General features: G+C 38.5%; 45 protein-coding genes, 1 tRNA gene, 1 riboswitch and 1 other annotated feature. Of the genes, 28 read left to right on the forward strand and 18 right to left on the reverse strand.

What is annotated here, in order from left to right; genetic code table 11:
- Window positions 1-9 precede the first annotated feature (9 nt).
- From AB3I27_RS12165 to AB3I27_RS12180, 4 genes are all read left to right on the forward strand, one after another.
- Window positions 10-81 (forward strand) — tRNA-Glu (locus AB3I27_RS12165).
- Window positions 82-267: 186 nt separating this feature from the next.
- Window positions 268-347: riboswitch (SMK box riboswitch) on the forward strand.
- Complete coding sequence (gene metK, locus AB3I27_RS12170; RefSeq protein ID WP_002292731.1) at window positions 345-1,538, forward strand: methionine adenosyltransferase; 1,194 nt, start codon at window positions 345-347, stop codon at window positions 1,536-1,538. It overlaps the preceding riboswitch by 3 nt.
- A gap of 130 nt (window positions 1,539-1,668) precedes the next feature.
- On the forward strand, window positions 1,669-3,141 hold the full coding sequence (locus AB3I27_RS12175) for an MDR family MFS transporter (RefSeq protein ID WP_002310808.1): 1,473 nt from the start codon (window positions 1,669-1,671) through the stop codon (window positions 3,139-3,141).
- Between the two features lie 82 nt (window positions 3,142-3,223).
- Window positions 3,224-4,012 carry an alpha/beta hydrolase family protein gene (locus AB3I27_RS12180; protein ID WP_002310811.1) on the forward strand — a complete coding sequence of 263 codons (789 nt, stop codon included), beginning with the start codon at window positions 3,224-3,226 and terminating at the stop codon, window positions 4,010-4,012.
- Between the two features lie 66 nt (window positions 4,013-4,078).
- On the opposite strand, the gene AB3I27_RS12185 is transcribed toward AB3I27_RS12180, so the two are convergent.
- Window positions 4,079-4,747, reverse strand: coding sequence for a TetR/AcrR family transcriptional regulator C-terminal domain-containing protein (locus AB3I27_RS12185; protein WP_002310812.1), 669 nt, complete (start codon window positions 4,745-4,747; stop codon window positions 4,079-4,081).
- 114 nt (window positions 4,748-4,861) lie between these two features.
- Between AB3I27_RS12185 and AB3I27_RS12190 the strand changes: the two genes are divergently transcribed.
- Complete coding sequence (locus AB3I27_RS12190) at window positions 4,862-6,574, forward strand: ABC transporter ATP-binding protein (RefSeq protein WP_002310813.1); 1,713 nt, start codon at window positions 4,862-4,864, stop codon at window positions 6,572-6,574.
- A 2-nt stretch (window positions 6,575-6,576) separates the two neighbouring features.
- A complete protein-coding gene (locus AB3I27_RS12195; protein WP_002292737.1) occupies window positions 6,577-8,346 on the forward strand; it encodes an ABC transporter ATP-binding protein in 1,770 nt (589 codons plus the stop codon).
- A 204-nt stretch (window positions 8,347-8,550) separates the two neighbouring features.
- Here AB3I27_RS12195 and AB3I27_RS12200 read toward each other — a convergent pair whose 3' ends face one another.
- From AB3I27_RS12200 to AB3I27_RS12210, 3 genes are read right to left on the reverse strand one after another with little or no spacing between them, the layout of a single operon-like run.
- Entirely contained in the window at window positions 8,551-9,117 is a 567-nt protein-coding gene (locus tag AB3I27_RS12200) for a class I SAM-dependent methyltransferase (protein ID WP_002320153.1), read from the reverse strand.
- The gene (locus AB3I27_RS12205; RefSeq protein ID WP_002314449.1) at window positions 9,117-10,073 is read right to left on the reverse strand and encodes a TIGR01212 family radical SAM protein; all 957 of its coding nucleotides are present in this window, start codon (window positions 10,071-10,073) and stop codon (window positions 9,117-9,119) included. Before AB3I27_RS12205 ends, AB3I27_RS12200 begins: the two co-directional genes overlap by 1 nt.
- Window positions 10,073-10,729, reverse strand: a complete 657-nt coding sequence (locus AB3I27_RS12210) for a phosphatase PAP2 family protein (protein WP_104760376.1) — start codon at window positions 10,727-10,729, stop codon at window positions 10,073-10,075. Before AB3I27_RS12210 ends, AB3I27_RS12205 begins: the two co-directional genes overlap by 1 nt.
- A gap of 369 nt (window positions 10,730-11,098) precedes the next feature.
- Here AB3I27_RS12210 and AB3I27_RS12215 point away from each other — a divergent pair, with 369 nt between their 5' ends.
- The 3 genes from AB3I27_RS12215 to AB3I27_RS12225 all read left to right on the forward strand — a co-directional run bounded on the left by AB3I27_RS12215 (window position 11,099) and on the right by AB3I27_RS12225 (window position 17,212).
- Window positions 11,099-13,105: a LysM peptidoglycan-binding domain-containing protein gene (locus AB3I27_RS12215; protein WP_104760375.1), complete on the forward strand. Its 2,007-nt coding sequence runs from the start codon at window positions 11,099-11,101 to the stop codon at window positions 13,103-13,105.
- A 69-nt stretch (window positions 13,106-13,174) separates the two neighbouring features.
- Window positions 13,175-13,381 (forward strand) — a binding site (T-box leader).
- A 144-nt stretch (window positions 13,382-13,525) separates the two neighbouring features.
- Window positions 13,526-15,940: a leucine--tRNA ligase gene (gene leuS, locus AB3I27_RS12220; protein WP_002310817.1), complete on the forward strand. Its 2,415-nt coding sequence runs from the start codon at window positions 13,526-13,528 to the stop codon at window positions 15,938-15,940.
- 180 nt (window positions 15,941-16,120) lie between these two features.
- Window positions 16,121-17,212: an FUSC family protein gene (locus AB3I27_RS12225; protein WP_104760374.1), complete on the forward strand. Its 1,092-nt coding sequence runs from the start codon at window positions 16,121-16,123 to the stop codon at window positions 17,210-17,212.
- Window positions 17,213-17,395: 183 nt separating this feature from the next.
- Here the strand turns inward: AB3I27_RS12225 and AB3I27_RS12230 are convergent, their stop codons facing one another.
- The gene (locus AB3I27_RS12230) at window positions 17,396-17,689 is read right to left on the reverse strand and encodes an antibiotic biosynthesis monooxygenase family protein (protein ID WP_002285944.1); all 294 of its coding nucleotides are present in this window, start codon (window positions 17,687-17,689) and stop codon (window positions 17,396-17,398) included.
- A gap of 167 nt (window positions 17,690-17,856) precedes the next feature.
- On the opposite strand from AB3I27_RS12230, the gene AB3I27_RS12235 reads away from it, so the two are divergent.
- From AB3I27_RS12235 to celB, 5 genes are read left to right on the forward strand one after another with little or no spacing between them, the layout of a single operon-like run.
- A complete protein-coding gene (locus tag AB3I27_RS12235; RefSeq protein ID WP_002310819.1) occupies window positions 17,857-18,171 on the forward strand; it encodes a PTS cellobiose transporter subunit IIB in 315 nt (104 codons plus the stop codon).
- Window positions 18,172-18,191: 20 nt separating this feature from the next.
- Entirely contained in the window at window positions 18,192-20,171 is a 1,980-nt protein-coding gene (locus AB3I27_RS12240) for a transcription antiterminator (protein ID WP_002344922.1), read from the forward strand.
- 12 nt (window positions 20,172-20,183) lie between these two features.
- Window positions 20,184-20,510 carry a PTS cellobiose transporter subunit IIA gene (locus AB3I27_RS12245; protein WP_104760373.1) on the forward strand — a complete coding sequence of 109 codons (327 nt, stop codon included), beginning with the start codon at window positions 20,184-20,186 and terminating at the stop codon, window positions 20,508-20,510.
- 15 nt (window positions 20,511-20,525) lie between these two features.
- Window positions 20,526-21,044, forward strand: coding sequence for a hypothetical protein (locus AB3I27_RS12250; protein ID WP_002310821.1), 519 nt, complete (start codon window positions 20,526-20,528; stop codon window positions 21,042-21,044).
- Window positions 21,044-22,399 (forward strand): PTS cellobiose transporter subunit IIC, encoded by a 1,356-nt coding sequence (gene celB, locus AB3I27_RS12255; RefSeq protein WP_002344923.1) that lies wholly within the window; start codon window positions 21,044-21,046, stop codon window positions 22,397-22,399. The genes AB3I27_RS12250 and celB overlap by 1 nt, the downstream gene beginning before the upstream one ends.
- Before the next feature lie 214 nt (window positions 22,400-22,613).
- On the opposite strand, the gene AB3I27_RS12260 is transcribed toward celB, so the two are convergent.
- Window positions 22,614-22,913, reverse strand: a complete 300-nt coding sequence (locus tag AB3I27_RS12260; RefSeq protein WP_002320520.1) for a hypothetical protein — start codon at window positions 22,911-22,913, stop codon at window positions 22,614-22,616.
- Between the two features lie 120 nt (window positions 22,914-23,033).
- Here AB3I27_RS12260 and AB3I27_RS12265 point away from each other — a divergent pair, with 120 nt between their 5' ends.
- A complete protein-coding gene (locus tag AB3I27_RS12265; RefSeq protein ID WP_230311500.1) occupies window positions 23,034-23,729 on the forward strand; it encodes a hypothetical protein in 696 nt (231 codons plus the stop codon).
- Window positions 23,730-23,803: 74 nt separating this feature from the next.
- On the opposite strand, the gene AB3I27_RS12270 is transcribed toward AB3I27_RS12265, so the two are convergent.
- Together AB3I27_RS12270 and AB3I27_RS12275 are read right to left on the reverse strand one after the other, a co-directional pair.
- Entirely contained in the window at window positions 23,804-25,309 is a 1,506-nt protein-coding gene (locus tag AB3I27_RS12270; protein WP_104760372.1) for a UDP-N-acetylmuramoyl-L-alanyl-D-glutamate--L-lysine ligase, read from the reverse strand.
- A gap of 91 nt (window positions 25,310-25,400) precedes the next feature.
- Window positions 25,401-25,991 carry a YitT family protein gene (locus AB3I27_RS12275; RefSeq protein WP_002310826.1) on the reverse strand — a complete coding sequence of 197 codons (591 nt, stop codon included), beginning with the start codon at window positions 25,989-25,991 and terminating at the stop codon, window positions 25,401-25,403.
- A gap of 178 nt (window positions 25,992-26,169) precedes the next feature.
- Between AB3I27_RS12275 and AB3I27_RS12280 the strand changes: the two genes are divergently transcribed.
- From AB3I27_RS12280 to AB3I27_RS12315, 8 genes are all read left to right on the forward strand, one after another.
- Window positions 26,170-27,816 carry a polysaccharide biosynthesis protein gene (locus tag AB3I27_RS12280; protein ID WP_002314455.1) on the forward strand — a complete coding sequence of 549 codons (1,647 nt, stop codon included), beginning with the start codon at window positions 26,170-26,172 and terminating at the stop codon, window positions 27,814-27,816.
- Between the two features lie 48 nt (window positions 27,817-27,864).
- Window positions 27,865-28,584 carry a pseudouridine synthase gene (locus AB3I27_RS12285; RefSeq protein ID WP_002320519.1) on the forward strand — a complete coding sequence of 240 codons (720 nt, stop codon included), beginning with the start codon at window positions 27,865-27,867 and terminating at the stop codon, window positions 28,582-28,584.
- A 478-nt stretch (window positions 28,585-29,062) separates the two neighbouring features.
- On the forward strand, window positions 29,063-30,010 hold the full coding sequence (locus AB3I27_RS12290) for a sugar ABC transporter permease (protein WP_002310829.1): 948 nt from the start codon (window positions 29,063-29,065) through the stop codon (window positions 30,008-30,010).
- A gap of 11 nt (window positions 30,011-30,021) precedes the next feature.
- The gene (locus AB3I27_RS12295; protein WP_002310830.1) at window positions 30,022-30,942 is read left to right on the forward strand and encodes a carbohydrate ABC transporter permease; all 921 of its coding nucleotides are present in this window, start codon (window positions 30,022-30,024) and stop codon (window positions 30,940-30,942) included.
- Window positions 30,943-30,976: 34 nt separating this feature from the next.
- Window positions 30,977-32,437, forward strand: a complete 1,461-nt coding sequence (locus tag AB3I27_RS12300; protein ID WP_222896938.1) for an ABC transporter substrate-binding protein — start codon at window positions 30,977-30,979, stop codon at window positions 32,435-32,437.
- A gap of 253 nt (window positions 32,438-32,690) precedes the next feature.
- Window positions 32,691-33,305, forward strand: a complete 615-nt coding sequence (locus AB3I27_RS12305) for a YesL family protein (RefSeq protein WP_002314457.1) — start codon at window positions 32,691-32,693, stop codon at window positions 33,303-33,305.
- Complete coding sequence (locus AB3I27_RS12310; RefSeq protein WP_002314458.1) at window positions 33,298-35,022, forward strand: sensor histidine kinase; 1,725 nt, start codon at window positions 33,298-33,300, stop codon at window positions 35,020-35,022. Before AB3I27_RS12305 ends, AB3I27_RS12310 begins: the two co-directional genes overlap by 8 nt.
- A gap of 2 nt (window positions 35,023-35,024) precedes the next feature.
- Window positions 35,025-36,470, forward strand: a complete 1,446-nt coding sequence (locus AB3I27_RS12315; RefSeq protein WP_368023013.1) for a response regulator — start codon at window positions 35,025-35,027, stop codon at window positions 36,468-36,470.
- A gap of 140 nt (window positions 36,471-36,610) precedes the next feature.
- On the opposite strand, the gene AB3I27_RS12320 is transcribed toward AB3I27_RS12315, so the two are convergent.
- Both AB3I27_RS12320 and AB3I27_RS12325 read right to left on the reverse strand, forming a co-directional pair.
- Window positions 36,611-38,764 (reverse strand): GH92 family glycosyl hydrolase, encoded by a 2,154-nt coding sequence (locus tag AB3I27_RS12320; protein WP_104760370.1) that lies wholly within the window; start codon window positions 38,762-38,764, stop codon window positions 36,611-36,613.
- A gap of 1 nt (window position 38,765) precedes the next feature.
- On the reverse strand, window positions 38,766-39,812 hold the full coding sequence (locus AB3I27_RS12325; protein WP_325908126.1) for a substrate-binding domain-containing protein: 1,047 nt from the start codon (window positions 39,810-39,812) through the stop codon (window positions 38,766-38,768).
- 149 nt (window positions 39,813-39,961) lie between these two features.
- Here AB3I27_RS12325 and AB3I27_RS12330 point away from each other — a divergent pair, with 149 nt between their 5' ends.
- From AB3I27_RS12330 to AB3I27_RS12340, 3 genes are read left to right on the forward strand one after another with little or no spacing between them, the layout of a single operon-like run.
- Window positions 39,962-41,251: a glycoside hydrolase family 125 protein gene (locus tag AB3I27_RS12330; RefSeq protein ID WP_002310838.1), complete on the forward strand. Its 1,290-nt coding sequence runs from the start codon at window positions 39,962-39,964 to the stop codon at window positions 41,249-41,251.
- 12 nt (window positions 41,252-41,263) lie between these two features.
- Window positions 41,264-43,951 carry an alpha-mannosidase gene (locus AB3I27_RS12335; protein WP_002348181.1) on the forward strand — a complete coding sequence of 896 codons (2,688 nt, stop codon included), beginning with the start codon at window positions 41,264-41,266 and terminating at the stop codon, window positions 43,949-43,951.
- Complete coding sequence (locus tag AB3I27_RS12340; RefSeq protein ID WP_002310840.1) at window positions 43,952-44,809, forward strand: ROK family protein; 858 nt, start codon at window positions 43,952-43,954, stop codon at window positions 44,807-44,809.
- A gap of 66 nt (window positions 44,810-44,875) precedes the next feature.
- Here the strand turns inward: AB3I27_RS12340 and AB3I27_RS12345 are convergent, their stop codons facing one another.
- Complete coding sequence (locus tag AB3I27_RS12345; protein ID WP_002310841.1) at window positions 44,876-45,733, reverse strand: RluA family pseudouridine synthase; 858 nt, start codon at window positions 45,731-45,733, stop codon at window positions 44,876-44,878.
- Window positions 45,734-45,943: 210 nt separating this feature from the next.
- On the opposite strand from AB3I27_RS12345, the gene AB3I27_RS12350 reads away from it, so the two are divergent.
- Entirely contained in the window at window positions 45,944-48,115 is a 2,172-nt protein-coding gene (locus tag AB3I27_RS12350) for a PBP1A family penicillin-binding protein (RefSeq protein WP_002310843.1), read from the forward strand.
- Window positions 48,116-48,182: 67 nt separating this feature from the next.
- The gene (locus AB3I27_RS12355; RefSeq protein ID WP_002285994.1) at window positions 48,183-48,524 is read left to right on the forward strand and encodes a YlbF family regulator; all 342 of its coding nucleotides are present in this window, start codon (window positions 48,183-48,185) and stop codon (window positions 48,522-48,524) included.
- 273 nt (window positions 48,525-48,797) lie between these two features.
- Here AB3I27_RS12355 and AB3I27_RS12360 read toward each other — a convergent pair whose 3' ends face one another.
- From AB3I27_RS12360 to AB3I27_RS12390, 7 genes are all read right to left on the reverse strand, one after another.
- Window positions 48,798-50,552 (reverse strand): ABC transporter ATP-binding protein, encoded by a 1,755-nt coding sequence (locus tag AB3I27_RS12360; RefSeq protein WP_002320515.1) that lies wholly within the window; start codon window positions 50,550-50,552, stop codon window positions 48,798-48,800.
- Window positions 50,553-50,562: 10 nt separating this feature from the next.
- Window positions 50,563-51,399, reverse strand: coding sequence for a sugar phosphate isomerase/epimerase (locus AB3I27_RS12365; protein ID WP_002314466.1), 837 nt, complete (start codon window positions 51,397-51,399; stop codon window positions 50,563-50,565).
- 1 nt (window position 51,400) lies between these two features.
- Window positions 51,401-52,084: a rhamnogalacturonan acetylesterase gene (locus tag AB3I27_RS12370; protein WP_002314467.1), complete on the reverse strand. Its 684-nt coding sequence runs from the start codon at window positions 52,082-52,084 to the stop codon at window positions 51,401-51,403.
- 158 nt (window positions 52,085-52,242) lie between these two features.
- The gene (gene uxaC / locus AB3I27_RS12375) at window positions 52,243-53,637 is read right to left on the reverse strand and encodes a glucuronate isomerase (protein WP_104760368.1); all 1,395 of its coding nucleotides are present in this window, start codon (window positions 53,635-53,637) and stop codon (window positions 52,243-52,245) included.
- Between the two features lie 38 nt (window positions 53,638-53,675).
- Window positions 53,676-55,175: a UxaA family hydrolase gene (locus AB3I27_RS12380; RefSeq protein WP_002310848.1), complete on the reverse strand. Its 1,500-nt coding sequence runs from the start codon at window positions 55,173-55,175 to the stop codon at window positions 53,676-53,678.
- Window positions 55,168-56,589: a tagaturonate reductase gene (locus tag AB3I27_RS12385; protein WP_002335434.1), complete on the reverse strand. Its 1,422-nt coding sequence runs from the start codon at window positions 56,587-56,589 to the stop codon at window positions 55,168-55,170. Before AB3I27_RS12385 ends, AB3I27_RS12380 begins: the two co-directional genes overlap by 8 nt.
- A 60-nt stretch (window positions 56,590-56,649) precedes the next feature.
- The gene (locus AB3I27_RS12390) at window positions 56,650-57,642 is read right to left on the reverse strand and encodes a LacI family DNA-binding transcriptional regulator (RefSeq protein WP_002310850.1); all 993 of its coding nucleotides are present in this window, start codon (window positions 57,640-57,642) and stop codon (window positions 56,650-56,652) included.
- Window positions 57,643-57,671 lie beyond the last annotated feature (29 nt).

Here is a 57,671-nt window from a genome sequence, read left to right on the forward strand (position 1 = left end):
TATTTTATTGGCCCGTTGGTCAAGCGGTTAAGACACCGCCCTTTCACGGCGGTAACACGGGTTCGAATCCCGTACGGGTCATGGAAGATACTTGATGAGTATCTTTTTCTTTTTATCTGAAAGAATGATTTTAAAAGGCTTAGCAGAGTTATCTTTATAGATGATTGTGCTAAGCTTTTTTGGATAAATCTAATGTAAAATATTTATATTTTTTAAGCAAAAAAATGAAAAAATACGAGCAGAAAACTGTTTTATCTGCTATACTTGGTTCGTTGCAAGTTCCCGAAAGGATCCGCAGGACGGAGATGCCTTGTAACCGAATTTAACTAGGGGGAATCATTATAATGGTAGAAAGACACTTATTTACATCAGAATCTGTTTCTGAAGGACATCCAGATAAAATCGCTGACCAAATCAGTGATGCGATCTTGGATGCAATTTTAGAACAAGACCCAACAGCACGAGTAGCGTGTGAAACATCTGTAACAACTGGGCTTGTTTTAGTATTTGGAGAAATATCTACGACGGCATATGTAGATATTCAAAAAGTCGTACGGGAAACAATAAAAGAAATTGGTTATACACGTGCAAAATTCGGATTTGATGGAGATACAGCAGCTGTATTGGTTGCGATTGATGAACAATCTCCTGATATTGCTCAAGGAGTTGACGAAGCACTTGAGATCCGGGATGAAGATAAAAAAGACGTATTAGATGAAATTGGTGCTGGCGACCAAGGGTTAATGTTTGGTTTTGCTGTAGATGAAACACCGGAATTAATGCCTTTACCAATCGCTTTGAGTCATCGTCTGGTACGCCGCTTGGCAGATTTGCGTAAATCAAATGAATTAACGTATTTACGTCCAGATGCAAAATCTCAAGTCACAGTTGAATATGATGATCAAGGACAACCTGAACGTGTAGATACAATCGTTATTTCAACACAGCATGATGATGCAGTAGATAATGAAACAATTCGTCATGATGTCATCGAAAAAGTAGTGAAGGAAGTTATTCCAGCTGAATTATTAGATGATCAAACAAAATATTATATCAATCCGACTGGCCGATTTGTCATTGGTGGTCCTCAAGGGGATGCAGGATTAACAGGAAGAAAAATCATTGTTGATACGTATGGCGGTTATGCTCGTCATGGTGGCGGTGCTTTTTCTGGTAAAGATGCGACAAAAGTTGACCGTTCTGCCAGCTATGCTGCACGTTATATTGCTAAAAACATCGTTGCAGCAGGGCTTGCTCGCAAAGCAGAAGTACAGCTAGCTTATGCGATTGGTGTTGCTCAACCTGTCTCGATCTCAATCAATACTTTCGGTACTGGAACGGTTCCGGAAGAAGAATTGATTGCTGCAGTGAGAGAAAACTTCGATCTTCGGCCAGCAGGAATCATCGAGATGCTTGATTTGCGTCGTCCGATTTACAAACAAACAGCTGCTTACGGTCATTTTGGCCGTACAGATGTGGATTTGCCTTGGGAACATACGGACAAAGTAGATGCATTGAAAGCAAGTTTAGCAAAATAAGCTATATTCAGCTGGAACGATCGCCGAATGGTGGTTGTTCCAGCTTTTTTTATGGCAGTGCACCTCTTGAAAAAGATAGTGAGTATTTATCTATTTTTAGATCCTGTCATGATGAAAAAGGAGGCATAAGATGAAAAAAGAAACAAACGTTACTTTAGTCACAGTGAGTGTTTTCATTGCAACGTTCATGACGGCTATTGAAGGGACAATCGTAACAACCGCTATGCCAACGATTGTCGGCTCATTACATGGAATGGAAATCATGAACTGGGTATTTTCGATTTATTTGCTGACAAACGCTATGCTTACTCCGATTTACGGAAAACTTGCGGATAAAGTGGGACGAAAACCAATTTTTATTTTTGGGACATTATTGTTTATTATCGGTTCGTTATTTTGCGGTTTATCTCAAAGCATGATTGGGTTGATTGCTGCTCGTGCGATTCAAGGGATGGGTGCTGGAGCAATGATGCCAGTAGCTTTGACGATCATCGGCGATCTTTATTCTATTGAAAAGCGAGCAAAAGTTTTAGGTTTGAATAGTTCAGCTTGGGGGATTGCCAGTGTTTTTGGACCGCTTGCGGGAGGATTCATCGTTGAAACGATCAGCTGGCACTGGATCTTTTTTATCAATGTGCCGATCGGAATTCTATTAATTATTTTTATTTGGCTATATTTAAATGAACCAAAAATCATACATGAGTCTAAACCAATGGATATTTTTGGTAGTTTTAGTTTGATGGCCATGCTTGTCACATTGCTGTTAGGGTTCCAATTATTAGGAGACGAAGGAATGAGTCCGCTTGTTTCTGCTTTGTTGCTAGGAAGTATCGTACTGTTAGGTATTTTTATTTTTGCCGAAAAAAGAGCTAAAGATCCTGTTATCATGATGCATTTATTCAAAAATCCACTATTTGTTGTGGTAAACTTGGCTGCAGCATTGGCTAGTGGTTTTTTGATGGGAATCGATGTTTATATTCCTATGTGGATGCAAGGTGTATTAGGACTGAATGCAGCAATTGGTGGGTTGGTATTAGCACCATTATCACTAGTCTGGATGGTCGGTTCTTTCCTTGCAAGCAAGTGGATGACTCAAATGGAAACTCATTGGGTCTTGAGAATTGGATTACTAATCGCAGCTATTGGGGGCGCTTGGTTGTATCTTATGCCTTTCAGAAGTAACTATTTATGGTTTTTTGCTATATCAACGGTCATCGGTATAGGCTTAGGTGTGACCATGACTACCTCGACTGTCAGTGCACAAAATAGTGTATCTCGTGATCAGCTTGGTGTAGCAACTTCTTTTAATACGTTAGTTCGAACAATTGGTCAAACAGTTATGGTTTCTATTTTTGGTTTATTGATAAATGGGGTAACTAAACGAGAACTTGCAGCAGCAAATTTAACAAATGATGCAGATATCATGAACAAACTGGTGAATCCACAAACGGCTAAATATATCGATGCGGATATTCTGTTGCCATTAAGAAAAATTCTTTATGATGGGTTACATTCCGTTTATCTAGTTGGCTTGTTACTCGTGATCATTGCTTTGGTCTTAACGCTTTTCGTTCATGAAAAACGTGGTAAAATAAAACAGTAGTTTCGGTCGAGACATGTACTCTGCCGAATCATTCAAATTTAAAGTTATTCAAAAATAACTTCTTACTAAGGAAGGCGAAAATATGGCATTTATTCAAGCAAATATTTATTCGAATGTATTAGAAATGGAAGTCAATCTAAATGTGATACTCCCACAAACAACTAAAAAGGTGATTGGCACCAGTTCAGAGCAAGCGACAACGGACATACCTGTTTTATATTTACTTCATGGGATGGGTGGCAATCATAGTGTATGGGAAAGACGTACGTCGATTGAACGTTACGTAGCAGACTACGGATTAGCTGTCATAATGCCATCTACTGATCTTGGATGGTACACAGATACGGCTTATGATATGAAATATTGGACGTTCATTGCAGAAGAGCTACCTGAGATTTGTCATGAACTATTCCCACAATTAACAAGAAAAAGGGAAAAAACATATGCCGCTGGATTATCGATGGGCGGATATGGCGCATTAAAACTAGGCCTTGCAAAATCAGAAAATTTCGCAGCAGTAATCTCTCTTTCAGGCGCTGTTTCTGTAGGAAACCGAATGGATGATCTTTTGATGGTTCGTAAAGCAGCCTTTTGGGAAGGAATCTTTGGACCATTGGATCAAATCGAAGGTTCAAAGAATGATCCACAATATTTATTGAAAGAATTAGTAAAAAGCGGAAAAACAGTCCCAAGGTTTTATATGGCTTGTGGGGAATCTGATTTTCTTTATCAAGCAAATCAGGAAATGGTATCTGCTATGCAGGAACAAGGCTTAGCGGTCACCTTTGAACAAGGACCTGGCGATCATAATTGGGTCTTCTGGGATCAATGGATCCAACGTGCATTGGTGTGGCTGATGGAAGAAAAGTAAAAAAGAGACTTAAAAAGATAGCTCCTATAGAGATCACTTTGTTGGTGACCTTTATAGGAGCTTTTTTTATCGATTGTTTTCTCTTCTTTTATTTTGTTGGCATAAACCTTCAATATAGGTTTGTGCACTCGTTAGAAAGAGTGCTTTTTCATTCAATTCTGCATGGGACTGCATACTTTCTTTAAAACCCTCTAATTGATTTTCGACTACATAATTACGCATAAATAGAACTGTTTCTTTCAAAAATTCATTTCCGTCCATAATCTTTTGCCGAAGCTGTTGTTCATGCTGCTGATCCATTAGCTGTCCAATCAATAAATTGTGGAGAGAGGCAATGGCCTGATGACTTTGAGTGACTGAAAATCCTTCACGAACAAGTAGTTGGATCATTTGTTCCAAATGTTCTAATCGACTCGGAAAAGCGGGCACAGTATTGATTTCTAATTCTGCCCCACAAGGAAAACGTGTGTAAAGGTCATAGTAATTTTCCATATACTGTAGCAACTGTTCATTCCAGGGCAAAGTTGGATCTGGAAGCGCTAATTCTTCTTCCATTGTTTCAGCCATTTTCTGCAAGAGCTGTTGTTTATTTTTGAAATACCAATATAAAGCAGGCGCTTGAACGTGAATTCTGTTTGCGATGTTTCGCATGGAAAGCTGCGAAAGAGCTTGTGTTTCAGCCAGGATATCAAAAGCGGCCTGAATGATGATGGCTTGAGAAAGCTTTATTTCCATTTTATCAACCTCGTGTATTGCATTATCTTTTTAAACATGGTAAATTGTTAGTCGGTCTAATTTTACAGTGTTAAATTAGTCCTGTCAATTTAAACAAAGGGGTGTAATCAACGAATGAAATTAATCTTACGACATGCGAAAAAATATAAAGTAGCTGTTTTTATTTCCTTGCTGTCCGTAGCAGTCATGGTTGCAGCAGCATTATGGCAACCTAAATTACTACAGCAAGTATTGGAAGCTATTATTACAGAAGATAATGATGAAATGAAAACAATCGGTATTTATCTGATCAGTCTGGCTTTGCTAGGATTAGCTGCAGGTGTAACGAACACGATTTTCTCTGCGAAAGTAGCTCAGGGCGTAAGTGCAGATATCCGAGAAGAAGCTTTTCGAAAGATCCAGACATTTTCATTTGGGAATATCGAACAGTTCTCTGCTGGGAATCTTGTTGTTCGTCTAACAAATGATATCACGCAAATCCAAAATTTAGTGATGATTTCTTTGCAATCACTTTTTCGAATTCCATTCTTATTTATTGGTGCCTTCATTTTAGCTATGATCACGATGCCACAATTGTGGTGGATCATCGTAGCGCTTATCGTTACGGTATTTCTTATCACGGCACTTTCATTTACACGGATGGGTAAGCACTTCATGATCATTCAAAAACTGATTGATCGTGTAAATAGCATTGCAAAAGAAAACTTACTAGGGATTCGTGTAGTGAAATCTTTTGTACAGGAAGAAAACCAATTGAAGACATTCAGCAAAGTAAGTGAAGACTTAACAAAACACAACATCATAGTCGGTACATTATTTTCTGTGATGATCCCGTCCTTCATGTTGGCTGCCAATTTGGCTGTGGTTGGAGCAATCTTCTTTGTGAGCGACCTTGTTAAAGATGATCCTACATTAATTGGTGGAATTGCTTCATTCATGAATTACTTGATGCAGATCATGATGGCAATCATTATCGGTGGAATGATGATGATGATGACTTCAAGAGCAGCCGTATCGCTGAAGCGGATTGCGGAAATTTTAGATGCTGAACCAGATCTTACTTATTTAGACGTTCCAGAACAAGAGTTGACGGGTTCTGTCACTTTTGACCATGTTTCTTTTCGTTATCCTGGTGAGGATACAGATACGCTTAAAGATATCAGCTTTTCTATCAAACCTGGAGAAATGGTCGGGATTGTCGGGGCGACTGGTGCCGGGAAATCCACACTAGCACAGCTGATTCCTCGTCTATTTGATCCAACAGAAGGAAAAGTAGAAGTAGGTGGTGTAGACCTTCGCCAAGTAAATGAAAAGAGTTTAAGACAAACGGTGTCCTTTGTTTTGCAAAAAGCAATTTTATTCTCAGGAACGATTGCTCAAAACTTGCGCCAAGGAAAAAAGAATGCAACAGAAAAAGAGATGGAACATGCTTCTTCTATTGCTCAAGCAAAAGAATTCATCGAAAAGCTATCTGATCGTTACGAAGCACCAGTAGAAGAACGAAGCAGCAATTTTTCTGGTGGACAAAAGCAGCGACTATCCATTACTCGTGGTGTTATCGGTGATCCAAAGATCTTGATTTTAGATGATAGTACGAGTGCATTGGATGCTCGCTCTGAAAAACTGGTCCGAGAAGCACTTAATCGAGATTTGAAGGGAACAACGACGATCGTCATCGCACAAAAAATTGCTTCTGTTGTCAAAGCAGATCGCATCTTAGTATTGGATGAAGGTAGATTAGTCGGTGAAGGAACCCATGAGGAATTGGTAGCTGGAAACCGTGTCTATCAGGAAATCTTTGAAACTCAAAAAGGAACGGAGGAGTAAGTATGACTGATTTAATAAAAGCAAGTAAATTTTTCTATCACTATTTGAAGCGGTACAAACTCTCCTTTTTCTTTATCTTTATCACAGTAATTATTGCTACCTATCTACAAGTAAAAGCACCTCAGTATATCGGGGAAGCTTTTCAAGAATTAGCAAATTACGTAGGTGGCTTGATGCAAGGCGTAGACGATAAAAGCAAATTTGTTTCTGTAATATGGAAACTCTTGTTGTTTTATGTATTAGCTAGTGCAGCCAACTTTATCTATAGTATTTTATTCACTCAAGTAGTAGGGAAGTCAACGAACCGGATGCGTATCGGTTTATTCAACAAATTGGAAAAATTGACGATTCGCTTCTTTGATTCTCATCAAGACGGTGAAATTTTAAGTCGTTTTACCAGTGACTTAGATAATATTCAAAATAGTTTGAACCAAGCATTGCTTCAAGTCATCACGAATGCTGTTTTACTTGTCGGAATCTTGATTATGATGTTTCGTCAAAATGTAGAATTAGCTTGGGCTACGATTGCTTCTACTCCAGTAGCTATTTTGATAGCTGTCTTGATTATTCGAAAAGCGCGAAAATATGTGGATCTTCAGCAAGATGAAGTGGGAAAACTGAATGGCTATATGGATGAAAAAATCAGCGGACAACGTGTCATCATCACAAATGGCTTACAAGAAGAAACGATTGAAGGATTCTTAGAACATAATCAAAGTGTTCGCGAAGCAACGTTCAAAGGACAAGCTTATTCTGGCTTACTATTTCCGATGATGCAAGGAATGTCACTAGTCAATACAGCAATCGTTATCTTTTTCGGCGGCTGGTTAGCATTGAATGGCGATTTGGAACGTTCGGTGGCGTTAGGCTTAGTTGTGACATTCGTCCAATATTCACAACAATACTACCAACCATTGATGCAGATTTCTTCTGGGTACAGCATGATCCAATTAGCAATCACAGGGGCAAGACGATTAAATGAAATGTTTGATGAAAAAGATGAAGTCAAACCAGAAAACGGTAAAGCATTTGATGGAGTGGAACAAGGACTTGCCTTGCAACACGTAGATTTTGGTTATTCTCCAGAAAAACTAGTCTTGAAGGATGTCTCAATCAATGTGGACAAAGGAGAAATGGTTGCTCTTGTTGGACCAACCGGATCTGGGAAAACGACGATCATGAATCTGTTGAATCGTTTTTACGATGTCAATGATGGGTCAGTAGTAATCGATGGAATAGATATCCGAGAGTATGATCTAGATGCATTACGTAGACATGTAGGAATCGTTTTGCAAGAATCCGTCTTGTTCTCTGGCACCATCAAAGACAATATCACATTCGGTAAACCAGATGCTTCAGATGAAGAAATCATCAATGCAGCAAAACAAGCGAACATTCACGACTTTATCATGACGTTAGAAAAAGGGTATGATACAGAGATATCCGAAGAAAACAATTTGTTCAGTACAGGTCAAAAGCAGTTGATCAGTATTGCTCGAACGATCATCACAAATCCATCTTTATTGATTTTGGATGAAGCAACAAGTAATGTAGACACGGTAACAGAAGCAAGAATCCAAAAAGCAATGGATGAAGCCATCAAAGGAAGAACCAGCTTTGTGATTGCTCACCGGCTGAAAACGATCTTGAATGCAGATAGAATCGTTGTCTTGCGTGATGGGGAAGTCATTGAAGAAGGCAGTCATCACGAATTATTAGCAGAAAATGGATTTTATGCGGAACTTTATCATAATCAATTTGTATTTGAATAAAGAGGTTGTGAAAAAGCTGTCCTGCATCAAATAATAAGAACAGTCAATTAAAAACAGCTTCTCATGTTTTTGATTTGGTTGGATTTATTACCGCAGATGCAAGCTTTTGAGCACCGTGAATAAAGAGGTTGTGAAATCAACGCTCTAACCTGAGTATTAGAGAAAAAAACGCAAAACATATCATTTATGTTTTGCGTTTTTTATTTATCTTTTTTTCTCAATACAATATAAAATAGGCGGCTGGTTCTTTTGGTTGATAAACCGATAATTCAGCACATTATATGTTTCCTGTGGCAGTTTGGAACAAAAAGAATCAACCATATCCAGTTCTTTTTCTCCGCCTTCATGACCATAGTAGACAACAAGGATCAATCGTCCGCGAGGCACAAGTCGTTTCAATATTTCTTCCATAGCTGTGCGTGTAGTCTCTGGCATAGTGATGATTGCTTTATCACTTTTTGGGAGATACCCTAGATTGAAGATCCCTGCTTTGAGATCTTGTTGTTCAGCTATCACTTCTCCTAACGTTTCGTGGCCTTGTAGAAACAATGAGACACGTTCTTCTAACTGATGCTGTTCTAGCTTTTCACGAGTAGCATCGATTGCTTGTTGCTGGATATCGAAACTATAGACATGACCAGTTTTTCCGATGTGTTCTGCTAGAAAAACCGTATCGTGGCCATTGCCCATCGTTGCATCTACGACGTGATCTCCTGGTTGCAAGATTTCTTGCAGTAATGTATGGCTGAAATGCAAAGCAGTTTGCAACATCAGACACTCACCTTTTTCCGTACATCATATTTTCCTTGGAAGCTATCTCTGCGAAGAAGTTCTTCATCAATTGCATTCAAGACTTCCCATTTTTTTAAGCTCCACATTGGTCCAATCAAGGAATCCCACGGCGCATCCCCTGTCAAACGATGGATGATGATCTCTTTTGGTATCATTTCCAGCTGGTCGCAAATGACATTGACATAGTCAGGACGACTCATTAATTGAAGTCGACCTTCATGATAGTCTCGCAACATTCTCGTTTTGCGCATCAGATGCATCAAATGGAGCTTGATTCCTTGGATATCGGAATCTAAAATAGTGCGTCTGACATTTTCTTTCATCATCTCTAAACTTTCGCCTGGTAATCCGTTGATCAAATGCGTACAAACACGGATATGATGTTTGCGTAATTTAGCCACGCCATCTAAATAAGTTTGATAATCATGTGCACGGTTGATCAGCTTTGAAGTTTCTTCAAAAGTTGTTTGCAATCCAAGTTCTACCCATAAATACATTCGCTCGTTCAGTTCAGCAAGGTAATCAACTACTTCATCTGGCAGACAATCCGGTCGTGTACCGACTGATAATCCTACGACACCTGGTAAATTGACTACTTGCTCAAATCGTTCTTTGATTATCTCAACTGGCGCATGGGTGTTTGTAAAATTTTGGAAATAAACGATGTATTGTTGGACATGAGGCCATTTTTGATGCATCATGTCGATTTCTTTCTGGAATTGGATTGGAAGTGGATCTTCAGGTGCAACAATCATATCACCCGAACCAGATACACTGCAAAAAGTACAACCGCCATGGGCAACAGTCCCATCTCGATTCGGGCAGTCGAACCCTCCATCAATCGGCACCTTGAAAATTTTCCCGCCAAACTCATTTCGTAAAGCATAATTCCAAGAATGATATCTTTTATTTCCTTCTGAATAAGGAAAAGTCATTAAAAGTCCTTCTTTCTGTAAGAGTTATCTATTTGTTTTCTTTTTTCTCTATACACTGGATAAGTCAGGCACAGCCAAGAAAGACTGAGTAAGTAGCCGCCGATGATATCAGTAGGAAAATGAACACCCAGATAAATGCGGCTTATCCCAACACTTACTATAATAAACACCATCAGCAATTGAAGCAATGTACGTAAGGTTCTTTTTTGAACAAAAGCTGGCAGCAGAAATAGGAAGGAGCCGTAAAGAATCATACTGCCTGCTGCATGTCCACTAGGGAAACTGTAACTTGTTTCAACCACTAAGTGTGTCAATGAAGGGCGCTCTCGCATGAAAAATAGTTTGATCAACGGGTTGATGATTCCAGCAATTACAATAAATCCAGAAACGAACCAAACTGTTCCTGCCCTTTTTTTCTTATACCACATCCATAAAGCCGTACAAGCAAATAAAATGATGACGGTAAGAGGATTACCGAATTTAGTCATAAAGAGTTGGTAGCTGTTCAGATTAGGATAAGAAGCTCTGACAATGTCTGTAAACCACTGATCGAAACCAGAAAGCCACGACAGATGGAACTTTACGATCCAGCCCAAAATAAAAAACAGGACAAGAAAGAAGCTGCCAGTCACCTGAAATGATGTTTTATATTTCATACAATTCCTCCTTTGAAGCAATGACTTATTATAGCATTTTTGGTCCAGTGAAAAAAACGGTAAAGAGATAAAACCAGTGTATGATCCCTCTTTGAATAACCAATATTCTTATAAAAAAAATAACTGTAATCGGAAAGACATTTTTTGGTAATACAAATGAAATGTTAGGAAAATAAAATCAGTGTTTTTCGAAATCCTTGTAAATAAGAACATAGATGTAGGAAGAACTTGAAAATGAACAGAAGTTGTTCATTACGGTAAATTACAATATGATTACAAAAAACAACAAAGCTCTTAAATAACTTTTAATAAATATTAAGAGAAGTTATAATTATTAATAATAGATAAATTGAAGTTGGAGGATAGAAGATGGAAAACATTGCAAGAAAAGAACGGAGACGTTTAGAACAGACTAAACGTTTTCGAAAAGCAAAACGAGGGGCAGCAATCGTGGGAACTGCGATGGTAGGCTGTTCTGTCGCTGCTCCATTAGTACAGCCGGTTCCTGTTCAAGCGGATGAAACACCTGTTCAGTTCGGCGCAAGAATCAATACAGCGGCATTTATCACAGAAATTGCTACTTATGCGCAGCCAATTGCTCAAGCCAACGATTTGTATGCATCAGTGATGATCGCACAAGCAGTTGTAGAAAGTGGTTGGGGCAGTAGTGCGTTATCGCAAGCACCTTATTATAATCTTTTTGGGATAAAAGGCAGCTATCAAGGACAAACCGTCTACATGGATACGCTTGAATTTTTAAATAATCAATGGGTAAATAAAAAGGAGCCTTTCCGACAATATCCTTCTTTTGCTGAATCGTTCAATGACAATGCCTATGTACTTAGAAATACTTCATTTGGCAACGGTTATTACTATGCCGGTACTTGGAAGAGCAACACGAGATCCTATACAGATGCGACAGCTTGTTTGACAGGTCGTTATGCAACAGACCCTGGTTATGCAAGCAAATTAAATAATATCATCACGACTTACGGATTGACCCAATATGATACACCAGCTAGCGGAAACGCGGGCGGTGGAGCCACTACAGGTGGTAATAATACTGGAAATACAGGTAGTACTAGCGGTTCAAGTAATTCTGGTAATACAAACTCAGGTTCAGCAACTTCGACCACTTATACTGTTCAATCTGGCGATTCTGTTTGGGGAATCTCCAATAAATTCGGTATTACAATGGACCAATTGATTCAATGGAACAATATCCAAAACAATTTCATTTATCCAGGACAAAAACTAACGATCAAGGGTAGCCAAGAAAATGGCTCTTCGACGAATAATTCTGGTAACAATACCAATTCTTCAGGAAATGCTGGTACATCAAATGGAGGACAAACAACTGGGGCGAAATATACTGTTCAATCTGGCGATTCTGTTTGGAAGATCTCAAATGATCACGGAATTACGATGGCTCAATTGATTGAATGGAACAATATCAAGAATAATTTTGTTTATCCAGGACAACAGCTGATCGTATCAAATGGCGGTTCTTCTAATACTGGAGCAAATACTGGCAACACAAGTGGTTCAAATTCGTCTAACTCAAGTTCTTCTAATACGGCTTCAGGAACGAAATACACAGTGAAAGCCGGAGACTCTGTTTGGAGTGTCTCCAACAAATATGGAATTACGATGGCTCAACTGATCCAATGGAACAACATCCAAAATAACTTTATTTATCCAGGACAACAACTGACTGTTTCAAACAGTGGGTCAACAAACAGCGCATCAAGTAATACAGGTTCGTCAGCCAATACAAATAACAGCAGTTCAGCTAATACTGGCAGCAGTTCGTCTCAAGGCACTTATACAGTCAAGGCGGGTGAATCTGTTTGGAGCGTAGCAAATAAAAACGGCATCACGATGAATCAGCTGATCGAATGGAATAATATCAAAAACAACTTTATTTACCCAGGACAGCAATTGATCGTTAAAGGCGGCAATTCAACAAATACCAATACAGGTTCAACTACTTCGGCAGCGAAACCAAATACACCGAATACGTCAGCTACAACAAGTACATCATCCTCTGGCAATACGATGTATACCGTGAAAGCAGGCGAGTCAGTTTGGAGCGTAGCGAACAAACATCATATCACGATGGATCAGTTGATCGAATGGAATAATATCAAAAATAATTTCATCTATCCAGGACAACAAGTGATCGTGAAGAAAGGCTCTTCTCAAACAACAAACCAACAATCACCTGCTGGTTCGAAAACCTATACTGTGAAATCTGGAGAATCTGTTTGGGGCGTTGCTGACAGCCATGGTATTACAATGGCTCAACTAATCGAATGGAACAATATCAAAAACAACTTTATTTATCCAGGTCAAACATTGATTGTAGCTAAATAAAATAGCTGTTCAAAGAAATAACGATTGAATTCCACAAAAATATTTGTTACTATAAGGCTACTTAAATATGACAACACTTGAAAAGGAAGTAGTAAAAAGACTGAAGTTTCAGAGAGCACATGGTTGGTGAGAATGTGCACGGATGCTTTTGAACTCGCCTTTGAGTTGCCCTTGCTGAATATTCGAGTAAGCAGGTGGCGGTGACGGCCGTTACAACGTTCGAGGCCTTTTCATTAAGGTAAAAATAGGTGGTACCGCGTAGATTACGTCCTATAAAAAGAGCAATCTTTTTATAGGATTTTTTTATTTCTTTTGTGAAGTTTGAGAAAACAAAGTAAAAGAAAACAAAAAGAAACAGATTCTGCCGGTTTTTTCGCTATAATAGAAACAAGCGTTTTTAATAGAACAGGAGGACAGAAAATGAGTTACAATCATAAAGAAATTGAGAAAAAATGGCAAAAATACTGGGCAAAAACGAATACCTTCAACACCCATGATGATCCTGAAAAACCAAAATTTTATGCACTGGATATGTTTCCCTATCCATCCGGACAAGGGCTCCATGTAGGGCATCCTGAAGGTTATACGGCAACGGATATCCTTTCCCGTGTGAAAAGAAGTCAAGGATACAACGTACTGCATCCAATGGGGTGGGATGCATTCGGCCTACCTGCAGAGCAATATGCGTTAGATACAGGAAACGATCCGGCTGAATTTACCCAAAAAAATATCGAAACATTCCGACGCCAAATCAATTCTTTAGGATTTAGTTATGACTGGAATCGCGAAGTGAATACAACTGATCCAGAGTATTACAAATGGACACAATGGATCTTTACAAAGCTTTATGAAAAAGGCCTGGCTTATGAAGCAGAAGTAGCGGTAAACTGGGTACCTGAATTAGGAACAGTTATTTCAAATGAAGAAGTGATCGATGGAAAAAGTGAACGTGGTGGCTATGACGTAGTCAGAAAACCAATGCGCCAATGGATGTTGAAAATCACTGCTTATGCCGATCGCTTATTGGATGATCTAGAACTAGTTGACTGGCCAGAAAGCATCAAGGAAATGCAAAGAAATTGGATCGGTCGTTCAGTGGGAGCAAATATTGAATTTAAAGTGGCGGGTACGGATAAATCCTATACCGTGTTTACGACACGACCAGATACTTTATTCGGTGCAACTTACTCGGTTCTTGCACCTGAACTAGATCTTGTTAGAGAAATTACGACCCCTGAACAAAAAGCTGCTGTAGAAGCTTATATCGAAGAGACAGCGAAAAAATCAGATCTGAAGAGAACAGATCTTGCAAAAGAAAAAACAGGAGTATTTACTGGTGCTTACGCAATCAATCCAGTCAATGGCAAAGAAATCCCAATCTGGATCGCTGATTATGTATTAGCTTCTTACGGCACAGGAGCTATCATGGCTGTTCCAGCACATGATGAACGTGACTTTGAATTCGCTCAAACTTTCGGACTAGAGATTCTTCCAGTTATCGAAGGTGGAGATGTTCAAAAAGCTGCTTACACAGAAGATGGTACGCACATCAACTCTGAATTTCTAGACGGTATGAACAAACAAGAAGCAATCGACAAAATGAATGAATGGCTAGAAGAAAATGGCGTAGGGAAAAAAGAAGTCAGCTATCGCTTACGTGACTGGCTATTCTCCCGTCAACGTTACTGGGGCGAACCAATCCCAATCATCCACTGGGAAGACGGAACAGTCACAGCTGTCCCAGAAGAAGAGTTACCATTACGTTTGCCTAAGACAAAAAATATCAAGCCAAGCGGTACTGGAGAATCTCCATTAGCAAATATTGAGGAGTGGGTCAATGTCGTTGATCCTGTAACAGGTAAAAAAGGCCGTCGCGAAACGAATACAATGCCACAATGGGCAGGAAGCTCATGGTATTACCTGCGTTATATCGACCCTCATAACAAAAAAGAACTAGCAGATTATGAAAAGTTGAAGCGTTGGCTACCAGTTGACATCTACATTGGTGGAGCAGAACATGCGGTGCTTCATTTACTATATGCACGATTCTGGCATAAGTTCTTATACGATATCGGTGTTGTTCCTACAAAAGAACCATTCCAAAAACTATACAATCAAGGAATGATCTTAGGCGAAAACAACGAAAAAATGTCAAAATCTCGCGGTAATGTAGTCAATCCTGATGATGTGGTTGAAACTTACGGTGCAGATACACTGCGCATGTACGAAATGTTCATGGGACCATTAGACGCTTCGATTGCTTGGAGCGAAAATGGCTTAGAAGGAAGCCGTAAATTCTTAGATCGTGTATGGCGTTTGATCGTTGATGAAAACAATAAAATGCGTGACCGTATCACTACATTGAACGACGGCAAACTTGATAAAGTATACCATCAAACAGTAAAAAAAGTGACAGAAGACTATGAAAATCTTCATTTCAATACAGCAATCTCCCAATTGATGGTCTTTATCAATGAAGCCTATAAAGTGGACGCTCTGCCTTATGAATATATCGAAGGATTTGTTCAACTACTCGCACCGATTGCTCCTCACATGGGTGAAGAACTATGGTCTATCCTTGGAAATGATGGTGGTATTTCTTACGCACCATGGCCAACATATGACGAAGCAGCACTTGTGGAAGACGAAGTAGAAGTTGTTTTCCAAGTAAACGGTAAAGTTCGTGCGAAAAGCAATGTTCCCCGAGACTTAGGGAAAGATGAGCTAGAAAAAGTAGCATTAGCCAATGAAACAGTGCAAGAATATATCGAAGGCAAAACAGTCAGAAAAGTTATTGCGGTACCAAATAAGTTAGTCAATATCGTTGCTAATTAAATAACCTGATAAAAGCAGTTGGCAGAATCTCTGTCAGCTGTTTTTTTGTAAAAAAACATGAATAGAGAAAATAGTTGACAAGAAAATAACAACGCCATATGATGTTCCATAGTATTTACAACCTGTCATAGTTGACTGTAAAAAATATTGAAATAAAAGTAAAAGAAAGGACGACAACAGGTGAATTTTTATCAGTCTCTACAACTAGATCCGTTTATTTTAAAACAAAAAATACGAGAAGCAGCTTCTAAAAAAGAAAAGTGCATGTATATTTGTTCATTGTTTTTACGATCATTATTCATCGTATTGTTTGCCATTTGTTTTATTATTTTCATTACAACATTGTTTGAATCGACGCATAAACCATACGCGGTGGTTTTATTCTGTATGTTGATGAGTATTCGTTTTGTTGATTTTGGTTATAAGATTTCTCATTCGATCATTAGTTTAGCCATCGTTATGCTCTCACTATTAACAGCGCCTTATGTCCATCTGATTAAATGGACAGTTATGGGCATGTTGATTCATTTTGTTTTACTAAGCAGCATATTAATGGCAACCGCTAGTGATCCCAAAATGGGGAATGCTTCTTTGTACGGCTTTTCATATCTCTTTATTGTTTATTCGTTACCTAAAGATTCGTTGAACAAGAATTTCTTTACACAAACAAGTAGCTTATTGTTTTTGTTTTTTTGTTGGTTTTCAGTTCTCCTTTACAGAAAACATCGAGAAAAGAACAAAGACAAAAGCTTGTTTAAAGAGATTTTTTTGAAAGGCATGTATTCGCAGGAAAAAATTTGGATGCTCATCTATGCATTTGGCATTAGCTTTTTGATTGTTGCAGGAGAGTATGTCCCTTTTCAGCGATTGATGTGGGCAGGGTTTGCATTTTCTTCTATTGTATCTAGCTATGGATTGATGTCGATTGGTTTCAAAGAACGAGCAGTAGACCGAATCATTGGGTCATTGATTGGATGTGCTTTATTTATTGGTATCAGCCAATTTATTCCTTTTAACTGGGTCGGTATATTAGGTGGTCTAGCTTTAGGTGTTTGTTCTACCTATAGATATAAAACAGTTTTTAATTGTTTTGGTGCTTTGGCAATCACTGCCAGTTTATTCGGGGTTCCAGGAGCAGTGTCAATCCGTATCTTTGAGAATGTTCTTGGGGTATGTCTAGGGGTCATGTATATTGGGTTGACTGAAACACTTATCCGAAAAATAAGAGAAAAACATGAAGTGAATCCTTTGGTAAGTTCCACTAAAAAATAATGAAAAAAATGAAGAAGGGGCTGTGACAAGACTTTTGTCACAGCCTCTTTTTACGAATAAACGGTGTTCCAGAAGTATCTTCTTCGAAAAATGAGCCCAAATTTTACAAAAATTTGAGTAGCAATTTTCGTAAATTCCTTCTTGTTTCTTGAAACTGACCATGTCTGTCACAACTTCATTGTTTTAAGGTAGATCAGTGAAACGTTCGACTTTCATTTTTAATTTATACTTTTTACGGAGTTCGTTTATTTGGGCCATCATTTCGGATTTGTGATGCTTTTCGATTGCTTCTTCATCTTTCCAACGGTCGATCAGTAAAAGAGATTCTGGATCTTCTAGTGGAAAGTAATAGTCATATTTCTCGTTTCCTTCTTCTGCGCGAATCGCTTTGACAATGTTTCTTTCGACCATTTCTTCTGCAAATTTTCTGGCTTGTCCATTTGTACTTGTATACAAAATATTCACTGTGATACTCACTAAATCCCCTCCTGAAAAAATTCTATCACTAGTATATCACGGTGCCAGAAATTATTATTCAAGATATGATACACATTTTTTCCGTAATGCTACGGAAATATATATTTTGAATAGAAAACGCTTACAAGTTATGCTTGATTTATAAAAATAAAAGGAGTGATTGATTTATGAAAAAAGCATTGATTATTTGTGCCGCAGGAATGTCATCATCGATGATGGCCTCAAAGACAACGGATTTGTTTAAGCAAAAAGGAGAAGAGGTACTCGTAGATGCAGTTTCAGCTACAGAAGGCGATAATATGATTAAGAATAGTGATTTTGATTTATTTCTGATCAGCCCGCAAACGACGATGTTTTTGGATAAATTCAAAAAATTAGGAGAATCTGTTGGAAAGCCTGTTGTTAGTATCCCTTTCCAAGCGTATGTCCCAATCCCTACAGGCATCCAGAAGTTAGCAGAGGTGATCGAAGAGAACATATGATGGAATAGGAGTGGATGATAATGAAACAGAAGGAAAAATTGCTGTTGAGATATTTGATTGATCACAGGAAGGAGTATGTCACCAGTCAACGTTTAGCTTCTGAATTGTTATTATCTGATCGGACAATCCGTAATTACTTGCAGCGGATCAAAGAGTTAGTAGAAGAAAACGGAGGTAAGATCCTTGCTAAACCAGGTTATGGCTACCAACTGCACATCTTGCAGAGATTGACATTTGATCTGTTTTTGAGTCGGCAAGAAATAGTACCGGGATATGCTAGAGAACCTCAAGGATTTTATGAGTCGGAAGACCGACAAAAGTATATATTGAATCAACTGCTTTTGGAAGATGCCATTCTTTTTATGGATGATTTGGCAGAAGAGCTTTATATCAGTCGTTCTAGTTTGACAAAGGACATGCAAGCAATCAAAGAGCGGTTGATTCCTTATTCACTAAAAATTGTTTCTAAGCATGGTCAAGGGATATGGATCGAAGGGGAAGAAAGAAATCGACGGCATTTTATCATGGATACTTTTTTCGGGAACCATTGTGGAAATTCATTGAAAGAATATTTAGGACAAAGTCGCTTTTTCACAGACATCAGTTTTGAAGAGCTAGTGATCATCATTCTCGATGAAACAAGAGAAGCTAAGTTAAAAGTTTCTGATTTTATCATACAGAATTTGTCCTTACACTTGGCTTTGGGAATCAAACGTCTACGAGAAGGGTTTGAAATCAAGGAACTAGGTATCGAACAAGAAGTTTCTGATCGAGTAGAGTACCAAGTGGCGCAACGCATTGTTCAACGTATTGAGGTAATCGCGGATGTATCGTTTCCCCAAGAAGAAATTGCTTATTTGACTTTACACCTTATGGCTAAGTCAAATCATAGAGAAAATAAAAATGATCAGGAACTATCAAAGGAAGTAGTGAAAGTTTTGAAGCGATTGTCTCAGGAATTTCGTTTTTCATTAATAGAGGATCACCAGCTTTTCAATGGACTGCTTGATCATTTGTCACCAATGATGATTCGATTGAGCCGAGGCATTCGCATTGAGAACCCTCTGACTGAAGAGATAAAGAAAGAAAATCCCAAAGTTTTTGAAGCAGTAAAAACACATTTCAGCAACATGCCGGCTTTGAAAAACTATACCATCAATGAAGATGAATGGGCCTATTTGGCTTTGCATCTCATGGCGGCATTGGAAAAAGAAAGAGCTACGCATAAGTTACATGCGTTGATCATCTGCGCAACAGGTTATGGCAGTGCTCAATTATTAAAGAATCGTGTGATCAGCGAATTTGGAAAAAATATTACAGTGGTAAATGTAAAAGGCTATTATGAGATCAATGAAACAACTTTAAAAGGAATCGACCTGATTATTTCTTCTATTGATCTTTCGACAATGTTTTTTAAAATTCCAGTTTTACATGTCAGTATTTTTTTGAATGAAGATGATGTTCATAAAATACGAAAGGTAATTGGTGAATCCATACCTTATCATTCCTCAGATCGACCGATACCAGTATTTTCTCTACAGCAAAAAAAGCAGATTTACACCGAGCAGCTGTCTGAAAAATTTTTCAAGACTTATACGTACGAACCAAAAAAAGAAGAAGTTCTTCATGATTTGTTGCAAAAGCTGAGCATAAATGAAGAAGAAGGATATATAAGAGAAATGCGAAAGCAGATCCAGCAACGTGAAAGTATGGGACAAATCATATTCAGTGATACAGTGGCAGTCCCACATCCCGCTGTTCCAGTTGGAATCGAAACAAAGGTAGCCGTTGCATTGATTCCTTCAGGGATGCAATGGTATCAGTATCAAGGAATCCATTTTGTTTTTCTAGTTTCGCCTTCTTATATCGAAAATGAAGGAATTACGGTCGTGACCAAAGCAATCGTTAGGTTAGTTGACCAGCTAAACGTGCAACAGGAAATCTTAGCTGAACCTATTTTTGAGAATTTCAGCAGTAAATTTATCAAACTGATCGAATAAGGAGGAAAACAGGTGACTGAAAAAATAAACAGTGAAACGCTACAAGTGACGTCTTTTGATATCATTTTTCATAGCGGAAATGCACGAACACTGATACATGAAGCATTTCGCTCGATGCGTAAGGAGATGTTTGAAGAAGTAGAAGAGAAGTTGCGACAAGCAAATGAAGAGATTCTTCATGCGCATCAATCACAAACTCAACTTCTGAAAGAATATGCTAGTGGGACAAAAATAGAAATGGAAATTATCATGGTCCATGCACAAGATCATCTGATGACGACGATGACATTATTGGAAGTTGCACAGGAAATGAATTATTTGTATCAAAAAAATAAATAGAAAGGAAGATTTATTGTGCAGGATACAGTAAAAAAGAAAAACGAATTAGAAAAAAAGCAACTTAGTTTGAAAAACATGTATTTCAATCGTTATCTGTTCGTACGCTATCTGACTGCCTTTTTCTTTTTCATGAACATGCAATGGATGATTCTGCTTCTATCAGCTAAAAGTTTAGGAAGCAGTTTACCAATGGTTCTACTTTTAGCTATTTTGCCTGCAGTAGGAGAACAAGTAAAGCTTTATCGAAAGCACCAAACAAATGTTCCATGGACAAAGCGGTATTTTTTGTTTCAGGGTGTCTGCAATATATTATTGATTCCAGTGTTGTTCACCTCAGGATTTACACTCTTGTATCCTTTTATGGCAAATAACAATAGAGGACAGCTATTTGTTTTCATTCTTATTGTAAGCGGTATTTTTGTCAGTGTATTTATCCAGTATCGTTTAAAGAAAATTTCGCTCAATCAAGATCAGCAGTATATCCGTATAAAACAATATGAAAAAGCGTTGTATTTAGGAAAGGAGAATAATTAATGTTTGATTTTTTGCAGAAATACCTGATGGGACCTATGGGGAAAATTGCGCAACTTAAAATCGTTCGGGCTGTCATGGCAGCGGGGATGGCTTCTATTCCTTTCACGATTGTAGGTTCGATGTTTTTGGTTTTGAATATTTTGCCATTACCGTTCCCATTTTTAGAAGGATTTTTTAATGCAACTTTTTTCAAAGTTAGTGACTTGTACATGATCGTCAATACAATGACGATGGGGATTTTATCTATTTACTTTGCCATTGTGTTTGCTTATGAATTAACGTCAATTGAACGAGATGAACAAAAGTTGAACGTTAATCCGCTCACGGGGGCATTACTATCTGTTTTTGCATTCTTTATGTGTATCCCTGAATTGATCATGACTGATGGTAAAATCAGCTTGATTGCTTCTATCAATGAGACAGAAACTGTAGTAAATGGGATACGGATGGGCTCTTTTGTCGAACGTTTAGGAACTTCAGGAATTTTTACAGCTATTATTATGTCGATTATTGCGGTCGAATTGTATTGTATGTGTGTCAAAAGAAATTGGGTCATAAAAATGCCAGATGTTGTTCCGCCAGGAGTTTCTCGTTCTTTCACTGCTCTGATCCCAACATTTGTCATTGCGTTTGTGGTGATGATCATCAATGGATTATTAGTTGCGCTAGGAACGGATATCTTCAAAATGATTGCTATCCCATTTGGGTTTGTTACGCAGCTGACAAATACGTGGCTTGGTGTCATGGTAATTTATTTCTTGATCCATGCATTGTGGATCGTAGGAATCCATGGAGCGAATATCATCACTTCTTTCTTGACCCCAATCGTATTAGCTAATATGGCAGCTAACGCACAAGGCGCAAATTATCCGTTGGCAGGAGAATTCAACAATTCTTATGTAACCGTTGGTGGATCAGGTGCGACCTTAGGATTGATCATCTTTATTGCATTCCTCGCGAAATCTGATCAGCTGAAAGTGTTAGGAAAAGCCTCTCTTGTACCAGGACTATTCAATATCAACGAACCAATTATTTTCGGGATGCCAATCGTTTACAATCCCTATTTAGCGGTTCCGTTTTTCTTAGCACCGATGGCTTCTGCTACACTCGCTTATTTTGCCATTCGGCTGGAAATCGTTAAACCGATGCTTGCACAGATGCCGTGGCCTTCACCAGTTGGAATTGGCGCATTTGTCGGCAGTGGGGGTGATTGGAAAGCGGCTGTGCTAGCTGTCTTTTGTGCAATCATCGCATTCATTATCTGGTTCCCATTTATTAAATTCTATGATAATAAATTATTGAATGAAGAAAGAGAAAAGGCAGCAGAATTAGCTGGCGAAAAGTCAGCTAACTGATTTCTAAGAGAGTGTGGGACAAAAGTAAAGAAAAACTTTTGTCTCACGCTCTAAACATGTGTAAACGGCGGAAGCAGAAGCAACTCCTTCGGAAATAAGCTGAAATTCACAAAAATTTGAAAAGCAATTTTCGTGAATTCCTTCTTATTTCTTGGAGTTAAACGCTTCTGTCCCAGCCTCTATTTATTATAGTCAATATGATTCGAACGAAGTATCAAGGCAGAATACCGAGCGACTGAAGCAAACCTAGACATGTGAATATCAGATAAACGACTAGAAAAAATAGAGCAACCCTTCCGCCTAAGCGCGCGAAAAACTTAGTCTGATGCTTCCGACTCATCAAGTAAGAAAAAAGTAGCAGTAACCATCCAACAATCGATGCATCAACTGGCAAATGGAGATTTCTAAAAATAACGACCCCCATTTTGCCACTTTGCAAATTCAAAGTTAGAAAAATGACAGAAAAAAGAGAAAGAAAAAAGATACCGTTTGCTAAGTTGAAAAATTTTTTCATAATAACCACCTTTATATTATTGAAAAAATAATAAACATATAGAAAAAATAGGAATAATAAAATATAATTAAAGTATACTAATTAATTAGTATAAATACTATAAATTTTGGAGGTTTTATTATGAAAAATAGTTTTTTTAAAGCTATAGTATTAACAACGTTTGTTTCAATTAATTTAGGGATGGGACCTGTAGTAAAAGCCCAAGAGGTTCAATTTGATACTCAGCAAAGTATGTCTTCAGAAATGCTGTCTAATTTAGAATTAGAAATGAATGAAAAAATTGCGCTTGATTTAAACAAATTTATTAGTGAGAATAAACTAAAAGTAACGATAGAAAATCCGACCGTAGAAATAAATGAAAACGTTATCTATAAAGGGTATAATGAAGAAATAATAAAAGATAAAATTAGTGAAGATATAGAGCAATTTAAAGAAAATTTATATGAAATGACTTTAAACACAGAAAAGACAGATGCAGAAAAGAAAATCATAAATAATGGGAGTTATTATACTGCTCGAGTATGGTCTGGAGTTCCAGCAATAGGGCATGGTTACATAAATCAGGACTTTAGAGTAACTATTTCAGGCGGACGTGTGATAAGTACTAATTTTTTGGGGTCAAGTTATTCTAGCGGATTCTTAATAGGAACATGGTCACATAATCGTTCTTGGGCTGAAACTCGAGGAGGAGGAACTTTATTGGACATATATATGAGAGGAACGTTGCGATATGGCATAGGAGATTTTTCATATAATTATCCGGCAACTTTTCTTGATAATTGTAGAGTCAGTGGTAACAGGCTAGTAAATGTTTAAAACAAAAGACATAGACGGGACGCTATGAAAAGTTTTCTTTTCATAGCGTCCCGTCCACTAGAACATAAATAACATTACTCTTCAATCAACCGCTTCACGATTGCATAATCCCCTTCATAAGGTTCATCTACACCATTGATTTTTTGATAGGGATCAACCCCTTTTCCCGCAATGACGACTGAATCCTGCGGAGTACTTTCTGCTAAAGCACGTCGAATCGCTTCAGGACGGTCCATTTCATAATGAACGATCAATTCTGGATTAGTAATTGCTTCATTGATTTCTTCCGCGATTTTTTGCGGATCTTCAAATGCTGGGTCATCTGCCGTCAAAAAGGCAACGTCAGCTGTTTCTGATAGCACTTTTCCAAAATCATGTCGACGGGAGATTGCTTTGTTTCCTGGGCTGCCTAATACAACAATTACACGACCATCTGGATGTTCATTTTTGGCAAATTCCAGCAATGTTTTCAAACTTAGATAATTATGTGCGTAGTCCACATAGACATGCGCCCCATTTGTTTGGATCAATTGATCCATTCGACCTGGTACACGAGCTTCTTTTAATCCGGCTTGTGCATCTTGACTGGAAGCACCGGTTAGTGCTGCGGCAATGATCGCACTGGCTGCATTTTCTTGATTGAATCCTCCGGCCAGCAAAATATCATAAGCAGTATCGCAGATAGCTAAGTGATCTTGACGAGAAGATAAAGTAAACCCGTGGGTACCTTTGTCTGAATGGATCACTTGATAATTGCTTTCTTCCGAACGGCCATAAGTGATCGTTGGGATCTGGAATAGATCGGCGGTTTCTTTAAGCAAATCAAAATAGTCACTTTCGTGATTCAAAACAACTGTTTTTGAGTTTAAGATCAATTGACGCTTGCAATAGAAATAATCATCGAATGTTGGATGTTCGATCGGACTGATATGGTCAGGCGAGATATTCAAGAAGATTCCTACATCTAAAGTCAACCCGTACACACGTTGTGTTTTGTAAGCTTGAGAAGAAACTTCCATCACTAGATGAGTCATACCATTTTCAACTGCTTCTGCCATCATACGATATAAATCTAATGACTCAGGCGTTGTTAAATGGGATTTGAAATACGTTTTGCCATCTAGCGTTGTATTCATCGTAGAAAGCAATGCAGTTTTTTTATTCGTTGTGTGATCCAAGATTGCTTTAGTAAAGTACGCAGCAGTTGTTTTACCTTTTGTTCCAGTGAATCCAATCACTTTCAATTTATTTTGTGGATAGTCGTAAAAGGCCATAGCAAGAAGTGCCATTGCTTTACGGATATCCGTCACAATGATTCCTACTGCTGAATTTTCGTATGGCTGCTCTGATACGTAATATTGGATACCTTGTTCGATCGCTGAATCCAAATATTCATCTTTGAAATTCATTCCTTTACAGAAAAACAGAGTAGAAGCATCAGCTTTTCTTGAATCATAACTTAACTGAAGAAATTCAGCTTTTTCTGGTACATCAAGATGCCAGCCTTTTGTTGAAACAAATTCTTTTAATAGATGTTCTTTTAATAGTAAATGACGGATGTCTTCTAAAGAGAAGCTCATTGATTGATCCCTCGCTTCATTCAATTTCTTGATTTATTATAGCACACTCTTTTCAATATATCGTTTGATTCCGCTATGACAAAATCCAGCTTTATTCAAATTTTCTTGACACAGGGGACAAGCGGATGAGTATTTTCATAAACAATGAACTGACTGTAATAGATAGGAGAACGAACAGTGTCTCTAACCATCCAAATACATAATAATTCAAAAAGACGATAAGGCTATTCGTAAGTAACAGTCCTTGCGGCATTGGAAGCCGAAAAAATTTGTGGAAAATAATCGGCGGTATCGTTATCCCACCATTTGAGGCTCCAACGGTGTACAATGTGTAAACCCCAAGACTGAACAAAAGACTTCCTGAAATCAGTGAAAAGAAATGTGAGGAGAGCATTTCCACTTTTGGAACAATCTCTAAAACAACAGGAAAAAGCAGACTTCCCGCTACAGTTTTAAAAAATACTGATTTTCCTAATAGAACAGCGGCTAGAAGCAGCATCATAAGGTTGATGATCCAAACAGTAACTGAGCGCTGGATAGAAAAGGCCGTTTCAACTAAATGTCCGATTGCGCCCACTCCGGCGGAAGCTATATCATGAGGGAGCAAGAACCAATTCAATCCAACTGTGATAAAGAAAAGACCTAAAAATATAACGGGTAGTTTTTTTATTTCTTGTGTCATTGATATCTCCTATAAATGTTAGCCATAAAAGGCTGTATATTTCTTTACTTTACCAAAAAAACGAAATCGAATTCAAAAAAACAATCGTTCTTATAAAAGTTATATAAAATCGATTGCCAGTTTCTGTTTTACCAATTAAAATGATAGTAATGTTTTGTAGAAAGTTGGAATCTGACCGATGGATAATCAAAGAAAACCAGCATTAGATCAATTATCACCGCAAGAAAAAATGGCACGAGGCTCTGCCTGGATGACCGCCAGTAATATCATTTCAAGGTTGCTAGGAGCTGTCTATATCATTCCTTGGTATGCTTGGATGGGCGAAAATGCTAAGGCTGCCAATGGATTATTCAATATGGGGTACAATATATATGCATTGTTTCTACTGATCTCTACAGCAGGAATACCCGCGGCGATCGCAAAACAAACCGCGCGATATAATTCGTTGAATGAATATGGCACTTCACGACGATTATTCATCCGGGCATTACAGATGATGGGCGGGTTAGGTCTGTTGTTCGCTTTGTTCATGTACATCGCCTCTCCTTGGCTAGCTCATGCTTCTGGTGGCGGAGAAGAACTGATTCCAACGATGCGCTCTTTGAGTATCGCTGTATTGGTTTTTCCTTGTATGAGTGTGATACGAGGGTATTTTCAAGGGAATCAAGAGATGATGCCTTATGCGCTGTCGCAGATCGTTGAACAAGTGGCACGTATTTTTTATATGCTATTGGCTACATTCATCATCATGAAAGTCATGAATGGCGATTATGTGACAGCGGTCACGCAATCAACTTTCGCGGCATTTATCGGTATGCTAGCAAGTATCCTTGTCCTTTTGTATTTTTTGAAGAAACATCAAGCGTATACATCTGCATTTATCCACTACAGCGAAAACAAAGTAAATATTGCAACGAAGGAATTGTTGTTAGATACCATTAAAGAAGCAATACCGTTTATTATCGTTGGTTCAGGGGTAACAATCTTCAAATTAGTCGATCAATTCACTTTTATGAGGATCATGTCCGCATCCACTGAATATTCCAACGCACAGTTGTTAGATCTTTTTTCGATTTTCAGTGCCAATCCAGATAAGTTGACGATGGTAGTTATCGCATTGGCAACATCGATCGCGTCTACCGGGTTACCGTTGATTACAGAAGCTGTTACGTTGAAAGATCGAGTAGGGCTGGCAAAATTGACGAGCGGAAATTTACAACTGTTTTCATTTTTTATGTTTCCAGCGACATTCGGTGTCATGTTACTCGCCTATCCGCTAAACACATTATTTTATACACCAGATTCTCTAGGAAGCAATGTACTGATCCAAGCAAGTTTTGTAGGACTCTTCTTAGGGTTATATATGCTAGTTTCCAACATGCTGCAAGGAATGTTTGAAAACAGGGCAGCAATCAGTTATTTGGTTGTTGGGTTTCTGGTGAAACTACTTCTTCAATATCCAGCCATTCGTTTATTTGAAGTGTATGGCCCTTTATTAGCGACAATGCTCGGTTTTGCTGTGTCTTGTACCTTAATCTTAAAGAGGATCCATGAAGTAGCCCGCTTTAAACCAAGTTTTGTCTGGCGTAGGACATTACTGATCTTTATTCTTACCTTGATTATGCTTTTTGCTTCGTGGATCACAAAGATAATTTTTGGGACTTTCTTAAATGAAGATAGCAAATTCCAGTCTCTATTATTGATTCTTGCAGTAGCAGGTATAGGGGCATTGGTGTACGGTTATTTAGCTTTGAAAATCCGTTTGGCAGAAAGACTACTAGGACCAGGAATAGCGCGTTTACGACACAAATTAAAAATAAAATAAGTGAATGGGAAGAGCAGAATCAATGCTCTTTTGAAATGGGGGAAACGCATGCGTTTAGATAAATTTTTAGCAGATATGGGACTTGGTAGCCGCAAAGAAGTCAAAGGATTGATCAAAAAAGGAACGATTGAAGTCAATGGGCAAGTGGTCAAAAGCGATAAAACGCAAGTAAACGAGTTTGAAGATACGGTTACTTATTTAGGAGAAATCATTGCGTATCAAAAAGATTTTTATTATATTTTGCATAAACCTGCAGGAGTCATTTCTGCTACTCAGGATAATCATGACCAAACCGTAATCGATTTGTTGAAAGATCAAGATTATCGGGAAGATCTTTTTCCAGTTGGCCGATTGGATAAAGACACGGAAGGCCTCCTGATTTTAACGAATGATGGGATATTTGCTCATCAGTTATTATCACCAAAAAAACACGTGGAGAAAGAATATCTAGCTGAGGTTAGCGGTATAATGACAGAAGAAGATATCCGTTTATTTGCAGAAGGATTAATTATTGATGGCGATGAGCAGACATTGCCGGCAAAACTCCAAATTGATCAAGTAGATCAAGAGTCAGAAACTTCAATTATCCGACTGATTTTGCATGAAGGGAAGTTTCACCAAGTCAAGCGAATGGTCAAAGCAGTAGGAAAAGAAGTCTTATATTTAAAAAGAATCCGTATGGGGAATTTTTGGCTGCCTAAAGATTTGAATAAAGGGCAGTATCGCCCCATGACCAAAGAAGAGCTAGAACAAGTGAGAGAAAAATAAGTGAATGGACAGTTAAAAGAATAAGTAGCGTAGTTGTAGCGCCATCTGAAAAGCAGACTTATCCGTCTGACTTTTGGATGGCCTTTTTGTGAAATTTCGACTTATTTCCGTAGAAGCTACTTCTGGAACATTGTTTGTTCAGAATAAGGGACTGTGACAAGACTTTTGTCACAGTCCCCATTGCTCCTTGTGACTCGGAGTTAGATAGTAAGGTCACGATCTCCCTAATATTCAGGACAAAACGCTGATTTCACAACCTCTGATAAACGGTGTGCAATCAGCTGACCCTCGGTATTAGCTCAAAAAACGGCAAAATATGAGAAACTATTTTTCCGTTCTTTTCTCTAATACTCAGGACAAAACGCTGATTTCACAACCTCTCCTATACTTTGTTTCATTTTCCCTATACTTTGTTTATTTATTCTCATTATTGAAAGCGCTATAATGACGTTGCGAATGAATCGAAAGGGGTTTTTAGATGAAAAAACGAAAGGGGTTCAATCATTTTTTTATGAATCTATGGCGTTATAAAGCACTTGTCCTGATGGCTGTACCGGGTATGCTTTGGATGATTTTTTTCTTTTACATACCTGTAATGGCGAATGTCGTAGCATTCAAAAATTTTCATATTTCAGCAGATGGGTTCCTGGCTAGCCTGAGGGAAAGTCCTTGGGTGGGTTGGGAAAATTTCAAATTTTTATTTTCTTCGGACCAAGCATTTCTCATCACTAAAAATACAATTTTATATAATGTGACATTTATCCTTTTAAATCTGCTCATTTCAGTCGTATTTGCAATCATTATGAGCGAGTTGAGAAATAAACGACTTGTTAAAGTTTATCAAACGATGTCCTTGCTCCCTTATTTTCTATCTTGGGTCATTATCAGTTACTTCGTTTACGCCTTTTTAAGTCCCGACAAAGGAATATTCAACCAGTGGATTACTGGACACGGAGGAGAAGCTGTCAATTGGTATAATGAACCGAAATATTGGCCATTTATCTTAGTGTTCATCGGTACATGGAAAGGGATTGGTTATAACAGCATCATTTACTTTGCATCTGTTATGGGAATCGATCCGACTTATTATGAAGCTGCTATGGTTGATGGAGCTAGCAAATGGCAGCAAATCAAACATGTGACGATACCACAACTGATTCCATTGATGACGATTTTAACGATTTTAGCCGTAGGAAACATTTTTCGAGCTGATTTTGGCCTGTTTTATAACATTCCTAGGAATTCCGGTGCATTGTACGATGTGACTCAAGTTTTGGATACGTATATCTACAATGGGCTGACATCCACAGGAGATTTTGGTATGACGGCTGCTGCAGGACTTTATCAATCAGTTGTTGGTTTTGTCTTATTGATGATCACAAATACGGTCGCCCGTCGTTTTGATAGCGATTCTGCATTATTCTAAGGAGGAAAAAAATGAAAAAAAAGAAAGTGGAGAGAGTCCAAGTCCGTTCTTTCAATAAGACGACCAATTTTTTCTCTAATATAATGATTGCACTCTTTGCTATTTCCTGTATTTTGCCATTTATATTTGTTATTGCCATCTCTGTTACCGATGAGTCCGTATTGTCGACGCACGGGTACAGTTTTTGGCCAGAAAAATTCAGTCTATTTGGTTATACGTATTTGTTCGACCAGATGCAGGATAAAATTTTCCAAGCGCTTTATGTTACTATGCTTGTCACTGTTTTAGGTACACTGATCAATAGCACGGCTACTTCTTTATATGCTTATGCGATTTCGCGGTCAAATTTTCCATTCCGTCGTTTTTTTACCGTTTTTTGTTTGATTACGATGTTGTTCTCACCCGGTATGGTAGCTAATTATCTTGTTATGACAAATCTTCTCCAGTTAAAAGATACGATTTGGGCATTGATCTTGCCAATGGCTGTCAGCCCCTTCAATATTATTGTGATGCGCACATTCTTTAAACGTTCGGTCTCTGATTCGATTATTGAATCGGCGCGGATCGACGGAGCTAGCGAACTTCGAATATTCGTTCAAATCGTTTTACCGTTAGCTGTTCCTGGTATCGCAACAATCAGCTTATTTGCCGCATTGGGTTACTGGAATGACTGGTTCAATGCTTTACTATACATTCAAGATGATAAGCTAGTTCCACTACAGTATCTTTTGATGAAAATCCAAAGTAATATTCAATATCTGACGCAAAATTCAGGAGCAGGAAGCCAATTGACAGGTGGGCTAGCTTCAGTTCCAGGAGAATCCGCCAGAATGGCGATCGTAGTTATCTCTACGTTGCCTATTGCGATCAGCTATCCATTTTTCCAGAAACATTTTGTCAAAGGTCTAACGATCGGTGGAGTAAAAGAATAAAAAAATATAAATCATAAAATTAGGAGGAAGAAAAATGAAGTTATGGAAGAAACTAGCCTTTACAGGTGTTTCAGCATTATTGGTAGGTACATTAGCGGCATGCGGAGGTTCTGGTTCTAAAGAGCAAGCAGAAGCTAGTGATTCGGACACTTTGCAGATGTATCAAATCGGCGATAAACCGGATAATTTCGATCAATTGATGGAAGTGGCAAACAAACGAATCGAAAAAGAGATCGGTGCAAAAGTCAATATCAATTACATTGGTTGGGGCGATTACGAAAAGAAAATGAACGTCATCATTTCTTCCGGAGAAAATTACGATATCGCCTTTGCGAACAACTATGTTTCCAATGCTCAAAAAGGAGCCTTTGCTGATTTGACTGAATTAGCGCCTAAGTACGCTGAAAAAGCGTATAATGATTTAGATGAAGCTTATATCAAAGGAAATTTGGTGAATGGGAAATTATATGCCTTTCCAGTAAATGGAAATGTCTTTGCTCAACAAGTACTTACTTTTAACAAAGCTTTACTAGATAAATATGATCTTTCAATTGATGGAATCCAATCTTACGCTGATGCAGAAAAAGTTTTGAAGGAATTCCATGAAAAAGAACCAAACGCGGCCGCTTTTGCCATTGGACAAGGATTCAAAGTCCAAGGAAACTTTGACTATCCTTTAGGGAACACTTTACCATTTGCTATTGATCTGGATGGAGATGATTCAAAAATCATCAATCAATACGACAATGAAACGTATATCGGCCTGTTGCGTACGATGCATAGCTGGTACAAACAAGGACTCATTCCAAGTGACGCTGCAACGAGCAATAAGGACTATCCACTAGAAGGAAATACTTGGCTGATGCGTGGAGAAACACAAGGACCCTATGATTACGGCGATACGATTTTGACAAATGCAGCAAAACAAGAACTAGTTTCAAAAGCAATTACTGTTCCATTGAAATCTACAGCTCAAGCACAAATGGCAAATTTTGTCGTATCCAATACTTCAAAAAATAAAGAAAAATCAGTAGAACTTCTAGGGCTGCTTAACAGTGATCCAGAATTATTGAATGGACTTGTTTGGGGAATCGAAGGAGAAGCATGGGAAAAAGTCGATGGTTCAGAGGATAAAATCAAATTGCTAGATGGTTATCAGCCAAACACACATATGTCTGCTTGGAATACAGGAAACAACAAGATTCTATATACACAAGAGTCCATTACGGATGACATGATTGCCAAACGCGACCAATCGATTGCTGAAGCAGAAACTTCACCGATTTTAGGATTCAGCTTCAACACGGACAGTGTGAAAACAGAATTAAGTAATATTTCAAATGTCATGAACCAGTATTTGGATGGATTGAATACAGGAACTGTTGATCCAGATGAAACATTGCCGAAATTAAAAGAAGCTTTAGATAAAGCTGGTTATGACAAGGTATTGAAAGAAATGCAAAAACAATATGACGAGTTTCGACAAGAACAATAATGAATAAAGACAAAGAGGTTGTGACAAAAACGTGTCGCAACCTCTTGTTCCGAATAAACGGTGTTCAAAACCTTGCATCTGCGGCAATCAGCCCAACCGAACGAAAAACGTAGAGAGCTATTTTTGTTCGGCTATTCTTATTACTTGATGCAGGGCAGCTCTTTTACAACCTTTAATACTCAGGCCATGGTGCTGATTGCCCAACCTTTTTGTATAATGAGAAAGTATAAACTTAATGTTTGGAGGAGAAGATATGTTAGGGAAGGTTTTGGAAGAGTTGTTTATCCGAATCTGGGTCGTTATAAAACTAACCTTATATTTCTGGATATACACGTTTGTCGGCGGAATCATCTTTGGATTAGGTACGGCATGGAAAACAGTCAATGAGTTATTTTATTTATATGGATTCGAGTATAAAGAAATCACGTTAAAAAGAGGCTGGAATATATATAAAAGAAATTTTTTAAGAGGAAATCTGCTATTTGGTTTATTTTTATCTAGTACTGCTTTATTGAGCTACAATCTATATCTATCTGTTCAAATCAAAGGACTCATTTTTTTAGCTATTGATTTTATTTTGCTTTTTGCCTTATTTTGTCTATTTGCTACTTATCAATACAGTATGATTTTAGACAGTGAATATACGATCTCTGTTCCTAATCTACTAAAGCTGAGTTTTATTTCGGTTTTTTCCAGCTTTTCGTCTTTTCTAAAAACAATTATTGGTAGCGGTATAATTATAGCTGTGACTTGGCAATTCAAAGGATTGATCTTATTTGGTGTCATTGGTCTTTTGACGGTTTGGAATGGTACGACGACGAAACAGTGGCGTGAAGAGTTAGATAAACAGTTGGAAAGTTATGAATAGGATCCGGATTCTATTTTCAAAAGGAACGTTACTGAATCGGCTGTTGCGGAAATATGCGGTTATCATGATTGGTGTAACGATGACTGCTACTATTATTTTTAGTGTCCATACGTGGAATCAAAACCAAAAGCAGGCAGAAAACATGACAAGTGATGCCGTTCAAAGTACAAGCAGAATGCTGAATGACAAAACAACTTTGAGTAGGATCATTAAAAACCAACTCGTCGGTGATTCCGAAAAAATCGAAAATGTCACTACCTACTTAACAAAACCCATAGATCAGTATTTGATGTATGTATATGAGCAGCAAAACAGTACCGACGAATTAGTTTCTTTCCCAAATCAAATCAAAGATCTTTATATAAATTATGAAGAACTAAGTGCGGTATATATCGTACTGAATCAGCTACCGGAGTATTATGAATCCTCTAGAGAAAACAAAGGCGGAGAAGTAAAAGCAGGAACGCCAAAATTACTAGACGCCTTTTATATCAAGTTGCCTATCACACAAGGAGGAGCTGAGTCAGGCAGTATTTTTATCGGTTTCCAAAAGAAAGAGCTAGATACGATTTTAGAGAATCTAACGTCATTCAATGGACTCTCTTTATACATGATTTCTGGCACGACAAATCGCTTGTATACGTTCCATGATAATAAAATAGCTAAAGAAACGTTTGGAAGACAAGAAACGATTATCTCAGAGAGTCTTCAGAAAAATTCACAATTGCCAATTGCTAATCTGAGAAAAAATAATTTTATCCAACATCAAGAACTGTCGGATGATTACCGAATATTAGCTGTATTAGATAAAAAAAGCGTAAAAATCGAAACGGGAAAAAACCTTGCCCCGCTGATTGTCGGTATCATTGTTTTAGACAGTATATTGCTTATCTTTCTTTATAAAACATTCAAACGATATTCACAGCAAATATCCATCGTCATGCAGGCAATGGAGCAAACAGCAGCAGGGAATTTAGAAACCCGGATTGATACAACAAAAACGGAATATGAACTAAAGGAACTTTCAATCGGTATCAACGAAATGTTGGATAGCATCAATCAATTTGTCGAAGACATCTACAAACTAGAAATCAAACAGCAAGATGCACATATGCGGGCGCTTCAAGCACAGATCAATCCGCATTTTTTATACAATACATTAGAATATATCCGAATGTATGCAATCAGCGAAGGAAGCGAAGAATTAGCAGATGTTGTATATGCTTTTTCTGCCTTGCTCCGAAACAACACAAATCAAGAGAAGACGATCACTTTGAAAGAAGAACTGGACTTTTGCGAAAAATATGTCTATTTATATCAAATGCGTTATCCTAATCGAGTGGCCTATCATTTTATGATCGATCCTGATTTGGAAAAGATCGAAGTACCTAAATTTGTGATTCAACCATTAGTTGAAAATTATTTTAAACATGGTATTGATTTTACTCGATTTGATAATGCCCTAAGTGTCAAAGTCTTACAGGAAGACAAGCGGGTAAGAATCATCGTCAAAGATAATGGAAGAGGGATGACTGAAAAACGGCTAAAACAGGTGGAAGAAAAACTGTCTCATCCCAAAGTGGAACTTCACGAATCAATCGGTCTGCAAAACGTGAATGAACGTTTACGTGCCAACTTCGGCAGCAGTTATTACATGTCGCTTGAGAATAATGAGACAGGTGGACTGACTGTTTCTATTACATTCAAGGAGGGGTGAACATGTACCAGGTGTTATTGGTAGATGATGAATACATGATTTTGAATGGGTTAAAAAAGATAATTGATTGGAAAAGTTTAGGGTTCCAAATAGTAGCAACAGCGGAGAATGCCAAAGAAGGACTATCTGTCCTTGAGCAACAGCGGATTGATCTAGTGGTAACGGATGTGACGATGCCAGAAATAAACGGACTGGAATTTATTGAAGCGGCTCAAAAAGAACATCATAATTTTGAATTTATGATTTTGTCCGGGTACCAAGAATTTGATTATTTGAAAGAAGTCATGCAATTAGGCGCAGTGAATTATTTGATGAAACCCGTGAATAAGTTCGAATTGATTGAAAGCCTCAAGAAAATCAAAACACGGTTAGACCAGCAAAATGAACAAAAAAATCAGCAAGAAATCTATCAGGAACTATTATTCAGTCAATGGTTGAATGAAGAGTTAGATGAAGCAAGTGAAGAAGAAATAATAGGACAAATCAGTGAGAAACAGCATAGAATAGTATTGATCCAATTATCAAGAATTCATGATCCTCTTATCAATACATGGTTGAAAGAACACCAGCAAATCTTTTATTATCAAAGAAATTATGGAGACCGTATATTGATTACGCTGTTGTTGGAGGCAGATGAAGTTGATAGATTTTGCTGTTTTGTCCAAGAAAACATCCCTGATCAGGAATGGCTGATCAGTATCGGGGAAGAGACAGATTCATTGGACAAGATCCCTGAAACATTTCAACAAGCGAAAGACAATCTACAATTACATCAATTTTATGGAGATAAAGACGAGCATGTTTTTTACGCAATACAAGCAACAATAAAAGAGCAAACCATCGATTTTTCAAGTTTCAGACGTGTGTTGCAAAATAAACGATTAGATGATGCCCAAAAAATGATCACTGATTTTTTCGAGCAATTTCAGTTAGCAGCCATGATGCCGGAAGACATCCGGTACTCCAGCTTTTTACTGTTTATGGAGATTCAACGGGAATTGATTGATCTAGAAGATGAGGAATATTTACAAGGAATCGAAAAAATTCATCAGGCAAAAACGGTGCAAGAACTCCATCAGCTTCTTCTGTCGTTCGTCCAAAAGCACCAGAGACAGAAAAAATACAGTGGCAATGTAGAAAAAGTAATCGAAATCCTGCATCAGCATTATCAAGAACCACTTACACTCAAAGAAGTGTCAGAAAGTTTGCATTTAAATGTCATGTATTTAGGGCAGTTGTTCAAAAAAGAAACGAAAAAAAGTTTTTCAGCTTATTTGAACCATTTGCGTATGGAAAAAGCAAAGCAGCTGCTTTTGCACAGTAATCAAAACGTCAATGAAATAGCAAGTGAGATTGGCTACAACAATACCACGTATTTCTCTAAATTATTCAAGAAGATTGTCGGCAGATCCCCTAAGGAGTATCGGGAAAAAAGAGGAGAATCCTAAAAAAAGAAGCGTATGGAATGAATCAATGTTCAAAAGTTTGCATCTGCGGTAATAAGCCCAACCAAACGAAAATAGGAGGAGCTATTTTTGTTTGGCTGTTCTTATTACTTGATGCAGGACAGCTTTTTCACAACCTTTTGTTAGTTATCGTTTGATAAAGAAAAAGGCAAATCTTTTGATCGATACTTCTTAGGATGAGGGACGATACCTAATTGGTAAAAAATCTTGCCGCCTTTCAGCAAATCTTGATGGGTAAAATATAATTTCGTATATTCTTTGTCCATCCGATTGATTTTATGGATAAATTGCTGTTGCGGCCGATTAGGAGTGGCTTCAATCGTCAATTCCTTTCCATTTGACAAAAGCACAACAGCCTTGTCCATTAAAGGCATACCGATAACATATTCACCGGTTCCTGGTGTGACAGGATAGAATCCCAGACTATTGAAGATATACCAAGCAGCCATACTTCCGTTGTCCTCATCTCCAGGGTAACCCGTTGAAGAATCGTTGAAAGTTTGAGTCATCAATTGTTTAAGCAATGGCTGTGCCATTTCGGGTTGTCCAATATAGCTGAACAAGTATGGGTAATGAAAACTTGGCTGATTGGAGATAGCTAACTGCCCAAATTCTATCGCAGCCATCTCGCTCATTTCATGAATCTCAAAACCATATCCTCCTGTTTCAAATGTCGGAGATTGATTGCACAAATCAATGAGTTTTTCTTTGAATCTCTCACTGCCGCCATATTTTTCGATCAACCCTGCAAAATCATGATAAACAGCAAAGCTGCTTTGCCAAGCACTGCCTTCTGCATAATCTTGTCCCCAACGATGAGCAGAAAATGGTTCTCTGAATTTGCCATTTTTATCTTTGGAACGCATCCATCCTGTCTCATAGTCAAAAATATTTTGATAGTTCAATGATCGTTGCTGATATTTTTTCACCGTTTCGTCCTCTGCTAGTACTTTGGCAACTTGACTAATACAAAAGTCGCTGTAAGCATAGTCTAGCGTATGATTGACCGATTCATGGTAGTGATTAGGAACATAGCCGTATGTCAAGTAATCCTCTGTCCCTTGTCGTCCATAATTTGGATGATTACTTTGAACTGTAGCGCCTTTCTTCATTGCTGTTAGAAATTCCTGCATCAAGTCTGGCCGAATATCTTTTACAGCAGCATCTGCAATGACTGCATCAATTAATGTCCCAGGCATTAGTCCACGTTCGTCAGGAGACAGCCATTTTGGCAAATAGCCACTTTCTCTATAGCTGTTCAAAAAACCTTCCAGCATTTCTTCGTACTTTTCTACAGCAATCAAAGAATAAAGAGGATAAACCGTTTTATACGTATCCCAAAACCCATTATTTGTATAGAGAACACCAGGTTTCACAGATCGACTAGTCGTATCATAGTGGATTTTTTGCCCACTAGGATCCATTTCATAAAATGTCTGCGGAAATAAAAACACTCGATAGAAGTTATGATAAAACGTCCGCAATTGTTGTTGATCATGGTGTGTGAGCTGTATACGATCAAAATAGGATTGCCATTGTTTCTGGCTGTTAGCAAGGTAAGTCTCTTTGCTTTGGTTTTGTTCTAGTTCCAGGTTATAAGCTGCTTGTTCCGAGCTGATAAAAGATGTCCCGAATCGGATGATTTGTTTTTTTGTCTGTTCAAAATGCAACGGGATCGAATCGCTATTTTTGTTGGAAACAGCTAACTCATCAATTGTTAAAGGATATTCAAATCTCAATATAAAATAAAAAGAAAAATCAGGATCTTCTGAACCAGCAAAATGTGTGATTTTTCCTTCCACTGTGTAAGGATCTATAACAAAGAGCTGATGACGTCCCGGAAAGGATAAAAGTAAACCGCTATCATTTCTGCTGTAATCAATAGATAAGATTCCGCCATACATACTGGGTATCAATGTAGAGCGGATGCCATAACGCAATTGACGGATCGACAGATGAGTCGGACAAAATATACTTTCTTCTGGGCGGTAAGAACTTTGAGCATGAAAAAGGGTATTTTCCTGTAATTTACCATTGATTGGCGTGAGCAGCATATGACTAAAATCGCCCATCCAAGGACTTGGTTGGTGGGTAAGTCGATAACCTTGAAAAACACGATCCTCAGGATGAAACCACCAGCTGCCGTTTTGATCGGTCGTTTGCGGTGCAAAATAATTCATCCCAAAAGGAACGCCAGTGTAAGGCTGGCAGTTCCCGTTAGAGAAATTTGGCTGATTAGCTGTGCCATGTCTAGTATCTATTTGACCGATATTCATTTTATTTCTCCTTTGTTGATTGTCTTTTGATAAATGAAACTGGAAATTTGCTGTCGGAAGGACGTTCGTTTGTCTCTAACCAAGTGATCAAAGCCTCTCCAGCAAGCTTGCCTAACTGTTCAAAATCTTGTGCAATGGTTGTCAGCGGTGGATCAACAAGAGCGGCTGCTTGGATATCATCAAATCCGATGATTGAAAAATCTTCAGGAACATGATAATCATGCTGTCTCAAGAAATTCATCGTCTGGATAGCAACAACATCGTTTTCGCAAACAAAAGCGGTCACTTCATACTTAGTGATATAAGAAAGCAATTCATCGAATGTCGCGCTTTTGTCATCCAGCGAAGTGTGGAAAGCCAAACCAGCTTTGTCTAATGCTTCAAGGTAACCAAGGTAACGCTGACGTACGGATTGTGGATGAGTCTGTGCACCAAATAAATAAGCGATTTTTGAATGTCCCTGTTCGATCAAATGAGAAGTAGCGAGCACACCACCTTGGAAGTTGTCGGAAAGCACGGTAGGAAAAGGCAATTCATAGATTTTTTTATCCAATATGATAACAGGGAATTCCTTTAATGAAAGCTCAAAAAGCAAGTCAAGATGCTGTTCTGTATCAAAGGCATAATAAATCAATCCATCAAATTCATGGATGAGTTCTTTTGCCGTTTTATTTTGTAAAAAATCATGTGTCGTCATCATGACATCCATATGTTTATCCTGCATCACAGGATTCAATCCCTTGGTAAAATCACCAACAGACAAATCAGCGACATATGGAAGAAGAAACAGAATCCGCCGTGTTTTTGTAGGTGAAGGAAGCATCTGCTCCGGAGAAGCTGATTTAACAAAACTGCCTTTCCCACGAACGCGATAAATCAGCCCTAATTGCTCTAATTCAGTCAATGCACGTTTTGAAGTGATTCTGCTTACTTTATAAGTATGGGAAAGTTCCTTTTCAGTTGGTAGTTGGCTATCTACAGGTAATTCACCAGTTAAAATAGCCATTTGCAAATCATTAAATATTGTCTGGTACAATGGTTGATTCATATAAACACCTCTTAATGATATATCATATTTAAATAATACCATAATAGATGAAAAAGTAAATAAAAATTTATTTTTTTGAAAGCGTAGACATAAAATGACACAAGAGGTATAATCTTTAAAGATATATCAAATGAAAAGAGGAAATTTATATGGTTTATAAGGATATACCAAAGTCAGTACAAAAATTTATGAATGATATCACACAAAAATGCGGGAAAAACCATGCGGACTGGGCAACGAATTTTACAGCAGCATTTGCCAACACATTATTGACAACAGTCAAAAAGCAAAATGACGGTACTACTTTTTTATTGACAGGAGACATTCCTGCAATGTGGTTGCGAGATTCTACTGCACAAGTTCGTCCTTATTTAGTGATTGCAAAAGAAGATGAGGAACTAGCTGACATGATTAGTGGGTTGGTCAAAAAGCAATTTTTTTATATCAACATCGATCCATATGCGAATGCCTTCAATGAAGAAGCGAACGGTGCGGGACACCAAACAGATCACACAAAAATGAACGATTGGATCTGGGAAAGAAAATATGAAATTGATTCTTTATGCTACCCGATACAGTTGGCCTATCTTCTTTATAAAAATACAGGAAAAACGGACCAATTCAACCCAACTTTTATTGAAGGGATCAAAAAAATCTTAGGCGTGTTCGAAACAGAGCAGGATCATGAACACTCTCCTTATACATTTATACGAGATACGACAAGAAAAGAAGATACGCTGATCAATGACGGACGAGGAGCCAAAACAACTTTTACAGGTATGACATGGTCTGGGTTCCGTCCTAGCGATGATGCTTGCCGTTACGGATATCTGGTACCATCCAATATGTTTGCGGTGGTCGTGTTAGGTTATGTGGAAGAAATTTTCCAAACGATACTCGATGATAAAGAAATTGTACAGAAAGCACAAATATTGAAGAAAGAGATTCAAGAAGGTATCCAAAATCACGGACGGACGGTTAATCAAAAAGGGCAAACGATTTATGCATACGAAGTAGATGGAATGGGGCACGCGACGGTCATGGATGACAGCAATGTGCCCAATTTGATCGCGGCACCTTATTTGGGTTACTGTTCGGAAAAAGAGGAAGATTATCTTCAAACAAGAAGAACATTGTTGAGTAAAGAGAATCCATATTTTTATGAAGGAAAGTATGCAAAAGGAATTGGTTCTTCCCATACGCCAAAAGAGTATGTTTGGCCAATTGCACTAGCTATGGAAGGAATGACAACACCAGATAAATCTGAAAAAGAACGGCTATTGAATTTGCTTGTAGCAACTGATGCAGGAACACATCTTATGCACGAAGGATTTGATGTGAACAATCCTGAAAATTATACAAGAGAATGGTTTTCTTGGGCAAACATGATGTTTTGCGAATTAGTCATGGATTACTTTGATATTCGAGTAGAAAAATAGGAGGTACTGTAAATGAAAAAGAAAGTATATATCATTTCTCATAGTCACTGGGATCGTGAATGGTATATGGCTTACGAACAGCATCACATGCGGTTGATTGAATTGATAGACGATTTATTAGAGCTATTTGAAGTTGATCCGTCCTTCAACAGTTTTCATTTGGATGGGCAAACGATTATTTTAGATGACTATCTTCAAGTAAGACCAGAAAAAAGACAGGCGCTCCAACAAGCAATCAATGAAGGAAAATTGAGAATCGGACCATTTTATATCTTGCAAGATGATTTTCTGATCAGTTCGGAATCAAACGTGAGAAATATGCTGATTGGCATGGAAGAAAGCCGTAAATGGGGAACCCCCGTCATGTTAGGTTATTTTCCTGATACATTTGGAAATATGGGACAGACGCCTCAATTAATGAAACAAGCTGGTATTTCAGCAGCGGCGTTTGGCCGTGGGGTAAAACCAATTGGCTTTGACAATCAAGTTCTGGAAGCAGAAAACTATTCTTCTCAATACTCAGAGATGTGGTGGAAAGGACCTGATCAAACAGAAATTTTTGGTCTGTTATTTGCCAATTGGTATAGCAATGGGAACGAGATTCCCGTAGAAAAAGAAGCTGCTCGTGTCTTTTGGAAGCAGAAATTAGCAGATGCAGAACAATATGCATCTACTGATCATCTATTAATGATGAATGGTGTTGATCATCAACCAGTACAAAAAGATATATCAAAAGCAATTCATCTCGCAAATGAGCTGTTTCCAGATTACGAGTTCATCCATTCTAATTTTACTGACTATCTGGAAGCAGTTCGACAAGAGTTGCCAGAAGACTTAGGTTCAGTAGAAGGAGAATTGACAAGTCAAGAAACGGATGGCTGGTATACTTTAGCCAATACAGCATCTGCTCGCGTTTATTTGAAACAATGGAATACCAAGGTCCAACGGCAGCTAGAAAACATCACAGAACCACTTGCGACGATGGCTTACGAAGTTACAGGGATTTATCCCCACGATCAATTAGATTATGCTTGGAAGACATTAATGCAAAATCATCCTCATGACAGTATTTGCGGTTGTTCAGTCGATTCTGTCCATCGGGAAATGATTCCTCGTTTTGAAAAAGCAGATGAAGTCGGAAAGTATCTTGCACAAGATTCTTTAGAACAACTGGCCACAGCAATCGATACAACTGGATTTCCAAAAGACAGCTTTCCATTTGTCGTTGTAAATACTGCAGGAATGGATAAAACTGGCGAAGCAGAAATAACCATCGAATTAGAAAGAAAAAGATTCGCTGAGGGAATACCGGAACATCTGTATCAAGAGTTAGAACAGTTGCCTAGACGGAAGTATCACGTAGAAACAAAAAGCGGGGCCACTATACCAGCTATTTTATCTGAAGAAACTGTACAATTTGGTTATGATTTGCCGAAAGATCGTTTCCGTGTGCCATATATGGCAAGGACAATCAAGGTAACTTTACCAATAAAAAACATGCCAGCTTTTTCTTGGGAAACATTCGCGCTTGTAGAAGGGGAAGCGAAAGCAGAAGAAAAGGAAACAATGATCCGTCAGAGTGGACGAATCGTCGAAAACGCCCACCTGCGTTTGACGATTAAAAAAAACGGTACCATTACAATGGAAGATCGTAAAAACAAACGAAAATGGAATAACCTGCATATTTTTGAAGATATCGGTGATATAGGAAACGAGTATATCTTTAAGCAACCTGTCTATGATCAACCAATCCTATCCAGTAATCAAGAGGACTCTGAAGTAAAAGTATTAGTAGATACACCAGAAATAGCAAAAATAAGTATTCTACAGGAAATGGAGATCCCAGTTTCTGCAGACGAGCGTTTAGAGAAAGAACAACGGATGGTTGTAGAATTTCGTTATCGAAAAGCAGAACGATCTAAAGAAAAACGGATCCTTCAAATAGAAACGATCATGACAGTCAGAAAAGATAGTAAAAAAATCGACTTTGAAACGACTCTTGACAATCAAATGAAAGATCATCGATTGCGTATCTTGTTTCCTACAAAGTTACATGTGGAACATCACGAAGCAGATAGTATTTTTGAAGTAGTAAAGCGCCCAAACCATGTATCTAGGAGCTGGGAAAATCCCACGAATCCGCAACATCAGCAAGCATTTGTCAATATTCATGATGAACAGAACGGTGTAACAGTTGGTAACTTTGGTTTGAATGAATACGAAGTAACAGCAGATGGACAAATCGCGGTGACGCTACTTCGCTGTGTGGGAGAACTAGGAGATTGGGGGTATTTTCCAACACCAGAAGCACAGTGTTTAGGTAAGCATCAGTTCAATTACAGCGTTGAACTACATGGACCAGAAGAAACATTCTCTACTTATTTGCATGCATACGCGGCACAGATTCCTTTTTCCACTCAACAAATCAAACATCATGAAGGAACATTGGCATCAAAACAACAATATTTAACGATAAAAAGTGAAACGTTTGCAATTACAGCTTTGAAACGGAGTAAGTTTAGTGATAAAGTAGTAGTGAGAGGTTTCAATATGTCTAGTCATTTAGAAAAATTAGAAATAACTAAAGACAATCGAAAAACGGTCATATTGAATCTGCTTGAAGAACCAACGCAGCAATCGGTTGTCCCGATAATCCAACCTTATGAAATTCGGACAATCGGATTCGAGGAGGAAAACTAAATGTATGGCGGAATAGAAGCAGGCGGAACAAAATTTGTGTGTGCGGTTTCAGAAGATGGAGAGATTTTGGAAAAAACAAGTATTCCTACCACAACACCAGAAGAAACATTGGATCAAGTATTTGAATTTTTTGATCGTTATGAACTGAATGGAATCGGGATTGGCTCATTCGGCCCGATTGGTATCGACCAAACAAAAGATAATTACGGATACGTTTTGGCAACTCCCAAAAAAGGATGGGCACAATTTGATTTTCTCGGCACAATCAGGAAACGCTACAATGTTCCTGTTGCTTGGACGACGGATGTCAATGCGGCTGCATACGGGGAGCTGAAGCAAGGGGCGGCACAAGGAAAAAATAGTTGTATTTACCTTACCGTGGGAACAGGAATCGGTGCAGGCGTTGTGATCAATGAGGAAATTTTTTCAGGAATCGCACATCCTGAAATGGGACATATTTGGGTAAAACGCCATCCAGATGATCAATATGAAGGCACTTGTCCTTATCATAAAGACTGTTTAGAAGGATTAGCAGCAGGTCCGTCTATTGAGGCACGTATAGGAATCAAAGGGCAAGATCTGCCACAAGATCATCCGATTTGGGATATTCAAGCTTTCTATATTGCTCAAGCACTGATCAACTATACGTTGACGTTAGCACCTGAAAAGATTATTTTAGGCGGCGGGGTAATGAATCAGGATCATCTCCTTCAAAAAATTCGTCAGCAATTTGTTGAATTGATGGGTGGCTACATGGAAACACCTCAAGTAAGTGAATATATCGTTCGTTGGGGACTGCCGAATGAAAGTGGGATTATCGGTAGTTTGCTGTTAGCAGAACACGAACATCAAAAGTAAGCAGACAAGTTACACAAAAAGAACGTAGTCTTATCAGCAGATAATGATAGGACTACGTTCTTCTTTCTATTTCCACAATCCGGGTAAAGCTTTACCAACTATTTTTTCTTGAGTAAATGGATGAATCATGTGCAGTTCTAATGCATGGAGCATCAGTCGTTCAGCTGGTCTATTTTGGTAAAGAGGGTCTCCGACGATTGGATGCCCTATATGAGCTAAGTGAACTCTGATCTGGTGCGTACGACCGGTTTCCAAAACACAATACACTTGTGTTTTTCCAGAAAGTACTTTGTCGACAGTGACATGTGTCAAGGCGTTCTGACCATTTTTATCATCTACGACCCGTTTTCTCCGATCATGGCGATCGCGTCCGATTTTATTGGTAATAGTCCTATCTTTGGCGATTTTCCCCCATACGATGGCTTGATATCTCCGATAGATCATTTTTTGTTCCAACATTCTTCCAAGTATCGGCAAGACAAATGGGTTTTTTGCAAATAAAACAGCGCCGCTTGTTTCTTTGTCCAAACGGTGGACAACATAAGGTCGTTGTTTTTTCGTATCGAGATAAGCAGCTAAGTGATTGAGCAAGGTACTGTTTTCTGTTGGTTCGTTTGGATGAGTCTTCATTCCTGCAGGCTTATCCACTATAATCAAATGTTCATCTTCATATAAAACACGGATGTGCTTCGCATCTCCTAATTGGACTTCTTGATAATTATAATCTGTTTCTTCGAATAACAATGTGATCTGGTCATTGCCTTTTACTTCATGATGGAACAAAGCAGGTTGTTGATTGATCCAAACGTTTTTACGTATACGCAAAAAGTGCCGAACCTTTCTAGGAACTAACCATTCCTTTTCAAGCAAGTCGCGAATCGTTGTTTCAGGGTGGTTCATAGGTAAAGTAATCGTGATTTTCACAAGTGTACTCCTTTCGGTAAAATTGCAGACTAATTGTACCATTTTTAAAACATATTTAAGAAAAAACTTACATTTTTCTGTTCATTCTTATGTTACTCTACTTGCACTAGCGAAAAAAAACAAATCGAACTACAACTTAAGCAGGAAGAAAACACTCTTTCATTATGGTAAAATAAGACGATTGAATTGAATAGACAGGAGAAGAAGCGAATGGATTTTCAAAGCATTTTAGGAAAGATAAAAGCTGCTTTGATCAGTTTTTGGCGATGGATCAGACCATATCTCGGACAATTCCATCGATGGCGAAAGCGCATTTGGAAAAAATATCATGTGAACAAATTGATTTTGCTGATTGGTTTGATCTGTGTCTTAGTGACAAGTATCTACCTTTTTATTTTAGCCAAACAAGCAAATGTCGAAACGTTAAAATCTGGATTAAGCCAATCGACAGTCATTTATGACAAGAAAAATGAAGAAGCTGGCACACTGTACGCCCAAAAAGGGACATACGTAGAATTAAACGCGATTTCTCCCTATATCCAAGATGCGGTGATCTCGACAGAAGATAGGAATTTTTACGAACATCACGGATTTGATATCAAAGGAATCGCCCGTGCGGCTGTTCGGATGGTTTTGTCTGGCGGAACATCAGGGGGCGGAGGAAGTACGATCACTCAGCAGCTTGCCAAAAATGCTTATCTGACATTAGATCAAACATTTGATCGAAAAGCGAAGGAATTATTTTTGGCAATCGAGATCGAAAAGAAGTACAGCAAAGAAGAAATCTTGACCATGTATCTTAACAATGCCTATTTTGGCAACGGGGTATGGGGTGTCCAAGACGCTTCCAGAAAGTATTTTGGAGTAGATGCAACGAATGTTACGCTATCTGAGGCTGCTACTTTGGCAGGAATGCTGAAAGGTCCTGGTATTTATAATCCGATTGATCACCCAGCAAATGCGAATGATCGGAAAAACACAGTATTAAGCGTAATGGAAGAAAACGGAAAAATCACAAAAGAACAAGAACAAGCAGAAAGCCAGACAGACATCAGTGCTTATCTTCATGACACATACGACAATTCAGATTCTGGTTATCGTTATCCTTATTATTTTGATGCAGTGATCGATGAAGCAGTTAACGAGTATGGTCTTGATGAAGAAGATGTCATGAATAAAGGCTATAAAATCTATACAGCTTTAGATCAGGATTACCAAAAGCAATTAGAAGCTACTTATCAAAATAATGCATTATTCCCAGCAAATGCTTCAGATGGTGCCATGGTCCAATCTGCTTCAGTAGCTTTAGATCCGAATACAGGCGGTGTACAAGCATTAGTAGGACGAAGAGGAGATCATGTCTTTAGAGGATTCAGCTTTGCTACACAGATGCGCCGTTCTCCAGGATCAACGATCAAACCATTAAGCGTGTATACACCAGCGTTGGAAGCTGGCTACAAGCCTTCTAGTGTCTTGAAAGATGAACCGCAAAGTTATTACGATGCGCATAATTTTGACGGGACATACCAAGGAGAAGTACCGATGTATCAGGCTGTTGCACAAAGTTTGAACTTGCCTGCTGTATGGCTTTTGCATGAGATCGGTTTACAAAAAGGATATGATAAAGCAGAAGAATTCGGCCTGCCTTTAGCAAAATCTGATAAGTATTATGGCTTAGCTCTTGGCGGATTAGAAAAAGGAGTATCTCCAATGATCATGGCGGGTGCTTACAGTGCATTTGCCAATGAAGGTCAGATGTATACGCCGCATCTCATCACGAAAATCGTTGATTCAACTGGAGCGGTGATCATCGATAATACAAACAAAAAGCCAAAACAGGTCATATCAAAGGAAACAGCCGATGAAATGACTAGCATGCTTCTTGGTACATTCTCAAATGGGACAGCAGCTGCTGCGAATCCTGCAGGTTATACGATAGCAGGGAAAACAGGAACCACAGAAACTAATTTCGATGCCACGAAAGCAAATGACCAATGGATGATTGGGTATACGCCAGACGTAGTGATTTCGACATGGATGGGGTATGAAGAATCCAGCAAGCTGCATTATTTGGAAGGGACAAGTGGAAATGTTGTCGGGAAAGTCTTCAAATCAGCGGCAGAAGGTATCCTTCCTTATACTTCCAAAACAGGATTTAGTGTAGCGGATGCCTATGCCACAGGAGGGCAAGTGGTAGCAGCAGATCAAGTTGGAAACACAGGTAATTCTAATGGAGAGTCTGGAAATTGGCAAGATAACTTGAATCAATACGGTGAACAAGCAAAAGAAGGATTGAAGAATTTCGGCGATATGGTAAAAGAAGGCGTTCAGGGAATTGGTGAAGCGGCTAAAGACCTCTGGCGGAAATATCAAGGAGAGTAGACCCTTTGAAAACGAATAACCCCATGTTACAATAGAGAGTAACTACTAAAAGAAAAGAGGGCATAACATGTCAAACATCTACGATAGCGCAAATCAGATCGAACGTGAGATCCGTGAATTACCAGAATTCAAAGCGTTGAAAGAAGCGTACGAGAAAGTACAAGCAAACGAAGAAGCACACAAGCTATTCAAAGACTTCCAAGCGATGCAAATCGAATTACAAGAAAAACAAATGAGCGGACAAGAATTCAGCGACGAAGATGCAATGAAAGCACAAGAAATGGCTGTAAAAATTCAATCAGAAGAAGTAATCAATGATTTAATGCAAAAAGAACAAGGGTTCAGTACGATCATTAATGACTTGAACCGGATTATCATGACGCCAGTTCGCGACCTTTACAGCGAATAGAATTATTTTATGAAACAACAGAGGTTGTGAAAGAGCTGTTCAGCCTTGAGCGATGACAAAATTGCTTCTTATTGCCGATAGACTGTCGCTTGAACACCATTTACCAAGAGGTCGTGAGCCTACCGTTTAACTCTGAGTTACAAGGAACAATTTCAAAAAAAGCTTCTCATGTTTGATGACTATTGTGATTTGTGACCGAGGAGTTGGCAGGAGAACACCGTTTATTCAGAAATAGGAGAGACGACAAAACTCTTGTCGTCTCTCCTTTTTTTGTCATTCATTTTTCAAACGGTAAAAATAGCCCTCTTGAGCTAACAGCTCTTCGTAAGTACCCATCTCAACGATTTTTCCTTCATCGATCACGACGATTTTATCTGCCTCTTTGATTGTTGAAAGCCGATGAGCCACAATAAAAGTAGTGGGTGTTTCTGTCAGGTAATTCAGGGCCTGCTGGATTTTTTTCTCTGACTGGTTATCTAAAGCTGAAGTTGCTTCATCTAGCAAAATGATTTTCGGCTGACGTATCAATGCTCGTGCAATAGAGATACGTTGTTTTTGGCCACCAGACAGCTTGTTGCCATGTTCGCCTACTAAGGTATCCAGACCATCAGGAAGCTGGTCAATCAGTGAAGAAAGTTGCGCAGCTTCGATGACTTCATTTAAACGTTCTTTTGATACGTTTTTCAAGCCATAAGTGATGTTCTCTTTGATCGAAGCGGAGAACAACAAAGTGGTTTGAGGAACAACGGCTAAATAATTACGCACACTTCGCATATCCAATTCATCCAAAGGCTGATCATCCAAGAAAATCCTCCCTGAAGACGGCTGGATAAATCCAATCAATAAGTTAAGGAGTGTAGATTTTCCAGAACCAGATGGCCCAACAAAAGCAATTGTTTCTCCAGCTTTCACCTCTAGAGAAAAATGATCGATAATCGGCTTGAGTGAGTCCGGGTAATGAAAAGAAACATCCTCAAAACGAAAATTTCCATCCAAATGTTGGATTTTTTTCTTACCGTGATAAGTTTCTACATCGCCAGCAATCAACAGTTCACCAATAGAAGTAATAGATTCCATGCCTTTTGAAATCGTAGGAATCAGTGTGATCATTCCAGAAACGGAATTGACGATCGTTGTGAAATATGTCTGATACATCACGACATCACCTGGTTGGATACGCCCTTGTAAAGCTAATATCCCAGTGAAAATCAAACAAATCAGCTGAAATATCTGAAAACTAGCCCAGCTGACTGATCCGAAAACAGATTGCAGGATATCTAAGTGGAATCCTTTTTCATAGATTTGGGTAAAATGCTTATTTAAGCGAGTGGTTTCGTGTTTTTCTAACCCATGAGCTCGAGCAATCGGTGCTAATTCGATCACTTCGATCACTTTTGCAGAAGTTTCTTCCATTTCTTGCCGGAAATCTGAATTGGACTGTCTGATCCTTTTCCGGAAAAAAAGAGTAACTAACGCGGCGAGAGGGACAGTCAATAAGAAAAACAAGAAAACGACAGGACTTCTATAAAGCGTGATACCTAAAGCCACGAATAAATTGACAGCAATGTTCAATCCGCTGACAAATACTTGAGAGGACAATGTTTGGATGGCTTCTACATCACGGATGATCTTTGATTGGATCCGGCCAGATTGCAATTCTTTTTGATAGGGAATAGAAAGTTCTTGGATTTTCTTGATAAGGGTCGCTCTTAGTCCAGCTTCTACTTGCCGGATCGAAGTGCTATGGTATTTTACATGAAAATAATTCGTCAATATATTTTGACCGATCAGACAAGTCATCAAAAAAGCGTTGAAATAAATCGCCTGCAATTGAGAGGAATCTTTTGATGAAGCTGCATTGATTACATTGGCAATAGCGATCGGCATTAACCAAGATGGAAGATGTTTGATAATAAAAAAGAGTCCTGACATAGCAAAGCGCCAATAATTCCCCTGATAAAGATGCAGCAATGTCTGAAAAGCATTTGCATGATATTTTTGATAACTTTTCTGTATTCGTTCCTCCATAATCTTCTCCTTAACAATCTTGGTAAATAAACTGCAAGTGTTCTATTGCTTCAGGAACATAAATCTCAGGAGTAGCTTCAAGAGTGGCGTACATTAGAGGACGCTCATATTTGATATAATGCAGTACCGGTCGGAAATCTAAACAGCCTTTGCCAACAGGAACCATGCGGATCTTTCCATTTTCCATGATGTAGTCTTTGAGATGAAGGGCTGTAATACAACCCTGTAAATTGTCCAAGGCACCTTGGATCACTTTCTCCTGATCAGTATGATTTTCTTTATGCATCAAATTCGCACAATCTAAAATAATTTTTAAATTTGGTGAAGCTACTTCATCGACTAAACGTTTGGCTAACTGATAGTTATAGATTGGATGATTGATCCCTGCTTCAACAGCAACAGTTACGCCAAAATTTTCTGCATGAGCGACTAATTCAATGACAGAATTTCTAGCGATCTGATAAGCTTCTTCAGTAAAATTTTCTTTTGTGTAACCGACAGAGACACTACCAGTTTCTGTAGCGATCATCTTGGCTTGATAGGCAGAGCACAGAGCAATTTGCTGTTTGAAAGTTGCTAATGCTTGTGCACGAACTTCTTGATTTTTGCTGGATAGGTTGATATAGCATCCTAAAATGGAAAGTTCGATATTGTTTTTTTGGAAGTATTCACCAAAATAGGCAGCACTTCCAAGTGTCATGGCATTTAATTTAAGTTGTTCAGGAAATGCTTTTTGCGGTGCAAATTGGATATGGGACAAGTGAAGCTGTGATACTTTTTGAACGATTTCTTCACGATTTCGAACCTCTAGATCATGGGCACGAATGCCTAAATTTAATGGAAACATTTCAAACTCCTTTTTGTAAATAATCAGCAAGAGGCAGACGGGATTCTTTTATCAATTCAGCAATTATTCGGGCAACTTTATCAGCGCCTTCTGGACTAAAGTGGGTATTATCCTTTAGTCCTTCTGGGTAATTTTCACAACTATTAGGCATAAGATGCAGATAGAATTTTTTTGTCTCTTCTTTTGAAAAGATCTGGAAATATTCTTGTGATCGTGAGAAAACATCTAAAAGCGGAATATGGTATTTCTCAGCAAATGCACGCATCGCTTTTGGATAGTCTCCAAGTATATCTGGATTCAATGTTCCATTTTCTAAGTAATCTCGTCGCGTCACAGATGTCAGCAAGACCATGTGGACATTCGCTTTTTTTGCGCATTCAAAAAATATCTGCAGATTTTTTAAATAGCTACCGAATGGAAGCGTACCTCTTTCTTCTTGGATTTTCTGGTCGTTATGTCCAAATTGTACAAATAAGAAATCATTTGGCTGAAACTGTGAAGCTAAACGGGCTAACCTTCCTTCCTGGATAAATGTTTTAGTGCTGCGTCCATTCTTTGCTTGGTTATTAATCTGGATCTCAGGTGAAAAATAAGCAGATATTTTTTCTCCCCAACCTGTCTCGGGACGCTTGTTTTCATCTTTTTCTGCCGCAGTAGAATCACCGGCAATATGGATAGTAAGCATGTTATCTCTTCTTTCATAAAGGTTTATAGGCAATGAAGTAGAACAGCAAGAGAAGAAGACGGAGCAAATTTGGTCCGTCTTCTTCTCTAAAACGTGGATAAACGGATTCCGTTATTTCGCTATCCTGTTTTTGATTCGTTACTGTTACTATTAATCAATTAGGCAAAAAAGCCAAAGTAATTTTTAGCATTTGTATAACTAATCGCTTGAACGAGACTTCCTAAAAGTTGTTCATCCTCAGGTGCTTCCCCTCGCATGACCATTTCGCCTAAAAATTCACAAAGAACACGACGGAAATATTCATGTCTAGTGTAGGAAAGGAAACTTCTTGAATCTGTCAGCATGCCGACAAAATTCCCCAAAGCACTACCATCAGCAAACTGTGTCAATTGATCGCACATACCAGCTCGAGTATCGTTGTACCACCATCCAGAACCTAACTGCAGTTTTCCATTCTGTTCTTTTTGGAAACAGCCCATCAAAGCTAAAATCGCAGGGTAGTCATTTGGATTCAGTGAATAGAGGATCGTCTTTGGCAACTGATTCGTTTCTTCTGCACGATTCAATAATTTTTGCAGAGGAATAGTCAAAGAAAGATCATTCATTCCATCATAACCGGTATCGGGTCCTAATTTTTCCAACATTTGTGTATTACAATTACGATAAGCATGAATATGCAGCTGCATTGTCCAATTATGAGAATGATAGAAGTGGGTCAAACGTATCAGTGTTTCTGTACGATAAGCATCGATTTCATCTGAAGATAATAGTTTGTTAGCTCGTGCTTTTTGAAAAATCTCTTCTAATACTGTTTCATCCGCTTCTTTATAGCGTAAGGTGTCTAAAGCGTGGTCGGAAACACGACATCCATGTTGATGGAAGTATTCTATCCGCTGCCCTAAAACTTCGATCAGTTCTTGATAGGTGGTAATCGTTTGGTCAGCTGCTTCTTCCAGTAGTGTAATCCATGCATTAAATCCTTCTTTTTCAATATTGAGTGCTTTGTCTGGACGGAATGAAGGGAGAACTTTCAAATCTGGTTCTTCATGAGCAAGCAATTGATGATAGTGTAAGTCATCTGCTGGATCATCTGTCGTACAAATCACTTCTACATTCGATTTTTTCGCGATTTCCCGCCGACGGAAATCAGGAGATGCCAAAATTTCATTTGCTTGTGTCCAAATTTTCTCTGCGTTTTCTTCATTTATCAACAAGTCAATATCGAAGAAACGCTTCAATTCAAGATGTGACCAACTGTAAAGCGGATTGCCGATAATTTTTGGTACGGTTTGACACCAAGCTAAAAATTTTTCAAAATCAGAAGCATTTCCTGTGATTTTTTCTTCAGGCACGCCGCAAGCTCGCATCAAGCGCCATTTGTAATGATCGCCTCCTAACCAAGCTTCTGTCAGATTGCTGAAATTGTTGTTTTCGTAAATTTCTTTTGGATCTAAGTGACAGTGATAATCAATAATGGGCATATTTTTTGCGTAGGAATGATAAAGATTTTTCGCCCAATCGTCTTTTAATAAAAAATCATCAGATAAAAACATAAATCTTCCTTCTTTCTTTTTATACTGTTTTATGAAAATCAAAGTGTTACTCCGTTTTTAAAAATGGCAATTTCTCTAACGTCATTTTGTTCATTTTTCGTTTCTTCTCCACTAGCCACAGCGATGATTTTTTGAACAAATGATTCTAAGATCACTTCCATTGGTTGTTCTAATAAGACGCCTGCATTAAAGTCCATCCAATGACCTTTGCGTTCAAAAAGAGTCGTGTTCGTAGATACCTTGACCGTAGGGACATATGAGCCAAACGGAGTCCCTCTTCCTGTGGTAAACAAGACCAACTGGCAATCGGATGAAGCAAGAGCAGAGGCAGCTACAAGATCATTCCCGGGAGCTTGCAATAAACTAAGTCCTGGTTTTCTGATTTTTTCGCCATATTGCAGTACATCAACGACAGGAGAGCTTCCTGATTTTTGCGTGCAGCCTAAAGACTTATCTTCTAATGTAGTGATCCCACCTGCTTTATTACCAGGAGATGGGTTTTCGTAAACTGGTTCCCCGTAAGACAAGAAATACTGTTTGAAGTCATTGATCAAGTCAACGATTGAACCAAAAACTTTTTCATTTTCCGCTCGTGCCATCAATACTTGTTCTGCACCAAACATTTCTGGCACTTCTGTTAAGATCGTGCTACCTCCTTGAGCAATCAAGTAATCAGAAAATGCACCAAGCAAAGGATTGGCAGTTATTCCCGATAGACCATCAGAACCGCCGCATTTCAAACCGACATTCAACTTAGAGAGCGGGACTGGTATGCGCTGGTCGTTTTCGACCGCGGTTAAAAGTTCTTCTAATAGAGCTACGCCTTGTTCGATCTCATCATAGACATCTTGGGCCACTAGAAATTTCACTCGTTCTTCATCATATTCACCTAAAATTTTTTTGAATTCAGGAACGGTATTGTTCTCGCAACCTAATCCAAACACTAAAACTCCGCCAGCATTTGGATGGTTTACCGCGTCTGCTAAGATTTCTCGAGTATTTTGATGATCTTTTCCAAGCTGTGAACAGCCGTAGGGATGCTTTAAAATCGTAATATGATCAAACTGTCCCAGATCCGGATGTTTTTCTTTGAACTGTTTGACGATCAGTTCAGCAATTCCATTCACACACCCAACGGTAGGGACTAAGAACAAGTCATTACGAATCCCTACTTTTCCATTTTTTCGTAAGTAGCCTTGAAATGTTCGGTTCTCAAAAGGATAATGACTTGGATGGACATCTTTTTCATATCGATAATCCAATTCACCAGAAAGGTTGGTTTTTACATTATGAGTGTGCAGCCATTGACCGGCAGTTACGTCTGTCGTCACGTGCCCGATTGGATAGCCATATTTGATCACGTTGTCTCCAGCTTTCAAATCACTCAATGCAATCTTGTGACCTTGCGGGATATCTTCAAGAGTGGTGATCGTTTGCTGATCAATCGTCAGTTGTGTTTGCTTTGGGATAGGTGTTAATGCGACAACAACACTGTCTCGTTGATTTAATTTCATTGTTGGTTGCAGGGTTTCAAGCATGGACCATCGTTCCTTTCATTTCTTGTAATACTGCTCGGACACCTTTTTGATCGATTTTTGTAGCCATTTCTTGAACAGTATCTGCCACATTCGGTAATTGAGACAAATCTTCTCCCCAAAGCGCAGCGTTTTGCAATAATCGAAGAATAGCTGTTTCATTATCAGACCAAGCATCAACAAATTCGCTTATCGTCTTTTCATCATCATGGGGCTTTACTTGATCGCCTCGATACATAAGAAGTAACGCAGCTAGTGAAACAGAGATTAGCGGTGGTACTTGATTTTTTTCTTCGATATACTTCTTGAAGACCGGAAGCAGACGGGTGCTGAATTTTGAAACACTATTTAATGAAATCGCTTCTAATTTGTGATGGGCAAAAGGATTCAAGAAACGTTCTTTGATTTGATCAGCATAAATGGCTAATTCATCTTTAGGTAAAGAAAGCATAGGAATCAATTCTAGATCGAATAGCTGATCAACATAAGCGGAGAATAAAGGATCTTTCATTACTTCTTCTACAGTTTCCAATTCCGCCAACAAAGCAAGAGGGACCATCGCTGTGTGCGGTCCATTAAGCAAATGTACCTTACGTTCACGATAAGGAGTCATATCATCTGTGATGATGACATTCAAGCCAGCCTGTTTGAATCGTAGTTGATTTTCCAACTCTTTAGGTCCTTCGATCACCCAAAGCATGAATGGTTCCGCTTTGACCATCAATTGATCTTCATAGTTATGTCGTTGATTGAAAACATCTGCATCCTCACGAGGATAACCTGGTACGATGCGATCAACTAAACTACAACAAAAAACATTTTCTTTTTCTAACCACTCAATAAAAGCAGGTTCTAAATCCCATTTTTCTGCATAGCGTAAAATAATTTCTTTTAGACGTTCACCGTTTCTGTCAATCAATTCACAAGGAATAATGGTAAAACCAGCTTTGTTTAATTCAAAACGTCGGTATAAAAAGGCTGTCAGTTTGCTCGGGAAGCTCTGTGGTGGCGTATCTGTTCGTTCATCAGTCTCCACAAATTGGATTCCTGCCTCTGTTGTATTGGAGACGATATAGGCTAAGTCGTCATTTTCTGCTAGAGAAAGATAAGCATCCCATTCATGATAAGGATTGATCATCTGTTCTACTATGGTGATAATCTCGGAAGTATCAACGATTTCGCCATTGCTGAGTCCTTGTAAAATGACCGTATATAAATTGTCTTGCTGGTTCATCATATTCCCAAGACCTTGTTCTAAAGGCTGAATGATGGCGACATTTCCTTTAAACAATTGTTGGTTATTCAGTTGCTGAATCTGCCAATCAACAAATCCGCGCATAAAATTGCCTTCGCCGAATTGAAGAACTTTTACGGGAGCCTCGTTTTTTTTCACTAATTCTTTTGTCAGTTTATTCATAGATTACTTCCTTTCTGTGTTATGCACACGTTAACATTTTTATATAAAATTACTTGCAGTTTACAAGTAATTGATCGACTCACGAAGCATCAGTAAGGTGGAGAGCTCCATTTTAGATTGTTCGATCGGCCTGTCTTCAATCAAATCCAATAAAAGCTTTGTTCCTACTTGACACATTTCTTTCAACGGTTTGTGTACTGTAGTAAGCGGTGGATTAAGATAGGAGACGACTGGAGAATCATCGAACCCAATCAGAGAAATGTTCTGGGGAACACGAAGACCAGCTGAATGTACAGCTCTCAATGCACCAATCGCTATGTCGTCGTTGCCACAAAAAACCAGAGTAGGCAGGTCAGAAAGCGATAATAGGTACTCCATGTTTTGGAGGCCGCTTTCTAAGCTGTAGTCCCCTGTTAAAAAATAGGCTGGATTGGCAGGGATGCTTGCTTTTTTTAGACTGTCCAATACACCTTTTTCCCGTTCTTTTGTCGAACGAAAGTTTTTTTTCCCACCAATATAAGCGATCTTCGTATGTCCGCACCCAATACCGTAATCTACTGCCTGCATAACACCGGCCGCATCATCGGCAGTAACATTGATAACCGCTGGATCATTGATGTGACGATTGACAACTACGAAGGGAAACTCTTTTTCTTTTAGATAATCGATAAAAGGCTGATCTTCATCACTTTGACTCATAACGATTAGACCATCATAACGTTGCAAATTGATTTCTGTTAAATCAACAGCATCGATACTTTCGACAGATAAGCTGTAGTTTGTGTCCAACACTGAATGGATACCTGCAATGGAATCTGCTAGGAAATTTGATGAAGTTCCTTTATGCAAACTTGAGAAAAACAGTCCGATAAGATATTTTTTTTGATTTACTAAACCTTTTGCACTATAGTTCGGCAAATAATTCATTTCCTTAGCTAGTTGCCGTATTTTTTGTTTTGTTTCATTTTTGATTAAACTGCTGTTATTCAAAGCACGAGAAACTGTCGTATGAGAAACACCAGCTGCTTTAGCGATATCTTTGATCGTTACCATTCCATCATTTTCCTTACTTTTTCACTTTT

Origin of the sequence: Enterococcus sp. C46, assembly GCF_040887565.1 — a bacterium.
In the GTDB taxonomy this organism is placed as follows: Bacteria; Bacillota; Bacilli; order Lactobacillales; family Enterococcaceae; genus Enterococcus_B; species Enterococcus_B lactis.

Coding starts and splice junctions, on each gene's coding strand:
- metK (WP_002292731.1), top strand. CDS start 345: ATGGTAGAAAGACACTTATTTACATCAGAATCTGTTTCTGAAGGACAT.
- AB3I27_RS12175 (WP_002310808.1), top strand. CDS start 1,669: ATGAAAAAAGAAACAAACGTTACTTTAGTCACAGTGAGTGTTTTCATT.
- AB3I27_RS12180 (WP_002310811.1), top strand. CDS start 3,224: ATGGCATTTATTCAAGCAAATATTTATTCGAATGTATTAGAAATGGAA.
- AB3I27_RS12185 (WP_002310812.1), bottom strand. CDS start 4,747: ATGGAAATAAAGCTTTCTCAAGCCATCATCATTCAGGCCGCTTTTGAT.
- AB3I27_RS12190 (WP_002310813.1), top strand. CDS start 4,862: ATGAAATTAATCTTACGACATGCGAAAAAATATAAAGTAGCTGTTTTT.
- AB3I27_RS12195 (WP_002292737.1), top strand. CDS start 6,577: ATGACTGATTTAATAAAAGCAAGTAAATTTTTCTATCACTATTTGAAG.
- AB3I27_RS12200 (WP_002320153.1), bottom strand. CDS start 9,117: ATGTTGCAAACTGCTTTGCATTTCAGCCATACATTACTGCAAGAAATC.
- AB3I27_RS12205 (WP_002314449.1), bottom strand. CDS start 10,073: ATGACTTTTCCTTATTCAGAAGGAAATAAAAGATATCATTCTTGGAAT.
- AB3I27_RS12210 (WP_104760376.1), bottom strand. CDS start 10,729: ATGAAATATAAAACATCATTTCAGGTGACTGGCAGCTTCTTTCTTGTC.
- AB3I27_RS12215 (WP_104760375.1), top strand. CDS start 11,099: ATGGAAAACATTGCAAGAAAAGAACGGAGACGTTTAGAACAGACTAAA.
- leuS (WP_002310817.1), top strand. CDS start 13,526: ATGAGTTACAATCATAAAGAAATTGAGAAAAAATGGCAAAAATACTGG.
- AB3I27_RS12235 (WP_002310819.1), top strand. CDS start 17,857: ATGAAAAAAGCATTGATTATTTGTGCCGCAGGAATGTCATCATCGATG.
- AB3I27_RS12240 (WP_002344922.1), top strand. CDS start 18,192: ATGAAACAGAAGGAAAAATTGCTGTTGAGATATTTGATTGATCACAGG.
- celB (WP_002344923.1), top strand. CDS start 21,044: ATGTTTGATTTTTTGCAGAAATACCTGATGGGACCTATGGGGAAAATT.
- AB3I27_RS12260 (WP_002320520.1), bottom strand. CDS start 22,913: ATGAAAAAATTTTTCAACTTAGCAAACGGTATCTTTTTTCTTTCTCTT.
- AB3I27_RS12265 (WP_230311500.1), top strand. CDS start 23,034: ATGAAAAATAGTTTTTTTAAAGCTATAGTATTAACAACGTTTGTTTCA.
- AB3I27_RS12270 (WP_104760372.1), bottom strand. CDS start 25,309: ATGAGCTTCTCTTTAGAAGACATCCGTCATTTACTATTAAAAGAACAT.
- AB3I27_RS12275 (WP_002310826.1), bottom strand. CDS start 25,991: ATGACACAAGAAATAAAAAAACTACCCGTTATATTTTTAGGTCTTTTC.
- AB3I27_RS12280 (WP_002314455.1), top strand. CDS start 26,170: ATGGATAATCAAAGAAAACCAGCATTAGATCAATTATCACCGCAAGAA.
- AB3I27_RS12285 (WP_002320519.1), top strand. CDS start 27,865: ATGCGTTTAGATAAATTTTTAGCAGATATGGGACTTGGTAGCCGCAAA.
- AB3I27_RS12290 (WP_002310829.1), top strand. CDS start 29,063: ATGAAAAAACGAAAGGGGTTCAATCATTTTTTTATGAATCTATGGCGT.
- AB3I27_RS12295 (WP_002310830.1), top strand. CDS start 30,022: ATGAAAAAAAAGAAAGTGGAGAGAGTCCAAGTCCGTTCTTTCAATAAG.
- AB3I27_RS12300 (WP_222896938.1), top strand. CDS start 30,977: ATGAAGTTATGGAAGAAACTAGCCTTTACAGGTGTTTCAGCATTATTG.
- AB3I27_RS12305 (WP_002314457.1), top strand. CDS start 32,691: ATGTTAGGGAAGGTTTTGGAAGAGTTGTTTATCCGAATCTGGGTCGTT.
- AB3I27_RS12310 (WP_002314458.1), top strand. CDS start 33,298: ATGAATAGGATCCGGATTCTATTTTCAAAAGGAACGTTACTGAATCGG.
- AB3I27_RS12315 (WP_368023013.1), top strand. CDS start 35,025: ATGTACCAGGTGTTATTGGTAGATGATGAATACATGATTTTGAATGGG.
- AB3I27_RS12320 (WP_104760370.1), bottom strand. CDS start 38,764: ATGAATATCGGTCAAATAGATACTAGACATGGCACAGCTAATCAGCCA.
- AB3I27_RS12325 (WP_325908126.1), bottom strand. CDS start 39,812: ATGAATCAACCATTGTACCAGACAATATTTAATGATTTGCAAATGGCT.
- AB3I27_RS12330 (WP_002310838.1), top strand. CDS start 39,962: ATGGTTTATAAGGATATACCAAAGTCAGTACAAAAATTTATGAATGAT.
- AB3I27_RS12335 (WP_002348181.1), top strand. CDS start 41,264: ATGAAAAAGAAAGTATATATCATTTCTCATAGTCACTGGGATCGTGAA.
- AB3I27_RS12340 (WP_002310840.1), top strand. CDS start 43,952: ATGTATGGCGGAATAGAAGCAGGCGGAACAAAATTTGTGTGTGCGGTT.
- AB3I27_RS12350 (WP_002310843.1), top strand. CDS start 45,944: ATGGATTTTCAAAGCATTTTAGGAAAGATAAAAGCTGCTTTGATCAGT.
- AB3I27_RS12355 (WP_002285994.1), top strand. CDS start 48,183: ATGTCAAACATCTACGATAGCGCAAATCAGATCGAACGTGAGATCCGT.
- AB3I27_RS12360 (WP_002320515.1), bottom strand. CDS start 50,552: ATGGAGGAACGAATACAGAAAAGTTATCAAAAATATCATGCAAATGCT.
- AB3I27_RS12365 (WP_002314466.1), bottom strand. CDS start 51,399: ATGTTTCCATTAAATTTAGGCATTCGTGCCCATGATCTAGAGGTTCGA.
- AB3I27_RS12370 (WP_002314467.1), bottom strand. CDS start 52,084: ATGCTTACTATCCATATTGCCGGTGATTCTACTGCGGCAGAAAAAGAT.
- uxaC (WP_104760368.1), bottom strand. CDS start 53,637: ATGTTTTTATCTGATGATTTTTTATTAAAAGACGATTGGGCGAAAAAT.
- AB3I27_RS12380 (WP_002310848.1), bottom strand. CDS start 55,175: ATGCTTGAAACCCTGCAACCAACAATGAAATTAAATCAACGAGACAGT.
- AB3I27_RS12385 (WP_002335434.1), bottom strand. CDS start 56,589: ATGAATAAACTGACAAAAGAATTAGTGAAAAAAAACGAGGCTCCCGTA.
- AB3I27_RS12390 (WP_002310850.1), bottom strand. CDS start 57,642: ATGGTAACGATCAAAGATATCGCTAAAGCAGCTGGTGTTTCTCATACG.